Below are 54,942 nucleotides of genomic sequence, written 5' to 3'. Positions count from 1 at the left end.
TCACGCAATCGGCCGTGAGGTCGGCTTCCTGGCAAAGGGTACGCATGTCCAGTTGAACGATCAGGGTGCTGCTCATGATCACTTACTCCATTGAGTCCTCGGGTTGAACGCGGCTTTCTCGGAGAGCTGGGTCCACAATGCGCGCGCTGCGTCATCGGATTGGGCAGGCATCACTACCTTCAGCTGGGCGTACAGGTCGCCGCGCTCGCCCTGCTTGTTCAACAGGCCCATGCCCTTGACCCGCAGGCGCTGGCCGCTCTGGCTGTCGGGACGGATGGTCAGGTTGATCTTGCCGGTCAAAGTCGGCACGGCCACCTTGGCGCCGAGTGCCGCCTCCCACGGTGCCAGCGGCACGGTAATGATCAGGTCATGACCTTCGACATCGAACAACGGGTGCGGTGCCATGCGGATGGTCAGGAACAAATCGCCGTTGGCCCCGCCGCCCACGCCCGGCGCGCCCTGGCCCTTGAGGCGGATGCGCTCGCCGTCGGTCACCCCGGCGGGGATCTTCACGTTCAGGGTCTTGGTGGTGAACCCGGTGCGCTGGCCGGCAGCGTTGGTCTGCGGCACCTGGAAGCTGATCTGCTTGGATTCCTTGTTCAGGGTTTCCTCGAGGAACACCGCCAGTTCCAGTTCCACGTCCTGCCCTCGCCTGCCGGCACTGCGTTGTTGCCGGCCACCGCCGCCACCGAAGGGGTTGCCACCCCGGGCGCCGAAGATCGAGCTGAAGAAATCGGAAAAATCGCCACCTTCGAAACCACCGCCACCACCGCTGCGAGACTCCCAGCCAGGCGGCGCCTGGAACGGCCGGCCATGCTGGCCGCCGTATTTGCGGATCTCGTCGTACTCGGCGCGCTTGTCCTTGTCGCCAAGCACTTCGTAGGCCTCGTTGGCCTCCTTGAACTTGTCCTCGGCGTCACGCTCCTTGCTGACGTCGGGGTGATACTTGCGCGCGAGCTTGCGGTACGCGGCCTTGATCGCCTTGTCGTCCGCGCTCGCCTCGACGCCGAGTATCTTGTAATAGTCTTTGAAGTCCATCTATGGATCACCGATGTGAATGTACGTATTGCTACTGAAGATTGGGGTCAAGCATAGCCTTTCAAGGCTCATCCGGGGTTGCGCTATCGCAGACGACCGGTCTTGATTTAGCCGCAGAACGGCATAAACTGCGCGGCCGTTTTGCCTCCGGAAGCTTTCTCCATGTCTGACGTATCCCCGGCCCGTGCCCTCGGCATCGACTTCGGTACCTCCAACTCCACGGTCGGCTGGCACCGCCCTGGCGCCGAATCGCTGATCGCCCTGGAAGACGGCAAGATCACCCTGCCGTCGGTGGTCTTCTTCAATATCGAGGAACGTCGCCCGGTATATGGCCGCCTGGCCCTGCACGAGTACCTGGAAGGCTACGAAGGCCGCCTGATGCGCTCGCTCAAGAGCCTGCTGGGCTCCAAGCTGATCAAGCACGACACCAGCGTGCTGGGCAGCGCCCTGCCGTTCAAGGACCTGCTGGGCATGTTCATCGGCGAGCTGAAAAAGCGCGCCGAAGCCGATGCCGGCCGCGAATTCGACCAGGTGGTGCTCGGCCGCCCGGTATTTTTCGTCGACGAAGACCCGGCCGCCGACCAGGAGGCCGAGGATACCCTGGCGGAAGTTGCGCGCAAGATCGGCTTCAAGGACGTGTCGTTCCAGTACGAGCCGATCGCTGCGGCGTTCGACTACGAGTCGGGCATCAGCCGTGAAGAGCTGGTGCTGATTGTGGATATCGGCGGTGGTACCTCGGACTTTACCCTGATCCGCCTGTCGCCCGAGCGCCACCTGGTGGCCGAGCGCCAGGACGACATCCTCGCCACCGGCGGCGTGCACATCGGCGGTACCGACTTCGACAAGCAGCTGAGCCTGCAGGGTGTGATGCCGCTGTTCGGCTATGGCAGCCGGATGAAAAGCGGCGCGCTGATGCCCACCAGCTACCACCTCAACCTGGCCACCTGGCACACCATCAACGCCCTGTATGCGCAGAAGTCGCAGCTGGCCCTGGGCAGCATGCGCTACGACATCGAGGACACCCTGGGTATCGACCGCCTGTTCAAGCTGATCGAGCAGCGCGCCGGGCACTGGCTGGCGATGGAGGTGGAGGCCAGCAAGATCGAGCTGACCGAGCGCGACAGCCGGAGCATCGACTTTGGCCGGATCGAGCCGCAGCTGTCGGCCGAGCTGACCCGGGCACTGTTCGAAGATGCAATTGACGGTTTGCTCGAGCGCGTGCGCGGCAGCGTGAGTGAACTGCTGGCCAAGGCGGGCGTGAGCGAAAGCCAGGTGGACACGGTGTTCTTCACCGGGGGCTCCAGCGGCATTCCGGCGCTGCGCAACAGCGTGGCGGCGATGCTGCCCAATGCGCGGCATGTGGAAGGCAATATCTTCGGCAGCATCGGCAGCGGTCTGGCGATCGAGGCGCGCAAGCGCTACGGCGTGCTCTGATCGATTTGGGGCCGCTTTGCGGCCCCGGTGATCCTCAGACCAGCTCAGCCCGCTTCAACTCGCTCTTCAGGTAGGCGTAGTAGATCGGCCCCGCCACCACCCCCGGCAGGCCGAACGCCGCCTCGAACACCAGCATCGCCAGCAACAGCTCCCAGGCCTTGGCACTGATCTGGCCGCCGACGATCCGCGCGTTGAGGAAATACTCGACCTTGTGGATAACGATCAAGTACCCCAGCGCCGCCATCGCCACCCAGATCGACAGCGACAGGCCGACGATGGTGATCAGGGTGTTGGACATCAGGTTGCCGATCACCGGCAGCAGCCCTAGCAGGAAGGTCAGCACGATCAGGGTCTTCGTCAGCGGCAGGTGCACGCCGAACAGCGGCAGCACCACGGCAAGGAAGATGCCGGTGAAGAAGGTGTTGAGCAACGAGATCTTGATCTGCGCGAAGACGATGTTGCGAAACGCCTGCACCAGCAGGCTCAGGCGCTCGAACAAGGCCGCGGCCAGGGGCTTGCGCCGGGAAATGTCGGGGATGCGCTGCAGGGCGACGATGGCGCCGAGGATCATGCCGATCAACAGGGTCACGAACATGTGCGCCATGCCCTTGCCGACCAGCTGCAGGTCGCTCAGGTGGCTCTTGATCCACTCGCCGATGGCCACCTTGAACTCGGCGGCGCTGGCCGGCAGGTAGGCTTCGATGAACGGCGGCAACTGGCCACGGGCACGCTCGACCAGGCCCATGAACTTGTCCAGCGAGGCGCCGGGGTTCTCGGCCTCGTGCAGGAGGAAACTGAAGGCGCCGGCAATCAGCAGGGTGAGCGTGCTCACCACCAATGTGCCGAGCAGCGCCACCGCCAGCCAGCGCGCACGCTGCCCGGCGATCAGCGGCTGCAGCCTGGGGGTGAGCATGTTGACCAGCTCGAACACCAGCAGGCCGGCGAGCAGGCTCGGCAGCAGCTTCAGGGGCAGCGCCAGCAACAGGCCGGCCATGACGATGATCCAGCTGGCCAGGGTGACCTGGCGGGGGGTGAAGGTCATACAGCCTCGACGGCAGACAGCGGAAAGTCCCGCAGTCTGCCAGCCTTCACGGCAGAGGCATAGGCGCAGGTCATTTCTTCTTCAGGCAGTCGCTCATGAAGGTCTTGCGCTCGTCGCCCTTGAGCGCCTTGGTGGTGGCATCGGCGTTACAGGTCTTCATCTTCTCCTGCTGGGTGGCGGCAGGCTTGGCCTTGAGGCAAGTGCTCATGAACGCCTTGCGCTCGTCGCCCTTGAGCGCCTTGGCGGTCGCGTCGGCGTTGCAGGTCTTCATCTTTTCCTGTTGCGCGGTGGCGGCGAATCCTTGCCCCGCGATCAACATGCCCAACACCAGCAGGGGTACGTGCAGCAGCTTCATGGAGTGGTCTCCTTGCCTGCGCGCCGGATGCGCGCTCGTCGCAGCTGAGTGTAGACAAGAATTTTTACATCTCTGTCCGCGCCCGCCGTCGGTACTGTTCCGGCGTGCACTGGGCCTGGCGCTGGAACATGGCGATGAAGGCCGACGCGCTGCTGTAGCCGAGGTCGAAGGCGATGGCCTGGATCGCGGTGCCCGCCTCGAGCGCCTCGATGGCGCGCAGAAAGCGCAGGCGCAAACGCCATTCGCCGAAGCTCATCCCCAATTCACGCAGGAACTGCCGGGCCAGGGTGCGTTCGCTGACATGCACCTGCGCGGCCCAGTGGGCCAGCGGGCGGTTGTCGCCGGGCTCGCCATGCAATCCTTCAAGCACCTGGCGCAGGCTGTCGCTGCGGGCGAACGGCAGGTAGCAGGTCTGGGTCTGCGCCAGGTGCAACTGGTCCAGCAGCACCTGTGCCAGGCGCTGGTCACGCTCGTCCCGGGCGATGCGCAGGTCGCGGCGGGCGAAGTCGCCGAGGATCGCCTTGAGGATGTCGCTGATCACCAGGCTGCAGGGTTGTGCAGGCAGCCCGGCACACAAGCTGCGGTCAAGGTAGACCGAGCGGTAGACGATGGCCTGGGGGTTGTAGCAGCCATGCTCGGTATCCGGCGGCACCCACACGGCGTAGTGCGGCGGCGAGATGAAGCGCTGGCCTTCGACGTCCAGGTGCATCAGGCCATGGGACGCGTAGTTGAGCTGGCCCCAGGGGTGACGGTGCGGGGCGCTGTGGGTGTCGGCACCGAATTCGTCGTAGCGAAAGTACACCGGGGCCGGGAGCTGGTCGAAGCGCGGAATGTCGAGGTACTTGCGGGCCATGCTGTCTGCTTCGCGGGGTCGGTTGTCTGGATGGAAGTATAGGCATGCAAGCAGACAAGCGATAATACCCGCCGTCACACCCTCCCTGCACGACCAGGCAAGCCCGCTCCTGCAGGGGACACCCGTTACTTGAGAGTCCCAATGAACTACCTCTTCCCCCTCATCGCCATCCTCATCTGGGCCGGCAACACCGTTGTCACCAAGATGTCCGCAGGGGCCATCTTCCCGGCCGAGATCGGCTTCTACCGCTGGTTGCTGGCCGGCCTGTTGTTCACGCCGTTCCTGCTGCCCCAGGTCTGGCGAAACCGCGCGGCGATCCGCCCGCACCTGGGCAAGGTGTTCGTGCTGGGCGTGCTGGGCATGGCCATCTACCAGAGCCTGGCGTACTTCGCCGCCAGCATCACCAGCGCCACCAACATGGGCATCATCCTCTCGCTGATGCCGCTGATGTCACTGGCCCTGTCCATCGCCTGGCTGGGCCAGCGCCTGAGCTACGGCGCGCTGCTGGGCGCGATCGTGTCGTTCTTCGGCGTGCTTGAAGTCGTCTCGGCCGGGCAGCCCGGCACGCTGCTGCACCAGGGCCTGAACAGTGGCGACCTGATGATGCTGGTGGCCACCCTCGCCTATGCGCTGTACAGCTTCCTGCTGAAGAAATGGCAGCTGCGCCTGCCGCCGCTGCAATTGCTCTACCTGCAGGTGCTGGTGGCGATCCTGGTGCTGCTGCCGCTGTTCGTGCTGTCACCGAAGACCGGGCTGAACGGCCACAACCTCGGCCTGGTGCTGTATGCCGGCCTGCTGGCCTCGATGGTCGCGCCGCGAGTATGGATGCAGGCCGTGCATCGCCTGGGCCCGAGCCGCACCACGCTGTTCTTCAACCTGCTGCCGGTGGTCACGGCGGTGATCGCCGCCGTGGTGCTGGACGAGCAACTGGCCAGTTATCACCTGGTCGGCGGCTTGCTGACACTGGTCGGCGTGCTGCTGGCCGAGCGCTGGACAACGCCAGTACGGCGCACGGTCACACCCCCGCGGCCTTGAGCCGTGCGGCATGTTCGGTGAACAGCCGCACCGGTTCGGCGCCCTTGCCCACCGCGCCGAGGGACTGGTTGACGATGTCCAGGTGGTCGAGCGGATAGTCGTCGCCGATCACCTGGCCCAGGTGCGAGCTGAAGCGCCCGACCATGCCGTCGCAGTGGCCCTTCTCGCGCACGAAGCTGCGGGCAAACAAGCGGCAGAAGCGATTGCTGCCGTCGAAGCGGTTCAAGCCCTGGTCGGTGCGGCCCGGCTGCAAGGTGCCTGACCAGGAGTAGTAACGCACGCCGTTCACCTCGGCCGGCCCCTCGCCGCCCCAGACCTCGGGCAGCCCCTGTGGATAAGCCTGGTTGAACAGCGCCACCCCGGCGCTGGTCAGCGACTGGTGCGAGGCATGCACGTCGATCGGCAGCGGATCCCGGCGCCAGCCGGTCTCCAGCCAGCCCAGCAGCACGGCGAAACCATGCAGCACGGCCTTGAGGATGCGCCCCTTGGCAGAGTCGCCCGGCGCCGTGCGTTCAAGGTGGTCGGCCAGCTCCGAGCCATGGTTGGGGCCGGCCACCGAAGTCACCGAGGCCACCCGGTCTGGCCGCTTCGCCGCCGCATAGCGGGCACTGAGCGCGCCCTGGCTGTGGCCGATCAGGTTGACCTTCTCGACCCCCGTCCGCTGGCAGATATCCTCGATGATGATCAACAGCTGCTCGCCGCGCACCTCACTGGAATGCAGCGGCGATATCTGCACCGGATATACCTGCGCGCCGCCCCGGCGCAATGCCGGGACGATGCCGAACCAGTAGGGATACAGCAGTGCCCGCACGAAACCGAGCATGCCCGGCACCAGCACCAGTGGATAACGCGTGGCCAGTTCCTGACTCATCACCCTGCCCTTTTCCATGGACGACCGGCCCACACTACAGCGTGCCCTGCGTCATTCGCAATCGAACTCCCGGCGCGCTGCGCGGTTCCAAGCAGAACAGACCCTGAGCAAGGAGCGGGACCATGTACAAGCACACCCTGGCCATCCTTCTGGCAAGCGCGACCCTCGCCGCCTGCGGCAGCCGCCCGGAAAACCCGGTGGACTACGTCACCTACCGCGACGAGCCGCTGGTCAAGCAGGTGGAGCACGGCATGACCATGCAGAAGGTCATCGCCATCGGCGGCAGCCCGTCGAATGTCAGCGACCTGCCCCACGGCGGCACCTGCAACGACTACATCCTCAACCGCGATGGCCAGCAACAGCCCTATTACGTGCGCTTCGACGCCACCGGCCATGTCGACGCCAAGGGTTTCAAGACCTGCAAGCAACGCCAGGAAGACAGCGACGCCGTCCACGGCGCATGACACCCCATGACCACCCTGATCCTTTCGGAGATGAACATGAGCGTTGAACTGACCGATGTGAAAACCCTGCGCGAACGTGCCCGCCAGCATGTCGAGCAAGGCGCGGTGACCGAGGGTTACCACGCCGATCGCGAGAAGATCCTGCGCCTGCTCAACGAGTCGCTGGCCACCGAGCTGGTCTGCGTGCTGCGCTACAAGCGTCACTACTTCATGGCCAGCGGTATCAAGGCCAGCGTCGCCGCCGCCGAATTCCTCGAGCACGCCACCCAGGAAGCCGAGCATGCCGACAAGCTGGCCGAACGCATTGTACAGCTGGGCGGCGAGCCGGACTTCAACCCCGACAACCTGACCAAGAATTCCCATGCCCAGTACGTGGCGGGCAGTTCATTGAAGGAGATGGTGCTGGAGGATCTGGTGGCCGAACGGATCGCCATTGACAGCTACCGCGAGATCATCCAGTACATCGGCGATAAAGACCCGACCACGCGGCGCATCTTCGAAGACATCCTGGCCCAGGAAGAAGAGCACGCCGACGATATGTCGGATCTGTTGCAGGGCTTGTAGTGTTGGGGGCGCTGTGCGCCCCAATCGCCGGCAAGCCGGCTCCCACAGGCGATCGGTGATAACTGTGGGAGCGATCGGGCCGCAAAGCGGCCCTACTTCTTGGCCTTCACCGCCGCCGGCGCCTTGCCGGCGCGCATCTGCTGCAACAACGGCGTGCACTGGTTGGGCACATCGCCGCTGCTCGGCGCGATCAGCGCCAGCAATCCCGCCGCCGGCCCCGCCACCACACCCAAGGCCACCATCCCCGCACCGCGCAAAGCCAGCGGTACTGCCTGCACGCCGGCACTGGGCTTGGCAAACGGCCCGCGCACATACAACGGCGAGCGCAGCGAGAACAGCCGCAACCCTTTCGATTCCGGGGTGATCTTCAGATCCAGTTGCTCGCTGGCGAAATTGGCCGTGCCGTTAATGTAGATGATCGCGTTCTCGGTATCGAAAACGAACAGGCGGGTGGTCGCCAGGCCCTCCTTGATGCCGACATCGGCCGCGGCACAGTTGATCTTCACTTCCTCATCGCCAAACAGCTTGCCGATCACGTAGTTGCCCACGTTGAGCCCGGCGATCTCCATCAGACTGCGGCTGATGGCGCCATCGTTGATCAGCAGGCGCAGGTCGCCGTTGGAAGTGCCGAGTAGCGCCGCCACCGAGTTGCCCCGGCCACTGATATCGGCGTCGCCGTTGAGCTCGCCGAAGCTGGTCTGCATGGGCGCGAAGCTGGGGAACAACTGCTTGAGCTTGAAGCCCCGGGCGGTGAGCTGGGCGCGCCCCTGCATCGGCGTGCTGCGCCCGTCCAGGCGGATGTTGGAATCGAGGTTGCCCCCGGCCACGCCGAAGCGCAGCGGTTCCAGGCGCAGCAGGCCGTCCTCGAGAATCACGTGGGCAGACAGGTCATTGAACGGCAGTTTCTCGCTGTGCACGATGCGCTTGCCGGCGAAGGTCACGTCGGCATCCATCGTCCGCCAGCGCTCGGTGCGGAACTCCTCTACCGGCAACACCTTGTTGGCCGGCTGCTTGCTGGCGCCGCCGCGGGCCTTCTGCTCGGCGTTGGAGTCGGCGCCGATCAGCGGTGCCAGGTCCTTGAACAGCAGTTGATTGGAGACCAGGTTGCCGGACAGTTTTGGCCGGGGCTGGCTGGCGACGAAGGCCAGGTCGCCGTGGATATCACTGTCGCCGATCTTGCCGTTGAAGCCTTCATAGCGGAAATGCGCGCCCTCGGCGGCATGCAGGTTGGCGCTCAGGTGGCCGTCGGTGGCGTAGGGTGGCGTGTCGGGCAGGGTCACGCCGGTCAGCGGGTAGAGGTTGCCCAGGCTGCTGCCGGAGAGTTTCAGGCGCAGGTCGAGGGCACCCAGGCTGCGCGGATCGGTCAGGGTACCGGCAAGGACGACATGGGTATCGCCGATGCGCACGTCGGCCTGCAGCGGGAAGGGTTGGCTGGCATCCTGCAGCGCCAGCAGGCCGCCGATCTTGCCGGTGCCGGCCACTGCCTGGCCCTTGTAGCGCCCCTGGGCCTTGAAGCCGAAGGCATAGTCCTGGGCGTTGCCGGCCTTCTCGGCGCGGGCCTTGCCGACGATGTCGCTGAACGGAATCGGCTTGCCCAGCGGGTCGACCTGCACTTTCATGCTGGTTTTCAGGGTCTGGTCGTCGAAGCTGACATTGCCCTGGTCGAAGCCGATCGCGCCGATGTCCAGCACCCACTTCGACGGCTCCTCGTGCTCATCCTTGGGCCCGAAGTCGAATACCCAGTTGGCCCGGCCATCGGCCAGGCGGGTGAGGCTGGCACTGGGCTTGACCAGGTCGATACGCGGAATGCTGATGCGCTGGACGATCAGCGGCAACGGCGCCAGGCGAAAATCCACCCGCTCCAGGCCCACCATGCGCGGTTCCTTGAGCCATTCGGGGTTGCCCAGGGTGAGATTTTCGGCGGTGAAGTGCGGCCAGGGCACGAAGGCACGCCAGCCGCCCTCCTCGGGTTCGGTGCGCCAGTGCACCGCGAGGTTGCCGTTGATCGCGAAAGGCCGGTGCAGGGCTTCGGAGACTTTCTCGTTGAGCAGCGGCTTGACGCGGTTCCAGTCGAAGGTGGCGATCACCACCACCAGGATTGCCAACAGGGTGGCCAGGGTGGCGAAGGTCCAGACGATGATTCTGGCAGGGCGCGTCATTGCGTGATTCTCCTGACTGCATGGAAGGCGGCGCGACGATGGCACTCATTATGTCGGACTGATGAAAACCCGCCGGGTTTAATCCGCGCAGCATGATAACCAAGATTTTCCTGACGATTTTCTCAGCTTTTGGTCTACGGAGCGTGGCAGTGTTACCGGGGAATCGGCGTGCCTCAATACTCGGCGCATCGCCGAAAACATTGAGCCAGAGCGCTCCACGCACAGTATCAATGCCGTCGATTGTTACCATTATCCTGATGAACTTTTCTCTGGAGTTACCGGGCGTAGCATTGGCTCCGTACCCACTTTCCAGCCCCCCAGAGGAGCACCGAATCATGAAACGCCATCTGCTGCTGAGCCTGACCCTGTCCGTACTTGCTGCCAACGCCTTCGCCCTGCCAGCCGAAGACCAGCACCTGAGCGCCGAATCGCGCTCCAGCGCCATCACCGTCAGCCAACCACTGAACACCCTGGCAGAAGGTGGCGCCGAGCGCCTGCAGGAACGCGCAGGCCGCGTGGCCGAAGGCGGTGCCGAACGCCTGCTCGAACGTAACAACCGTGTTGCCGAAGGTGGCTCTGATCGCCTGATCGAACGCAATGACCGTGTCGCCGAGGGTGGTTCGGATCGCCTGATCGAACGCAATGACCGTGTCGCCGAAGGTGGTTCCGATCGCCTGATCGAACGCAACGACCGTGTCGCCGAAGGTGGTTCCGATCGCCTCAACGAACGCAACAACCGTGTAGCCGAGGGTGGCTCGGATCGCCTGGTCGAACTCAGCCGTGTGAGCTGATCGCCATGGCCGAAAACAACAACCCTCCGTACGGTAGCTGCTCCCCTCCAAGCCCGGTCCATTGACCGGGCTTCGTTTTTCTATCCAGAATGCCCAGCCGTACAGTCATAGAAGCCTGCCCCATGCTGCCGCGCGCCGAACAGAAGCTACAAACCCGCCAGGCCCTGCTGGATGCCGCCTGCCTGCTCATGGAGAGCGGCCGGGGTTTCGGCAGCATCAGCCTGCGCGAGGTGGCCAAGGCCGCCGGCATCGTGCCCACCGGTTTCTACCGCCACTTCCCCGACATGGACGCTCTGGGCCTGGCCCTGGTCGCCGAGGTGGATACCACCTTCCGCCAGACCATCCGCCTGGTGCGCCATAACGAATTCGAACTGGGTGGCATCACCGATGCCTCGGTGCGCATCTTCCTCGACGTGGTCGCCGCCCACCGCGCGCAATTCCTGTTCCTCGCCCGCGAGCAGTACGGCGGCTCGCAACCGGTGCGCCAGGCCATCGCCCGCCTGCGCCAGGACATCAGCAGCGACCTGGCCACCGACCTTGCGCGCATGCCGCGCTGGCGGCACCTGGACGGCGCCGCCCTGGCGGTGATGGCCGACCTGGTGGTCAAGACCGTGTTCGCCACCCTGCCCGAGCTGATCGACAGCCCCGAACCAGGCCATGCACAGGCGCTGACGGCACAGGAAAAGATCACTCAGCAGCTGCGCTTCATCTTCGTCGGTGCGCGGCACTGGCAGGGCCTGGGCAATCCCGGCTGAGATTTTCGCCCAGGCCGGATCGTGGCAGCGGCGGTGCCCCACGAACCCCTTGTCACTTCTGCTACCATGGCGCCCTGCCCGATCGTCCACGAGCGCCACCATGTCCGACCCCCGTCCCGCACTGACCCATTTCCAACAGCACTTCGCCGAGCGCATCGTGCCGCTGTGGCAAGGCCCGGGCTGGAACGCCGACATGGCCCTGCCGTACGAAGCCCTGGACACCCAGCACCGGCCACTGCCGGTGCAACGCTACCGGGCCATGGCCTGCGCCCGCCAGCTGTACCTGTTCAGCAGCCGCATCGAACAACCTGGCGCGGCCGAACGCGCCGCGGCATTGTTCCGTTCGTTGCAGAAGCACTTCCATGACGCCGAACATGGCGGCTGGTTCTACAGCATCGACGCCCAGGGCAAGCCGCTGGACCGGCGCAAGGACCTCTACACCCACGCTTTCATCGTCTTCGCCTGCGCCCATTACCTGGGCAAGGTCGGCGAAGGGCTGGTGGAAGCCACGCTCAATGGCGCCCTCGAGGTGATCCACGAGCAGTTCGCCCGCGACGATGGCCTGTACGAGGCCAGCCTGGGTGAGGACTGGTCAGACCTGGGCAGCGGCCCGCTGCAGAACCCGCAGATGCACCTGGCCGAGGCCTTCCTGCAGGTGCTGGCCGTACGTGAGGACGACGACGTTCGCGATTCGCTGCTGCAGCTGTGCGAAGCGCTGCAGGCGCAGTTCGTCGAACCGGCCCATGGCCTGATGCTGGAGAAGCCGCGCGGGGCTGTGGATAACTGGTTCGAGCCGGGCCACCAGTTCGAATGGTTCTACCTGCTCGACACTTCCGAGTTGCTGCGCGGTACTGCGCTGCATGCCTCCATCGAGCGGGCCTTCGACTTCGCCGAACAGTGCGGCGTGAAGGATGCTGCGGTACTGGCGATGCTGGATGTGGACGGCAAGGTGATCGACGCGACACAGCGTATCTGGGCCCAGGCGGAGTACCTGCGGGCACTGGCCCTGCGACCGGGAAGCGAGACGCGGCTGCTGGAGCAACTCACGGCGCTGGAGTCACGCTTCCTGCATGAAGGCGGCTGGCATGAGTGCCGCGATGGCGAGGGGGCAGTGAGCCGCCATGACATGCCATCAACCACGCCCTATCATTTGGCGACCTGCCTCGAAGGTCTGCAGCGCCTGATCTGACGCTATCGCGGGGCGGTGCGCCGATGCGACTTGCCCCGCGATCATCGGCGAATCAGCCTTTTGCCGACCGGTCGATCGAGAACCCTGCCCAGTCCTGGCTCACTGGCATCAGCTCAAGGCTGTTGATATTGATATGCGCCGGCTGGTTGAGGATCCAGAAGATGGTCTCGGCGATGTCCTGCGGCTGGATCGGCTCGGCGCCAGCGTAGGTGGCGTCGTACTTGGCCTGGTCGCCGCCGAAACGCACCAGCGAGAACTCGCTTTCGCACAGCCCCGGCTCGATGTTGCTGACCCGCACGCCAGTGCCGCGCAGGTCGCAGCGCAGGCTCAGCGAGAACTGGCCGACGAAGGCCTTGGTGCCGCCATACACATTCGCGCCCGGGTACGGGTAATTGCCTGCCACCGAACCGACATTGAGGATCGACGCGCCGCGCCCGTGGGCGATCAGGCGCGGCAACAGCAAGCGGGTGGTGTACATCAGGCCCTTGATGTTGGTGTCGACCATGGTTTCCCAGTCGTCCAGGCTGCAGTTCTGCGCCGCATCCACACCCAGTGCCAGGCCGGCATTGTTGACCAGGCCCTGGAGCTTGTCGAAGCTCGGCGGCAGGCTGGCGATGGCGGCCTCCATGGCCTGGCGATCACGGACATCGACCACCAGCCCATGCACCTCGGTCTTGGCCGAGAGTTCTTGGCACAGCGCATCCAGGCGCTCCTTGCGGCGACCGGTGAGCACCAGCTTCCAGCCAGCATCGGCGAAACGGCGGGCGGTGGCCTCACCGAAACCGGAAGTCGCGCCAGTGATGAATACGGTGGACGTCATGCTCTTCTCCTTGGGTGTGCTCGGCAGGCCTTGCAGCATGCCCGGCGCAAGCGTTGTCGACAACCGTTTCAGCCACTGGTCAAAAAACGTACAGACGCTGAAAAGCCCCGTGATTGCGGGCTTTCGTCAGGCTATGCGCATCTTATCCACAAGGCTTTCCCCACAGATTGGGGGCAACTTGTCGGTTCCAGGGAACCTTTGCTTGCTGTGGACATCTGCCCGTGATGGCGCAACGCTTTCAACCTGCCGTCTGCGGCGGTCTGTCCAAAGTTTTTTCACAGACTTATCCACAGAACTCAGATAGCTGTGGATGAACCGCGCAGCTGCTAAAAACCCTCAATAAATCATGCACAAGCAAGACCTGATCAAAAAACGAACAGTTCCTTGGAGGCTGCGGTACACAAGGGCTTGAGCAAGGTGCCACCATGTTTTCCACAGGCGGTTCCACATAATCCGTGGAAAGTTTTCCAGCTGTGGAAACAATAGCTTGCGTGGGGGTTATGGAGTGCTTCGAGAAAGATATGCGACAACTTGTCCACATCTCGACTGACTTGGGTTGGGGCTGCATGGCAGCCCCCTTCGCCGGCAAGCCGGCTCCCACTCCGGTTGCATGGCCCTCAAGCCAAGCACCACCCCTGTGGGAGCCGGCTTGCCGGCGAAAGGGCCGCGCTGCGGCCCCAGTGCTGGATCAGTGCCCGCCCAGGTAGGCGTTACGCACCTCCTCGTTGACCAACAGCTCCTGCCCCGTCCCGGTCATGCGAATCTGCCCGTTGACCATCACATAGGCCCTGTCGGACAGCTTCAATGCATGGTTGGCATTCTGCTCGACCAGGAAAATGGTCATCCCGGTCTGCGCCAGCTCGCGCAGGGTCGAGAAGATCTGCTTGACCACGATCGGCGCCAGCCCCAGCGACGGCTCATCGAGCAGCAAAAGCTTGGGCCGGCTCATCAGCGCCCGTGCAATCGCCAGCATCTGCTGCTCGCCCCCGGACATGGTCATGGCCCGCTGGTTGCGCCGTTCCTTGAGCCGCGGGAACAGTTCGTACATGCGCTGCATGTCCTGGTCTGCATGCTTGTCGCCGATCGGGATGGTGCCCATCATCAGGTTCTCCTCGACGCTCATGTCAGGGAACACCCGGCGCCCCTCCGGGGACTGGGCGATGCCATTGGACGCGATGTAGTGCGACGACTTGCGGGTGATGTCGGTGCCGCGATAGACGATCTGCCCGGATGCCGCGCGCGGCTGGCCGAAGATCGACATCAGCAGCGTGGACTTGCCCGCGCCGTTGGCGCCGATCAGGCTCACCGTCTCGCCTTCGTTGATGTGCATCGAGACCTTCTTCAGGGCCTGGATCGGCCCATAGAACACATCCAGGTCCTTCAGCTCGAGAATGGGCGCGCTCATGTCAGTTCCTCTTCGTCGGCACCCAGGTAGGCGGCAATCACCGTCGGGTTGTGGCGGATATCCTGCGGTGATCCCTCGGCGATCACGTTGCCGTGGTCGAGCACGACGATGTGGTCGGAGATGCTCATGACCATGCCCATGTCGTGCTCGATCAGCACCACGGTGATGTCATGCTCGTCGCGCAGCACGCGGATCATGCGGCTCAGCGCTTCGGTTTCCTGGGGGTTGAGGCCGGCAGCCGGTTCGTCCAGGCAGATGATCTTCGGCCGGGTGCACATGGCCCGGGCAATCTCCAGGCGGCGCTGCTGCCCGTAGGACAGCTCACCGGCCAGGCGGTTGGCGCAGTCCACCAGGTCGACCACCTCCAGCCAGTAGAACGCATGGTCGAGGGCATCGCTCTCGGCCTTGCGATAACCCGGGGTATTGAGCACCCCGGCCAGCAGGTTGCGGTTGACCCACATGTGCTGGGCCACCAGCAGGTTCTCCACCACCGACATTTCCTTGAACAGACGGATGTTCTGGAAAGTGCGCGCCAGCCCGGCGCGGTTGACCAGGTGGGTACCGCCGAACATCTTGTAGTACAGGCGGTTGGCGAAGCGTGCCGGCGAAACGAAGTCCGCCGCCCGGAAGCGCTCGCCGAGCAGCTGGATGACGTTGGTGTGGCTGCCGCGCACGTTCAGTTCGATCCGCCCGCCGGTGGCCTTGTAGAAGCCCGTGAGGCAGTTGAACACCGTGGTCTTGCCGGCGCCATTGGGGCCGATCAGGGCGAAGATCTGATTGCGTTTGACCTGCAGGCTGACATCGCTGAGCGCCTTGATCCCACCGAACTGCATCATCAGGTTGTCTACAGACAGAATGACTTCGTCGCTCATGGCGCCACTCCTTTACGCGGGACCACGCCGGTACGGCTGATGCGGATCAGCCCCCGCGGTCGCCAGATCATCATCAGCACCATCAGCACGCCGAACAGCAGCACCCGGTATTCGGAGAAGCTGCGCAGCAGCTCGGGCGCCACGGTCAGCACGAACGCCGCGATCACCACGCCCACGGTCGAGCCCATGCCGCCGAGCACGACGATGGCCAGGATCAGCGCGGACTCGAAGAAGGTGAACGACGATGGGTTGACGAAGCCCTGGTAGGTGGCAAAGAACACCCCGGCAAGGCCTGCGGTGGACGCGCCGAGGGTGAACGCGGAAAGCTTGACCAGTACGTGGTTCAGGCCCATCGAGCGGCAGGCGATCTCGTCCTCGCGCAAGGCTTCCCAGGCGCGGCCCACCGGCATGCGGGTCAGCCGGTGCTTGACGTAGAGCACCGCCAGCACCACCAGGAACAGCACCGCGTAGATGAACACGAACTTGAGGTTGGCGTTGTATTCGAAGCCGAAGAACTCGTGGATCGGCACCCCGCCATCCTTGGCCCGGCGGCCGAACTCCAGACCCAGGAAGGTCGGCGACGGCGCCGGCATGCCGTTGGGGCCGCCGGTGAACGACAGCCAGTTGTTCAACACCAGGCGGATGATCTCACCGAAGCCGAGGGTGACGATGGCCAGGTAGTCGCCATGCATGCGCAACACCGGGAAGCCGAGGATGCACCCCGCCAGCGCCGCGGCGATGGCCGCCAGTGGCAGCACGCTCCAGAAGCCCAGGCCCAGGTATTGATAGCCCAGCGCCAGGCCGTAGGCACCGATGGCGTAGAACGCCACATAGCCCAGATCAAGCAGGCCGGCCAGGCCGACCACGATGTTCAGGCCCAGCCCCAGCAACACATAGATCAGGCCGAGGATGACCACAGTCAGCAGGTACTTGTTGGCAAAGATCGGGAACACGATGGCGATAACGATCAGCGCCGGGATGATGTAGCGCAGGCGCGACTTGTAGTTCGGCGCCAGCACATGCACGCCCGAGCCGCCACTGTCGAAGCCCTGAAGCATGCGTTGGCCGGTCGGCGTCTGTAGGAACAGGCTGAGGATGAATCGCCCGACCATCACGCCGCCGACCAGCCAGGCTACGCGGGCGGGTTCGGCGTTGAACGTGTAGCCATCGAGCACCACGCCGACGACGGGGCCGAAGACGATAAGGGCCAGCAGGCCGGCGACGAGGGTCTCCAGCAGGCTGCGTTTAAGGTCGAAACCCTTGGTTTGCGAAGCAGGGGCAGTATTGGCAGCGGACATGTTCACACCTTAGCCACGAGCGGGCGACCCAGCAGGCCTTGGGGACGGAAGATGAGGATCATCACCAGCAGCGAGAAGCTGAACACGTCCTTGTAGTCGGAGTTGATCAGGCCGGAGAACAACGATTCGGAAATCCCCAGGATGATCCCGCCAAGCATGGCCCCCGGCAACGAGCCAATGCCGCCGAGCACCGCGGCGGTGAAGGCCTTGATACCGATGATGAAGCCGGCGTAGAAATCGAAGGTGCCGTAGTTCATGGTGATCAGCACGCCGGCCAGCGCGGCCATCACCGCACCGATGACGAACACGTAGGAGATTACCCGGTCGGTATTGATGCCCAGGATCGAGGCCATCTTGCGGTCTTGTTGCGTGGCCCGGCACATGCGCCCGAGCTTGGTGTACTTGATCACGTAGGTGAGCAGTGCCATGCCGACGAAGGCAGCCACCAGGATGAAGATCTTGGTGTAGGTCAGTTGCACGAAACCGGTGCCCACTTCGACACGCATGGCGCCTTCAAGCAGGGTCGGTACGCCTTGCTGGCGGGCACCCTGGCTGATCTGCGCGTAGTTCTGCAGGATCAGCGAAATGCCGATGGCGCTGATCAAGGGCGCGAGGCGAGTGGAGTTGCGCAGGGGTTTGTAGGCGATGCGTTCGATGGTGAAGCCGTAGACGCCGGTGACGACGATGGTGAACAACAGCGTGCCCAGCATCAGCAGCGGAAACGACTCGATACCGAAGTAGGCCAGCAATGCCAGGCTGATCGCCGCGAGGTACGCGGAGATCATGTACACCTCGCCGTGCGCGAAGTTGATCATGCCGATGATGCCATAGACCATTGTGTAGCCGATGGCGATCAGGCCATAGACCGACCCGAGGGTCAGGCCGTTGACCAGTTGCTGCAGGAAAATACCATCCATAACGCAATCTCACCTGATTGAGATTGCACGAGCGCCGACCACGCAGGGCCCGGATGCAGCGGCCCTCGCAGCGCAGAACTGTGCACATCTACTGACAAAGACAGGTACCGCGGGGCAACGGCCCGGGGCATCGCGCGCCCGGGCCGGATGCCATTGTTATTTTTGTTTTTCCAGCTGGTGGTACTTGCCGTTGGCATCCCACTGGTAGACCACGTAGTCGGAGACGGTCAGGTCGCCCTTGCTGTCCCACTTCTTCTCGCCCATGACGGTCTTGACCGGGTTGGCCTTGAGCCACTTGGCGGCGTCCTCGCCCTTGTTCGACTTGGCGCCGTTGAACGCGGCGGCCAGGGCCTGGACCGAGGCGTAGGCATACAGGGTGTAGCCTTCAGGCTCGGTGCCGTTCTTGCGGAACTCCTCGACCACCGCCTTGCTGTCGGGCAGCAGGCGCGGGTCGGCGCCGAAGGTCATGTACACGCCATTGGTGTACTGGGCGCCGCCGGCGGTGGCCACCAGTTCGTCGGTGACGATGCCGTCGTCGGACATGAATGCCACGTCCTTCAGGCCCTGCTCGCGCAGCTGGCGCACCAGAGGGCCTGCCTCCGGGTGCAGGCCGCCGAAGTAGACGACATCGGCACCTGCGGCGCGGATCTTGGTGACAACGGCGCTAAAGTCTTTCTCGCCGCGGGTCAGGCCCTCGTACAGCACCGGGGTGACGCCGCGCTTGATCAGCTGGGCCTTGGTGGCGTCGGCCAGACCCTGGCCATAGGTGTCCTTGTCGTGCAGCACCACCACCTTCTTGCCCTTGAGCACGTCGACAATGTAGTTGCCGGCGACGATGCCCTGCTGGTCGTCACGGCCGCACATGCGGAACATCGCGGACAGGCCGCGCTCGGTCACCTGCGGGTTGGTGGAGCCGGGAGTGATGGCGATCACGCCGGCCTCATCGTAAACCTCGGAAGCGGGGATGGTGTTGGAGGAGCAGAAGTGACCGACCACGCCCGCCACCTTGTCCTGGTCGACCAGGCGGTTGGCCACGGATACTGCCTGCTTCGGCTCGCAAGCGTCATCGCCCTTGACCAGCACGATCTTCTCGCCGTTGACGCCGCCGGCCTTGTTGATCACGTCGGCCGCGGCCTGCGCACCTTTCATGTACTGCTCGCCAAACGCTGCGTTGGCTCCGGTCATCGGGCCCGCGACGCCGATCTTGATGTCGGCCTGAACATACGAAGAAACACCCAGTGCGGTGGCTACAGCCAGTGCCAGGAAACCTTTCTTGTAAAACGTCTGCGACATGAGGTGGTGCTCCTAGAATATTTTTTTTGGTTGGCACTACAACTTCTCAGCCCTGTGCTCCGAGCAAGGGCCGTGCCAGTGGTTTTGTCTTCCGGGAAAACACACGACAAGGGGTGAACAGAGGCGACCGGCGGCCTTTTCTTTATTGAGCGTGCAACCGTCTGCCGCACGGCAAGTGGCACCCACACGCCTAGACAAGGAGCAACCATCGCCCGCCATCATTGCAACCCTCGCAAGTGTTAACGTGCAACCGCGCTGTAACAGCGGACGTCACCGAACTGCACACCACTGGTGCGCGACTGCTACAGGGAGCACTGTTTGAAGGCTAGCTGGCGCACGGTAAATTACCTGTCGCGGCCATGATCGCGGGCGATGCGGGAGCAGGCTTGCCCCGCGATGTGAGCACATGCAAAAGCAAAAGGCTGGCACAATAGCCGCCATTGCCCGCTTTGGAGCTTCCCCCTGATGAGCGAGAGCGCATTCGCCGAGCGCATCGTGCACAACCTGCTCGACACCGACTTCTACAAGCTCACAATGATGCAGGGCGTCCTGCACAACTACCCGGACGCCGATGTCGAATGGGAGTTTCGCTGCCGCAACGGCGAGGACCTGCGCCCCTACCTGGGCGAGATCCGCAACCAGCTCGAGCTGCTCAGCGAGCTGACCCTGGATGACGGCCAACTGGCCTTCCTCGAGCGCATCAGCTTCCTCAAGCCGGACTTCCTGCGCTTCCTGCGCCTGTTCCGCTTCAACCTGCGCTATGTGCGCATCGGCATCGAGAACGACCAACTGTTCCTGCGCCTGAAAGGCCCATGGCTGCATGTGATCCTGTTCGAAGTGCCGCTGCTGGCCATCATCAGCGAAGTGCGCAACCGCCACCTGCACCCGCGCATGCGCCTGGCCGAAGCCCGCGACCAGCTATATGGCAAGTTCGACTGGCTGCGCGCCCACGCCAGCGACGACGAACTGGCCGAACTGCAGGTGGCCGACTTTGGCACCCGCCGGCGCTTCTCCAGCCGCGTGCAGGAAGACGTGGTGCGGGTGCTGCGCGATGAGTTCCCGGGCCGCTTCGTCGGCACCAGCAACGTCGACCTGGCATGGAAGCTGGATATCAAGCCCCTGGGCACCATGGCCCACGAATGGATCATGGCCCACCAGCAGCTAGGCCCACGGCTGATCGACAGCCAGATCGCCGCTCTGGACTGCTGGGTGCGCGAGTACCGTGGGCTGCTCGGCATCGCCCTGACCGACTGCATCACCATGGATGCCTTCCTGAAGGATTTCGACCTGTACTTCGCCAAGCTGTTCGATGGCCTGCGCCACGATTCGGGCGATCCGGTGGCCTGGGCGGAAAAGGCCATCGCCCATTATCAGAAGCTCGGTATCGACCCGATGACCAAGACCCTGGTGTTCTCCGATGGCCTGAACCTGACCCGCTCGCTGGAAATCTTCCGTGCCTTGCGCGGGCGCATCAACGTCAGCTTTGGCATCGGTACCAACCTGACGTGCGACATCCCCGGCGTGGCACCGATGAACATCGTGCTTAAAATGACCGACTGCAACGGCTCGCCGGTGGCGAAGATCTCCGACGAAGCCGCCAAGACGCAGTGCCGTGACGAAAACTTCGTCGCTTACATGCGCCACGTATTCAAAGTCCCCAGCAAGGAGTAACCCATGCAAGCCGTTCAGCAAGAGATTGCCCGGGCGCTCAAGGTGCAGCCGCCATTCGCCGATGCTGCCGCCCTTGAGCAGGAAGTGGCCCGGCGCGTGGCGTTCATCAAGGACTGCCTGGCCAATGCCCGGCTCAAGACCCTGGTGCTGGGCATCAGTGGCGGTGTCGACTCGCTGACCGCCGCCCTGCTCGCGCAGCGCGCCATCAGCGAGCTGCGCGACGAAACCGGCGACAAGGCATATACCTTCATCGCCGTGCGCCTGCCGTACCACGTGCAGCACGACGAGCACGACGCCCAGGCCTGCCTGGAGGTGATCAAGGCCGACGAGGTGCACACCATCGACATCGCGCCAGCCGTAAAGGCCTTGGCGGCGGAGGTCGAGGAACTGGAAAACGGCTCGCCGACCCTGATCGACTTCGTCGTTGGCAACGTCAAGGCGCGCACGCGCATGGTCGCCCAATACACCGTCGCCGGTGCCCGTGCGGGCCTGGTGATCGGCACGGATCACGCGGCCGAAGCGGTGATGGGCTTCTTCACCAAGTTCGGTGACGGGGCCTGCGACCTGGCGCCGCTGAGCGGGCTGGTGAAAAACCAGGTGCGTTCCATTGCGCGCAGCTTTGGCGCGCCGGAATCGCTGGTGGAAAAAGTACCGACCGCGGACCTCGAAGACCTCGAACCGGGCAAGCCGGACGAAGCGTCCCACGGCGTGACCTACCAGCAGATCGACGCCTTCCTGCACGGTGAGCCGGTGAGCCAGGAGGCGTTCGACATCATCGTCGCCACCTACCGCAAGACCCAGCACAAGCGCGAGCTGCCGTTCGCCCCTTGATCCGGCTATGGAAACAACTGTGGGAGCGTGCCTGCCCTGCGATGACGTTGGTGGTTTCACCTTCGCCATCGCGGGGCAAGCCCGCTCCCACAAGGGTACTGCGTCAGGCGTCGCTTACTTGACGACGACCTTGCCCTTCATCATCGAGATGTGGCCAGGGAAGGTGCAGAAGAAGCTGTAGTCGCCACCGGCTTCCAGCTTGGAAGTATCGAGCTTGAAGGTGTCTTTTTCGCCGGCACCGATCATCTTGGTGTGGCCGATGATCGCGGCGTTGTCGGCCTTGATGTAATCCTTGTCCAGGCCTTGCGACATGCCTTCGGTGGCGATGGCCTGCATGTCGGCGGTCTTGCTGATGACCAGGTTGTGGCCCATGACGTTCTTCGGCAGGCTGCCACCGTGGGTCAGTTCGATCTCGACGGTCTTGCAGCTCTTGTCGACGGTGAATTCCTTGGTGTTGAACGACATCTGGTCGGTCGAGTCGACAGTCACCTTGCAGTCGGCGGCAAAGACGGAGGCGCTGGCGAGGGTCAGCAGGGATACCGCTACAGCTTTCGCAAACATCATGAATCTCCTTGGCAGGGTTTTATCAATTGCGAGACTGCCTGAAAACCGAACGCCCGTACCTGATATGGGTCAAGGGGTGTCAAGTCGCCAGCCAGTAGATTTGTTCAATGGATTGTATACAACCAATCAAAGTGCACATCATGCCCTCTTAATGGACGATGAGACAACCTCTCAATTAGGAGCAATGTCATGACATTGAGCAGCATGATGCGCAGCCTGCTGGCAGCCTACGCCTGTGGCGCGGCCGGTTCGGCGGTCTGCGAGTTCGCCCGCCCCGAATGATCCCCTTGGAACCGACAGGCATGCGCCTTACCCTGTGCGCGCATGTAAAGGGAGATAAGCAATGCCTGTACGTTCCGTTTGTGTCTTTTGTGGCGCCAGTATCGGTGCCAACCCTGCCTACCGTGAAGCCGCCGTCGCCCTCGGCCAGGCCATCGCCCGCCGTGGCCTGACGCTGGTGTACGGCGGCGGCGCGGTCGGCCTGATGGGCACCGTCGCCGATGCCGCCATGGCGGCGGGTGGCGAGGTTGTCGGCATCATTCCTGAAAGCCTGATGAACGCCGAAATCGGCCACAAGGGCCTGACCCGCCTGGAGGTGGTGGACGGCATGCATGCGCGCAAGGCGCGCATGGCCGAACTCAGCGACGCCTTCATCGCCCTGCCGGGTGGCCTGGGTACGCTGGAGGAGCTGTTCGAGGTGTGGACCTGGGGGCAACTAGGCTATCACGCCAAGCCGCTGGGGCTGCTGGATGTGAATGGGTTCTATGCGAAGCTCGGCGGGTTCCTCGACCATATTGTCGAGGAAGGCTTCGTGCGACCACAGCACCGGGCAATGCTGTTGCTCGGGGAGCGGCCGGATGAGTTGCTGGACGGGATGGACAGCTTCGTTGCACCCGTGGTGCCGAAGTGGGTCGGCCAATTGCCACTCGGATAAGTACCCAGGATGCTTCTCCTCCAGTGCGTTGATCTGCAATCATCCAGTTTATCAATCTGGAAAATCACACCATCGCTCCGGACAATGGACCATTTTGGTGATTAAATAGTGCATCTCCCACGCCGCGCCCTCAGGAGCTCAGCCGTTGTTGACGCTGGTAATTCCCGTCTACCGAAACGAAGATTCGATTCCTGACCTACTCCAAGCACTTCGTGAGCTGAATCGACAGCTTGATGGTGAGCTGGAAGTAGTTTTCGTCATCGATGGCAGCCCAGACTGTTGTTACCAAATTCTGCGCGACTGTTTGGCCACTGGGCCCCTGCGTTCGCAATTGGCGCTGCTGTCACGCAACTTCGGCTCGTTCATGGCGATTCGCATGGGTCTCCAGTTAGGCCAGGGTGATCGCTTCGCGGTAATGGCAGCAGACCTTCAGGAACCGCCACAACTGGTTCTGGAAATGAATAAGGTTCTACTTGAGCGCCCTGTGGATGTAGTCATCGGTGTACGCGAAAGCCGCGACGATCCCTGGCCCAGCCGGCTGGCCGCTAACGTTTTCTGGGGCCTTTACAGACGCTACGTGGTTCCTGAGATACCACCCGGCGGCGTAGACATCTTTGCTTGCAACAAGACGTTCCGCGACACCCTGTTGACTCTGGAAGAGCGCCACAGCTCGCTCGTTTCGCAAATTTTCTGGCTGGGCTATCGACGCCAGGTCGTATCCTATGTGCGGCGGCAGCGGCAACACGGCCGTTCGGCGTGGACGGTACGGAAAAAACTCAACTACCTCATGGACAGCGTGTTCTCGTTCACCGACCTGCCGATACGCTTGCTGGTCCGAATCGGTGGTGGGGGAGCGTCACTGGCAGCGCTATTCGCTGTATTCGTGCTCTTCGCCAGACTTCACGGCATGATCGAAGTCCCCGGCTATGCCATGACCATGCTGATGATCACCTTCCTCGGCTGCCTCAATCTCCTAGGATTGGGCATCGTTGGCTCCTACGCGTGGCGTGCTTACGAAAACTCCAAGAACAGGCCCCTTGCGATACCGATGCGTATCGAGCATTTCGGTCCCGACCACCAGTGAACGGCCCAACGAGCTGCTCTGCCCCTATAGGGAATGATCGGTAAATGCTCCGAGGTTTACTGAGGCATCCACTTCCACGCTTTCTTCTTTCCGGCGGGCTCAACACTGTTGCTACCTATGCGCTGTATCTGCTGCTATTGAGTATCTTGCCTTACCGACTCAGCTACTCAGTTGCATTCGTCACCGGTATTGTCGTTGCCTACGTACTGAATCGCACATTTGTCTTCCAAAGTCATCGCGGGATCAAGTCAGTTGCGTGGATGCCCATGCTGTATCTGCTCCAATACCTGATAGGCATGCTGGTCGTCTGGCTCTGGGTCGAACAGCTTGGCTGGCCTCAAGAGCCGGCACCGCTGGCAGCGATCCTCGTCACTGTTCCAATAAATTTCGTTCTCTCGAGTTTTGCATTCATGAAACGCATCGGCAAAGAATAAAAGTGATGGCTACCTGGTTCCGCGTCCTAAGATCCTGGCGGCATCGCTCTATGCCCAGCAGCCTCATGATCGGGCTACTCTATGCGCTGCTGTTGGCGGTGCTGTACAGCATCGTAGGCCACATTCCAGTCAATGAAGGGAGGGGCTGGGACGGTCAGGTTTATCTCCAGTACATAGAATTGCTGGGCCATGGCCAAGCCATCGTCGGCGATCCCTATCGCAGCATCCGGATGTCTGGCTTTCTACCGTTGATCGGCGCCTCCGCCCTCGGTGTGCCTGCCAATTCCTTGAGCACGGCTCAGGCCGTTCTGAACATCATCCTGATCTCAACTTCTGCCGGCATGCTCCACGACACCCTGAGACAACTAGGTGTCGCTCCACGGGCTGCACTTCTTTCGCTGGCTACTGGGTTGCTGGCGTGGCCACTGCTGATTATGCCGTTCTACTATCCGGTACTCAGCGACAATGTCGCACTGGTAGTCAGCTGTCTTTGCCTATGGTGCTGGACACGAGGCCTTCAGTTCCCACTCTATACGCTTCTGGCGTATTCAGTCTGGGTTTTGCCGGGCTTGTTCCTGATCCCACTGGCACTGGCCGCCATGCCCAGAAATTTCGATCACAGCAGCGCGACATCTTTTAGCCCGAGACTGACCTTGCTGCTCTTCGCGGTGAGCCTACCCTTCGTCTTATCGCTCGTCATCAGCCTTGCAGGGCAACTCAGTGACGATGAAGTTGCCAGCCACAGCGCACACCTAGGGGGCCAAACAGCGCTGATTTCCTTACGCACACTGTCTTTCATGGCTCTCGTGACCAGCATCACCGTCGTGGTATGGCTTGGCGCACGCAGCGTGGTCGACAGCAGTTTCTGGAAAAGCGTTAGACCAACCAGCGCACTGGTCGCTGCGCTGGTGCTGGCCGCAAGCGCAGTGGCAATGTATCTGCTGATCGATTGGACCAATGGGTTCCAAGGGCCGCCGCTCCTGCATTACATGTTTATGCAGAGCCTGGCGGCTCCCTTCAAACCATTAGTGGCGCACTTCCTCAGCTTCGGCCCCGTCATCATCATCGCGATGGCAGGATGCATCGCCTGGGGTCTCGGAAAGTACCGGTACTTGCCCAAAGCACTTCTGGCAAGCCTGGTGTGTTTCCTTCCCCTGATGTTGGTAGGCTCGGAAAGTCGTCAATGGGTCGGCGCCCTCCCTGTCGCCATCGTGGTAGCGGCGATAATGCCGCTGAGTCTCTTGCAACGCCTGTGCTGCCTGGCCTTTGCCCTTTTGCTTGCACTCCCTTCACTTTGGCTGACGCCTGCCCTGGGACGAGCACTGGGACAAGGCGCTAGCTTCCAGAGTAGTGACTGGCAGCTCTATTTCGGGCGCAATGGACCCTGGATGTCCATCGAAACATATGAACTTGGAGCCTTCATGCTCGCGGCCTTTTGCCTGACGCTGACTGCATGCTGGGCCCAGGCCCAGCGCCGCTCAAGAGTGCTCGAGGACAGCGAGCGAACCTGACTCAAAAAGTTCGCTACACCACTCGACACTTATATCCTTTCAGCGCGGAATCACCGGCTGGCGCGGCTTCTTGCCCTTGCCGCCACCACCCTTGGCCGCTTCCTTGCGCTCCTTGGCCGCCTGCTGGTTGCGGGCGAACGCCTCGGCCTTGGCTTTCTCGCGCTTGTCCCACGGCTTGCTGCCATCGCTGGCACGCGGCGGCAGGCCGGTGTGCTGGGTGAGGATCTTCTGGTCCTTGCCCACCTTGTGGCTGCCGGCCGGGGTCGAGTTCTTGCGCCGCGCGCTCTGGTAAGTGTCGGTCGCCGGCTGGTGCAGCGGGATCAGCTGGTGCTTGCCTGGCCCGATCAGGTCGGCGCGGCCCATCCGCTGCAGCGCCTCGCGCAGCATCGGCCAGCCCTTTGGATCGTGATAACGCAGGAACGCCTTGTGCAAGCGGCGCTGCTCCTCGCTCTTGACGATCTCCACCCCTTCGCTCTTGTAGGTGACCTTGCGCAGCGGGTTCTTGCCCGAATGGTACATGGCGGTGGCCGAAGCCATCGGCGACGGATAGAACGCCTGCACCTGGTCGGCGCGGAAGCCATTGCCCTTGAGCCACAGGGCCAGGTTCATCATGTCTTCGTCGGTGGTGCCTGGGTGGGCGGCGATGAAGTAAGGGATCAGGTACTGCTCCTTGCCCGCCTCTTTCGAGAACTTCTCGAACATGCGCTTGAAGCGGTCGTAGGTGCCGATGCCCGGCTTCATCATCTTGTCCAGCGGACCACGCTCGGTGTGCTCCGGGGCGATCTTCAGGTAACCGCCGACGTGGTGGGTGACCAGCTCGCGCACGTACTCCGGCGACTCGACCGCCAGGTCGTAGCGCAGGCCCGAGGCGATCAGGATCTTCTTGACCCCCGGCAGGGCACGAGCCTTGCGATACAGCTCGATCAGCGAGCTGTGGTCGGTGTTGAGGTTCTCGCAGATGCCCGGGAACACGCAAGAAGGCTTGCGGCAGTGCTTCTCGATGTCGTGGCTCTTGCAGGCGATGCGGTACATGTTGGCGGTCGGGCCGCCGAGGTCGGAGACCACGCCGGTGAAGCCCGGCACCTTGTCGCGCATCTCCTCGATCTCGTGCAGGATCGACTCGTGGGAGCGGTTCTGGATGATCCGGCCTTCGTGCTCGGTGATCGAGCAGAAGGTGCAGCCACCGAAGCAGCCACGCATGATGTTCACCGAGAAGCGGATCATCTCGTAGGCCGGGATGCGCTCCTTGCCATACGCCGGGTGCGGGATGCGCGCATAGGGCATGCCGAACACATAGTCCATCTCTTCGGTGGTCATGGGAATGGGTGGCGGGTTGAACCACACATCCACCTCGCCATGCTTCTGCACCAGGGCGCGGGCGTTGCCCGGGTTGGTCTCCAGGTGCAGCACGCGGTTGGCGTGGGCATAGAGCACCGGGTCGTTGCGCACCTTCTCGAACGACGGCAGGCGGATCACCGACTTCTCGCGGGTGACGCTCGGGCTGTCGAGGATCTGCACGACCTTGGCTTCGTTCGGGTCTTCCTGGTCGCCCTTGGCCTGCTCGATGGCACAGGCCTGGGTGTCCTGGGTGTTCACGTACGGGTTGATGATCTTGTCGACCCGACCCGGGCGGTCGATACGGGTGGAGTCGATCTCGAACCAGCCCTGCGGGGTGTCGCGACGAATGAACGCGGTGCCGCGCACATCGGTGATGTGCTCGATGCGTTCCCCCTGGGACAGGCGCTGGGCAACCTCGACGATCGCGCGTTCGGCGTTGCCGTACAGCAGGATGTCGGCACTGGCGTCGACCAGGATCGAGTGGCGGACCTTGTCCTGCCAGTAGTCGTAATGGGCGATGCGGCGCAGCGAGGCCTCGATGCCGCCGAGCACGATCGGCACGTGCTTGTAGGCTTCCTTGCAGCGCTGGCTGTACACCAGGCTGGCTCGGTCCGGACGCTTGCCGGCCAGGCCGCCGGGGGTATAGGCGTCGTCGGAACGGATCTTCTTGTCCGCGGTGTAGCGGTTGATCATCGAGTCCATGTTGCCCGCCGCGACCCCGAAGAACAGGTTCGGCTCGCCGAGCTTCATGAAGTCGTCCTTCGACTGCCAGTTCGGCTGGGCGATGATGCCCACCCGGAAGCCCTGGGCCTCGAGCAGGCGGCCGATGATGGCCATGCCGAACGATGCGTGGTCGACGTAGGCGTCACCGGTCACGATGATGATGTCGCAGGAATCCCAGCCGAGCTGATCCATCTCCTCCCTGCTCATCGGCAGGAACGGCGCTGGCCCGAAGCATTCGGCCCAGTACTTGGGATAGTCGTAGAGTGGTTTGGCTGCTTGCATGTCAGTGACCGGTTCTAATGTGCAGGAAAATCGCGGGCGCGGAATATAGCACAAATTTTGACCAAATCCGACGGTGGTGGTCGGATTCATCTGTAGCTTCCACTGGCCCTATCGCCGGCAAGCCGGCTCCCACAGGAGCGCTGCTGCCGGGGATAGGCTCGGTGATTACTCGTCGTCGTCGAAGTTGTACATGCCCGGTGCGAGGTTCTCGAAGCGGGTGTACTTGCCGATGAACGCCAGGCGAATGAAGCCGATGGGGCCGTTACGCTGCTTGCCGATGATGATCTCGGCCACGCCCTTGTGCTCGGTCTCGGGGTGATACACCTCGTCACGGTAGACGAACATGATCACGTCGGCGTCCTGCTCGATCGCACCCGATTCACGAAGGTCGGAGTTGACCGGGCGCTTGTTGGGGCGCTGCTCGAGGGAGCGGTTGAGCTGTGACAGGGCGATTACCGGGCAGTTGAATTCCTTGGCCAGCGCCTTGAGCGAGCGGGAGATCTCGGAAATCTCGTTGGTCCGGTTGTCACCTGCCGAACCCGGGATCTGCATCAGCTGCAGGTAGTCGACCATGATCATGGCGATCTCGCCGTGCTCGCGGGCCAGGCGGCGGGTGCGCGCACGCATTTCCGATGGGCTGATGCCGGCGGTATCGTCGATGAACAGCTTGCGGTCGTTCAGCAGGTTGACCGCCGAGGTCAGCCGCGGCCAGTCGTCGTCGTCCAGCTGACCGGAACGCACCTTGGTCTGGTCGATGCGCCCCAGGGACGACAGCATACGCATGATCAGCGATTCACCGGGCATCTCGAGGGAGAACACCAGCACCACCTTGTCGCTGCGCAACACGGCGTTTTCCACCAGGTTCATGGCGAAGGTGGTCTTGCCCATCGACGGACGGCCCGCGACGATGATCAGGTCGGCCGCCTGCAGGCCGCTGGTCTTCTCGTCGAGGTCGGTATAACCGGTGGAAACCCCGGTAATGTCGCTGTCGGAGTTGAACAGCGTATCGATACGGTCGATCGCCTTGGTCAACAGCTCGTTGACCCCCACCGGCCCACCGGTCTTCGGCCGCGCCTCGGCAATCTGGAAGATCTGCCGTTCAGCGTCATCGAGGATTTCTTCGGCGTTACGCCCCTGCGGGTTGAAGGCGTTGTCGGCGATATCGGTACTGATGCTGATCAGCTGTCGCAGCGTGGCCCGCTCGCGGATGATCGCGGCATAGGCCTTGATGTTGGCTACCGACGGGGTGTTCTTGGCCAGCTCGGCAAGGTAGGCCAGGCCGCCGACCTGGGTGGACACGCCTTCCTTGTCCAGTTGCTCGTGCAGGGTGACCACGTCGAACGGCTGGTTCGCATCCACCAACTTGTGGATGGCGCGGAAGATCAGGCGATGGTCATGCCGATAGAAATCGCCGTCCGACACCTGATCCAGCACCCGTTCCCAAGCGTTGTTGTCCAGCATCAGGCCACCGAGCACGGCCTGTTCGGCCTCGATGGAATGCGGCGGCACCTTCAGGGCAGCGGTTTGCAGGTCGAGTTGTTCGGGGGTGGTGATCTCGTTCATGGCCACGAAAGAATTCTGGAAGATGAAAAAGACAAAGGGCACGGCCTGCGCAAAACAGGACCGTGCCCGATGTTAACCGCCTGGCCCGCGAGGGACCAGCCGATTACGCAGCTTAGGCAGCTACGACGACCACACGTACGGTGGCTTCAACGTCGCTGTGCAGGTGCACGGCTACGTCGTATTCGCCAACCTGACGGATGGTGCCGTTCGGCAGACGAACTTCAGCCTTGGCCACTTCAACGCCGGAGGCGGTCAGGGCGTCAGCGATGTCGTGGGTGCCGATCGAACCGAACAGCTTGCCTTCGTCGCCAGCGGTGGCAGTGATGGTCACTTCCAGCTCGGCCAGTTGGGCAGCGCGGCTTTCAGCCGAAGCTTTTTTCTCTGCGGCGGCTTTTTCCAGCTCGGCGCGGCGTTCTTCGAACGCGGCCAGGTTGGCGGCGTTGGCAACGGTGGCCTTGCCGAATGGCAGCAGGAAGTTACGGCCGTAACCAGCCTTAACGTTTACTTTGTCGCCCAGGTTGCCCAGGTTGGCGACTTTTTCCAGCAGGATCAGTTCCATTTGGTAAAACCTCTTAACTTTTAACCTTCACCGTTCGCGGAGTCGTCACCCTGTGAAGGGGACTTGCGACCGCGAAAATCAATCAGGCTGTCGACAATGGCCAGAACCACGAGCAACGGATACATCAGCTGCATGAGCAGCGGCAACGTCACGTACATCCCCACCAGCCAGAAACCGGCCAGTCGCCCTTGTGCCACCAGCCCGTGAATCAGGGCGATGCCAGCGAGCAGCAGCACCAGGCTGGACGCACTGGCCAGGACGATGAACTGCGACCCGATGAACGGGCCCAACACCATCAATGACACCAGCACCAGCATGGGTACCAGCGGCAGCCTCAGTTCGCGAAACTCGCGCCCGAAACCACCGGGGTTGTACAACGCAGCCTGCCAATAGCGCGCCAGCATCAAGGCCAGCAGGCTGAACAGCTGCAGCATTACCGCACTGGAAGCGACCAGCAAAGGGCCGATCAGCTCACCAGGTAGTACTGGTTGGCCCTCGAACTGCGGCAGGGCTTTTTCAAGCGCCTTGGCCAGCACCTCGAAGGTTTCGCGCATCACCGCATCCAGGATCAGGCTGTACAGCAAGCCTAATGCGACACTGGACAGCAGTACCCGGGTCCAGGAATGCCCGGCGCGCAACGAGGCGGCCAGACCCAGCGTTCCCAAAAGCACCAGCAAGGTGCTCGGTTCGCCGAAGAACCCCATGATCAACGCTGGCAAAAGGCCCCAGGCGATGACCGATGAAGCGTCCTTGAACCCGCGCCGCAGGAGCACAAGGCTCCCGGCAGCGGCACTCAACCAGAACAGCAGCGGCAGTACCGCGCTGATGACCACCACGAGGGTGGCCTGCACACGACCGCGCATGATGAAACTTGCCAACGCTCGCATGCTTATCCCTTGCTACTTAGTCGACGACCCGGTCTCAGCGGCCGTGGCTGTCGGTGTAGGGCAGCAGGGCCAGGAAGCGGGCGCGCTTGATAGCGGTGGCCAGCTGACGCTGATAACGAGCTTTGGTACCGGTGATGCGGCTTGGAACGATCTTGCCGGTTTCGGATACGTAAGCTTTCAGGGTGTTGAGATCTTTGAAGTCGATCTCTTTCACGTCTTCAGCAGTGAAGCGGCAGAATTTACGACGACGGAAGAAACGTGCCATGTAATAGGCTCCTCAAAAGGTCCGTGGATTACTCGTCAGCGTTATCGCTGTTGTCGCTGTCATTGCTGTCGTCGCCTTCGGCGCCATCAGCATGCTCAGGACGTTCACGACGCTCACGGCGCTCGCTGCGGTTCTCTTCTGCCTTGAGCATCTCGGACGGGCCGGTGACGGCTTCGTCGCGACGGATGACCAGGTTACGGATCACGGCATCGTTGTAGCGGAAGTTGTCTTCCAGCTCGGCCAGGGCCTTGCCGGAGCACTCAACGTTCAGCATCACGTAGTGAGCCTTGTGAACATTGTTGATTGCGTAGGCCAGTTGACGACGGCCCCAGTCTTCCAGGCGGTGGATCTTGCCACCATCTTCTTCGATCAGCTTGGTGTAACGCTCAACCATGCCGCCGACTTGCTCGCTCTGGTCCGGGTGAACCAGGAAGATGATTTCGTAATGACGCATGAATGCTCCTTACGGGTTAGTAGTCTGCCAGCAACCTGGTCAGACAAGGAGTGAATGACACTGTATGTCTTGCCCTAGAGAGAAGGCACATGCGCGCCTGCCAGCTCGGCAAGGGGCGCAATTGTAGAGAAGCCGGGAAGGACAAGCAAGGAGGTTGGCGAATATTTGAACAGCCGGAAACATATTCGCCAGGTCGGGTGATTCTTGCGGGAACGGGGCTCGTGGGAGCGGCGATGCGGCGACCCGCCCCGCGATGGTGGTGGGTTTGCCATCGCATCGCGGGGCAAGCCCGCTCCCACGACCCCGCCCCACGAGCAATGAATCAGCGCTTGACCTGACGCTGCCTCACGGCCTCGAACAGGCACACCCCGGTGGCCACCGAAACGTTCAGGCTGCTGACGCTGCCGCCCATCGGCAACTTCACCAGGAAATCACAGTGTTCACGGGTCAGGCGGCGCATGCCCTTGCCTTCGGCCCCCATGATCATCACCAGCGGACCGGTCAGGTCCTGCTGGTAGATTTCCTGCTCGGCCTCGCCAGCGGTACCGACCACCCACAGTCCGCGCTGCTGGAGTTTCTCCAGGGTACGCGCCAGGTTGGTCACGGCCACCAGCGGCATCACCTCGGCGGCGCCGCAGGCCACCTTGCGCACCACGCCGGTCAGGGTCGCGGACTTGTCCTTGGGGATCACCACGGCGGTCGCCCCGGCCGCATCGGCGGTGCGCAGACAGGCGCCGAGGTTGTGCGGATCGGTAACGCCATCAAGCACCAGGATCAGTGGCGGCGTCTCGGTGCGCTCGAGCAGCTCGTCGAGCATCGCCTCGCCCCATACCTGGCTCGGGCTCACGTCGGCGACCACCCCCTGGTGCACACCTTCGACCCAGGCGTCGAGCTCACGGCGCTCGGCCTGGCCGACCTGGACGCGGTTCTGCGCAGCCAGCTCCAGCAGGGCCTGGATGCGTGGCTCACTGCGCCCTTCGGACAGCCAGATCTGCTTTACCCGCTTGGGGTGGTGTTGCAGCAGCGCCTGCACGGCATGCACGCCGTAGATCTTTTCCAGCTGACTCATGACTTGTTCTTGCCCTTGCGTGGCGCGCCGGACTTGGGCGGCCCCTTGCGATGCTTGGTCGGCTTGCCGGACGACTTGCCACCTTTTTCCGACTTGCCGCCGGCATGGCCGCTGGCACGCGCCTCGCCCATCAGCGCCTTCTTCATTTCACGGCTCTTGCGCACCTCGGCATTGCGCTGCACGGCGTCTTTCGGGAAGTACGCCTCGGAGGCCTCGCTCTTGCGACTGCGCGGCTTGGGCGAAATCTTCGCTTCGGCGGCAGGCGCCTGCTCGGCCACCGGCTGCGCGGCAGCGCGTGGCTTGCGGCCAACCGGTGCGGTGACGGTCTTCTCCGACATTTCGAAGTCGATCTTGCGCTGCTCGAGGTCGACACGCATGACCTTCACCTCGACCGTGTCGCCCAGGCGGAAGCTGCGGCCGCTGCGCTCACCGGACAGGCGGTGATGCACCGGATCGAAGTGGTAGTAGTCACCCGGCAAGGCGCTGACATGCACCAGGCCTTCGACATAGATGTCGGTCAGCTCGATGAACAGGCCAAAGCCGGTCACCGCAGTGATCACACCTGGGAAGGTCTCGCCGACGCGATCACGCATGTACTCGCACTTGAGCCAGTTGACCACGTCGCGGGTAGCCTCGTCGGCGCGGCGCTCGGTCATCGAGCACTGCTCGCCCATCTGCTCGAGGCTGTTCTCGTCGTACGGGTAGATGCGCGCCTTGGGAATGCTCATGGCACCGGCACGCTTGACATGCGGGGTGTCGACCTTGGAGCGGATCACGCTGCGGATGGCGCGGTGCACCAGCAGGTCCGGGTAACGACGGATCGGCGAGGTGAAGTGGGTGTAGGCCTCGTAGTTCAGGCCGAAGTGGCCGTTGTTCTCGACGCTGTACACCGCCTGGCTCAGCGAGCGCAGCATGACGGTCTGGATCAGGTGGAAGTCCGGGCGCCCGGCGATGCTCGCCAGCAGCGCCTGGTAGTCCTTCGGCGAAGGGTCCTTGCCCTTGTGCAGGCTCAGGCCCAGCTCACCGAGGAATGCGCGCAACTTCTCCAGGCGCTCGGGCGGCGGGCCGTCGTGCACGCGGTACAGCGCAGGCACATTGTGCTTCTGCAGAAACTCGGCCGTCGCGACGTTGGCCGCCAGCATGCACTCTTCGATCAGCTTGTGGGCGTCGTTGCGCACGGTCGGACGAATTTCGTCGATCTTGCGGTCATCGCCAAAGATGATCCGGGTTTCCTGGGTCTCGAAGTCGATCGCGCCGCGGGTGTGACGGGCCGCCAGCAGCACCTTGTACAGGGCGTACAGGCTCTTCAGGTCCGGCAGCACCGCGCTGTACTCCTCGCGCAGGGCCTTGCCTTCGCGGGTGCGGGAATGCTCGAGCATGCTGCTGACCTTGTTGTAGGTCAGGCGCGCATGGGAGTGGATCACACCCTCGTAGAACTGGTAGTCGACCATCTGGCCGGCCTTGTTGATGGTCATCTCGCAGACCATGGCCAGGCGATCGACGTGCGGGTTCAGCGAGCACAGGCCGTTGGACAGCTCTTCGGGCAGCATCGGCACGACGCGCTCGGGGAAGTACACCGAGTTACCCCGTTGCTGCGCTTCGGTATCCAGGGGCGAACCCAGGCGCACGTAGCTGGAAACGTCAGCGATCGCCACGTACAGGCGCCAGCCGCCGGAGAACATGCGCAGCTTGCCCAGCGGCTCGCAATACACCGCATCGTCGAAGTCGCGGGCGTCTTCGCCGTCGATGGTGACGAAAGGCAGATGGCGCAGGTCGATGCGCTTCTCTTTATCTTTCTCCTCGACTTCGGAGCGGAACTTGCGCGCTTCCTTGATCACCTCCTGCGGCCAGACATGCGGGATGTCATAGCTGCGCAGGGCGATGTCGATCTCCATGCCCGGCGCCATGTAGTTGCCGATCACCTCGACCACATCACCCTGCGGCTGGAAGCGCGGGGTTGGCCAGTGGGTGATCTTGATCGACACGAACTGGCCGATCTTGGCGCCGCCGTTGCGCCCGGCGGTGACCAGCACTTCCTGCTGGATCTTCGGGTTGTCGGGGGTCACATAGCCGATGCCGCCCTCTTCGAAGTAACGGCCGACCACGCTTTCGTGGGCGCGGGAGATGACTTCCACCAGCACACCTTCGCGGCGGCCACGGCGGTCCACGCCGGAAACACGGGCCAGGCCGCGGTCGCCGTCGAACACCAGGCGCATCTGCGACGGGCTGAGGAACAGGTCTTCGCTGCCATCGTCGGGAATCAGGAAGCCGAAACCGTCGCGGTGGCCGGACACGCGGCCACAGATAAGGTCAAGCTTGTCCACCGGGGCATAGGTGCCGCGCCGGGTATAGATAAGCTGACCGTCGCGCTCCATGGCACGCAGGCGGCGGCGCAGGGCTTCGATCTGGTCTTCTTCGTAAAGACCGAACTCTTCGGCCAGCTGTTCGCGGGCAGCCGGCTCGCCACGGTCGGCGAGGCGCTGCAGGATCAGCTCACGGCTGGGGATAGGGTTGTCGTATTTTTCCGCTTCGCGAGCGGCCTCGGGATCGAGGGATTGCCAATCGGCCATCAGAAGGGGTTCACCTTGGGGTATATAGATATGAATTCTGGCATAGGCGTATTGAAACCGGAAATGTCAGCCTTGGACAGCCCCGGCGTGGTATCCGCCGAACGGAAATAGGCGCGTGGAATCAACGGGTTGAATTTTTTGAATTTTTTTTCGATCAGGGGCTTTACAGCCATCAGGAGCGTCCGTATAGTGCGCACCACAACGACGGACAACCCCGAAGTTGTAGTAGAGATGAACGACGCTGTAAAGCATCTTTTAATCTCGAATGTGTGCCCAGGTGGCGGAATTGGTAGACGCGCTGGTTTCAGGTATCAGTGACTTAACGGTCGTGGAAGTTCGAGTCTTCTCCTGGGCACCATACAAAAACCCACTAGCTTGCTAGTGGGTTTTTTCTTGCCTGCGATTTCATGTCGCCGGGCAGCCCCCCTCCTTCGTCTACCCATGAATTTCCCGTCATGCGCCCATTTGAGAAACAATTTCGTTTACCATTGTTTCCAAATATGTAGCCGTAAGCGAGGAAGCACCCGCATGACGATCCGCCCGCAACCGCTGATGCGCACCCTGGCCGCCGCAGTCCTGAGCCTGGTGATCGGCGCTCCGGCCGCCCTGGCAAACGAACCAGTCACGTTGACAATGTACAACGGCCAGCACAAGGAAATCGGTGAAGCCATCGCCAAGGCCTACGAGGCCAAGACCGGCATCCATATCAATATCCGCAAGGGCAGCAGCAACCAGCTGGCCAGCCAGATCATCGAGGAAGGCGAACGCTCGCCGGCCGACATCATCTATACCGAAGAGTCGCCACCGCTGAACAACCTGGGCGAACTGGGCCTGCTGGCGAAGATCGACGACGCCACCCTGAACATGCTGCCCAAGGAGTACGTGGGCGCCAACGGCACCTGGATGGGCGTCACCGCGCGCACCCGCGTGGTGGTCTACAACCCGAAGAAGATCGATGAGAAGGAACTGCCGACCACGGTGATGGACTTCGCCGGCCCCGAATGGGACGGCCGTGTCGGCTACGTGCCCACCAGCGGCGCCTTCCAGGAACAGGCGGTGGCCATCCTCAAGATGCACGGACGCGAAGCCACCGAAGAATGGCTGACCGGCCTGAAAGCCTTCGGCAAGACCTATACCAACAACATGGTCGCACTGAAGGCCGTGGAAAAAGGCGAAGTCGCCGCGGTACTGGTGAACAACTACTACTGGTACGCCCTGGAGCGCGAGCGCGGCAAGCTCGATTCCAAGCTGTACTACCTGGCCGACGGCGACGCGGGCAACCTGGTGACCATCTCCGGTGCCGCCGCGGTCAAGGCCAGCAAGCACCCGAAAGAAGCACAGGCCCTGCTCAACTGGATGGCCAGCGAAGAAGGCCAGCGCGTGATCACCCAGACCACCGCCGAATACCCGCTGCATAAAGGCATGGTTTCCGACCGTGGCCTGAAGCCGTTCGATGAGCTGCGCCCGCCGAAGATCTCGCCGGCCGACCTTGGCAATGCCGAGGAAGCCATCGAACTGGAACGTGAGGTTGGCCTGCTCTGATGACTGCCGCCCTGCCCTCACCCGCCTTGGCGCGCTTCGTCCCCAAGCGCAAGCGCCCGTCCATCTGGGTGGTGCTGCCCGTGCTGTTCCTGGTGGCCATGAGCCTGCTGCCATTGCTGTACGTCGGGCTCAAGGCCTGGGATGCCGGCTGGCATGAAGCCCTGCGCCTGCTATGGCGTCCGTTCGTGTGGGGCTTGCTGCGCAACACCCTGCTGCTGATGGTCGGCGTCACCGCGCTGTGCCTGGTGGTGGGCGTGGCCCTGGCCTGGCTGCTGGAGCGCAGCGACCTGCCGGGCCGACGCCTGTGGGGCGTGGTGCTGTGCCTGCCGTTCGCCGTGCCATCGTTCGTCAGCAGCTTCACCTGGGTGTCGCTGAGCTCGGACTTCGAAGGACTGGGCGGGGCGATCCTGGTGATGGCGCTGTCGAAGTACCCACTGGTGTTCCTGCCGGTGGCCGCCACCCTGCGCAACCTGGATACCGCGCTGGAGGAGTCGGCGCGCACTCTGGGCTGCAGCCGCTGGGGCGTGTTCCGCAAAATCACCCTGCCGTTGCTGTGGCCGTCGATGCTCGGCGGCGGGCTGCTGATTGCCCTGCACATGCTGGTGGAGTTCGGCGCCCTGTCGATCCTTGGCCTGCAGACCTTCACCACAGCGATCTACCAGCAGTTCGAGCTGGAGTTCAGCAACGCCAACGCGGCGATGCTCTCAGCGGTGCTGCTGGTGCTGTGCCTGGCAATGCTATGGCTGGAACTGCGGGTACGCGGCAAGGCGCGCCATGTGCGCATTGGCCAGGGCGTGGCGCGCCGCGCTCAACCCTTGCGGCTGCGCGGCTGGATGCCTCTGAGCCAGCTGTTCTGCCTGGCACTGGCGGTGCTGGGCAGCGGCATTCCGCTAGCCATGCTCGGCTACTGGCTGAGCGTGGGCTCATCGGCGGCCTTCCCGGTCGCGGCCATCGGCAAGGCCCTGGGCACCTCGCTGTCGGTGTCATTGGGTGGCGCCGGCTTCTGCGTGCTGCTGGCCCTGCCAATCAGCTTTCTGGTGGTGCGCTACAAGGGGCGCCTGGCGATCTGGGCCGAGCGGTTGCCGTACCTGCTGCACGCCCTGCCCGGGCTGGTGATCGCGCTGACCCTGGTGTTCTTTGCCCTGCACTATGTTCCGGCGCTGTACCAGACCACGGCGCTGCTGATCCTGGCCTATGCCTTGCTGTTCCTGCCGCTGGCACAGTCGCCGGTGCGCACCGCACTGAACAAGGCCTCGCCAACCCTGGAAGAGGCGGCACGCACCTTGGGTGCCAGCAGCTTCGCGGCCTTCTGCCGGGTTACCTTGCCGATCATCTTCCCGGCAATGGCAGCGGCTTTCGCCCTTGTGTTCCTGGATGCGATGAAGGAATTGACCGCCACCCTGCTGCTCAGCCCGACCGGTATGACCACATTGGCCACCGAGGTGTGGGCGCATACCGCCAACGTCGAGTTTGCGGCGGCGGCGCCTTATGCGGCGTTGCTGATCGTGGTGTCGGGATTGCCGGTGTATCTGCTGACTACCAGGATGTACCTGAACAAGGCGTGACAGCCTCCCCTTGGGGGCGCGTTGCGCCCCTTTTGCCGCGGTTCGTCGCCACGACAAGCCGACTCCCACCCCTACCGCGTCGCTCTCAAGCCCGCACTGTAATTGTGGGAGCCGGCTTGCCGGCGATGAAGCCCCCACCTTTCCTCAGGCCCTGAACTGCCCCAGGCTGGCCCGCAACTGCGCCGCCAGGTCATCCAGTACCTTGCTGCTGGCGGTGGTCTGCATCACCACCTCGGCCGAACGCTCGGCCTGGGCATGGATGGTTTCGACTCGCCCACGCACGGCCTGCGCGCCGCTGGCCTGCTGCTCGGCCGCTCGCGTGGCCAGGCCGATCGCCGCATGCACCTGCTCGACCGCAGTCTGCACCGATTGCTGGCGCCGCTCATTGTCACGCAACACCAGCAAGCCTTCACTGGCCTGGCGCCCGGCCTGGCTTATGGTCGCCACCGCCTCCTTGGCGCCTTGCTGCAGCGCAGCGATATGCGACTGGATATCCCCGGTCGAGCTCTGCGTCTTGCTCGCCAAGGCACGCACCTCATCGGCCACCACGGCGAAACCGCGCCCGGTCTCTCCGGCCCGCGCAGCTTCGATAGCAGCGTTAAGCGCCAACAGGTTGGTCTGCTCGGCAATGCCATGGATCACCGTCAGCACCACCTCGATCTGCTCGCTCTGCTTGGCCAGCCGCTCGATCACCTGGGAGCCGGTCTGCACTTCGCCGGCCAGGTTCTCGATCAACCTCGCCAATTGCGTCGAGGCACGGCTGTTCTCGTCGGTCGCCTGGCGAATATCCACCACCTGCTGCAATGCCGCCTGCATGGCATGGCTCTCGGCCTGGGCCTCGTCAGCCATGCTCGACAGGTCGCGCAGGCTGGCAGCCACTTCGTCGCGCTGCAACGCGGCGGCGGCATCGGCCCCGGCGTTGCGCTGGGCCATGCTGTCGATCTCCACGCCGGTACGCTGCGCCACTTCGCCAGCCTCGCGGACGATCGGCTGCAGCTTGTCGACGAAGCGGTTGACCGCCGAGGCCATGTCGCCGATCTCGTCACGGCTGTCGAGCTTGACGCGCTTGGTCAGGTCGCCTTCGCCGGCGGCCAGGTCGTTCAACGCGGCGATCAGCAGGCCGAGCTTGCTCAGGACACGGCGCCCGAGCACCACCGCCACCACCACCAGCACACCCAGACCGACCAGCACCAGACCCAGGCCGATGCGCCAGCGCAGCTCGGCGGCGGCATCACGCACGGTCTGCGCGGTATTGGCCTGCATGGCCGTGGCGCTGTGCTGGGCTGTCTCCAGGCGCGCACGCAAGGCCTTGCCACTGTCGGCGGCGGCGGCCACCAGGCTGTCCCCGACCAGTTGCTCGCCACTGGCGATCAAGGCCGCGAAGCGCTGATCCAGGGCCTTGAGCTCCTGGTCGATGCCCGCGGTGGACACGCCCATCAGCACCTTGCCGATCTCTGCGCCATTGGGGTTGATCGACGCTTCTACGAAGTACACCGACGGATCCTTGCGCGCGGCATCCAGCACCTTGTCCAGCGCCCGTTCACCCTGGCCCTTTTCCATCAATGCCTGGTTGATCGGGTTCTGCCGGTTGAGGTAGCGAGTCAGGTGCTGGCCCTGGGCATCATCGTAGATCACGAACAGCACATTGGGATTGCGCTGAGCACGGCGAGCGAAGTCCGAGAGCATCGGCACGTCGTTGTCCCAGATCGCCCGGGGCGCGACCGAGGCCAACAGATCGGCCATTTCATGAGCCGAGTCCCTGAGATTTTCCTCCAGCGTTGCGCGCAGCTGCTGCTGCTCATCCTGCAGGCGGCTGGAGAGGCCCGCACTCAAACGCTGACGCGTACTGACGGAAAGGCTGTCGAGCCCAGCCCGGACATCCTCCCCGGCCTGCTCCAGTTCGGCAGCCAGTTTCTGGCTGTCATTGCCCAGGCGCGCCCCCAAATCGGCCTCCAGGGCGGTTACCGTGCTCCGCGTCAGTGCAACGGCAACCAGTACCTGCACCAGAAGAGCGATACCAAGCGCAACAAACACAGGCCGCAAGAGGCGACTTCGTAACAGTGAAAGGATGGCAGACACGTTGTAACCCTCGTGTTTCTGGCGCCATTACTTTGATGGCATCTACAGAAACTTCTTACAGCAAGGGTTGTGCCTGAGACAGCAGGTATAAATGCCAAAGGTATGAGGTAATTATCCATGGCAGCGAAATTGCCCACGCCGATGCCATGCGCGGGGCAAGTCCGCCGCTACTTCGTACCCCATATGAAAACGCCGCGCCTCCTTGCGGGGGCGCGGCGTTCAGTCAGCTAGCGAGTAGCTGATCAGGCGAACGGATGACGCAGCACGATGGTTTCGTTGCGGTCCGGGCCAGTCGAGATGATATCGATCGGCGCGCCGACCAGTTCCTCGATGCGCTTGATGTAGTTGCGCGCGGCCTGCGGCAGCTCTTCCAGGGTTTTAACGCCCAGGGTCGACTCGCTCCAGCCTGGCATCTCTTCGTACACCGGCTCCAGGCCGATGTAGCTGTCGGCATCGGAAGGCGCGTCGATGACGGCACCGTTCTCGTTCTTGTAGCCAACGCAGATGTTGATGGTTTCCAGGCCGTCCAGCACATCCAGCTTGGTCAGGCAGATGCCCGAGATGCTGTTGACGTCGATGGCGCGACGCAGGATCACGGCATCGAACCAGCCGCAACGACGGGCACGGCCGGTGGTGGAGCCGAACTCGTGGCCACGCTTGGCCAGAGTGGCGCCGGTCTCGTCGAACAGCTCGGTCGGGAACGGACCGGAACCGACGCGGGTGGTGTAGGCCTTGGTGATGCCCAGGATGTAGTCCAGGTACATCGGGCCAACGCCGGAACCGGTGGAGATGCCGCCGGCGGTGGTGTTGGAGCTGGTGACGTACGGGTAGGTACCGTGGTCGATGTCCAGCAGCGAGCCCTGGGCGCCTTCGAACATGATGTCCTTGCCGGCGCGGCGCAGGTTATGCAGTTCGGCGGTGACGTCGAGCATCATCGGCTTGAGCTGCTCGGCATAGGCCATGCACTCGTCCAGTGTCTGCTGGAAGTCGATGGCCGGCTCTTTGTAGTAGTTCACCAGCTGGAAGTTGTGGTAGTCCAGCAGCTCACCGAGCTTGGCGGCGAAGCGCTCGCGGTGGAACAGGTCGCCGACGCGCAGCCCGCGACGGGCCACCTTGTCTTCGTAGGCCGGGCCGATACCACGACCGGTGGTGCCGATCTTGGCTTCGCCGCGGGCTTTTTCACGGGCCTGGTCGAGGGCCACGTGGTACGACAGGATCAGGGGAGCCGCCGGGGAAATGCGCAGGCGCTCGCGCACCGGTACGCCCTTCTCTTCCAGCTTGGTGATTTCACGCATCAGGGCATCCGGGGCAACGACCACGCCGTTGCCGATCAGGCATTGCACGCCTTCACGCAGGATGCCGGACGGAATCAGGTGCAGAACAGTCTTCTCACCGTTGATCACCAGGGTGTGGCCCGCGTTGTGGCCACCTTGGTAGCGCACGACGGCGGCAGCATGTTCGGTCAGCAGATCGACGATCTTGCCTTTGCCCTCATCACCCCACTGGGTGCCCAGGACGACGACATTCTTACCCATTACATTTGTCCTCATTCACGCAAACTTGGTGCCGGCCCATTGCCGGCGAAGAATCTCAATGGGTCAGCGGCAGAACCTGCCAGCGCCCGTCTTGCTGAATCAATTGCCGATCACAATCCGCCTCGAGGGCAGCACTCAGCGGCTGGCCAGGCAAAGCCTGGACCACTCGCTGGCCCTCGTTGCGCAACTGGCAGACCATCTGCCAGAGGGCCGCATCGCTGCTGTCGGGCATCCAGATGCCGCCAACAGGCAATACGACCTCCGCTCGCCCCAGTGTGACCAGGGTCTTCAAATCCGTGGAGAATCCGGTGGCCGGGCGTGCCCGGCCAAAATCGGCGCCGATGTCGTCATAGCGGCCGCCCTGGGCGATCGATTGACCTTCGCCAGGCACGAACACGGCGAACACCACGCCAGTGTGATAGTGGTAGCCGCGCAGTTCGCCGAGGTCGAAGTACAGCGGCAGGTCCGGGTAGCGCGAAGCCAGGCGGTCGGCGATCGCCAACAGGTCGTCCAGCGCCGCCAGCACGCTGGCCGGGGCACGGCCCAGGCGTACACGGGCCTCGGCCAGCACTTCACGGCCACCGCACAGTTCGCACAGGGCGCGCAGCATGTTGCCCAGGTCCTTCGGCAGGTCTGCGGTCAGCGCCTGCACTTCATCGACGGCCTTGCGCTGCAGGGCATCGAACAGTTGCTGCTCGACCGCGCCGGACAGGTTGGCGGCACGGGCCAGGCCGCGATAGATACCGACATGGCCAAGGTCCATGTGCACATCGGCGACATCGGTCAGCTGCAGTGTGGCGAGCATCAGGCTGATGACTTCGACATCGCTGGTAGGGCTGGCGTCGCCGTACAGCTCGGCGCCCAGCTGGATTGGGCTACGCGAGGTCGACAAGGCACGCGGCTGCGCATGCAGCACGCTGCCGGCATAGCACAGGCGGCTCGGGCCTTCACGGCGCAGGGTGTGGGCGTCGATGCGCGCCACCTGTGGCGTGAAGTCGGCACGGAAACCCATCAGGCGGCCGGACTGCGGGTCGACGACCTTGAAGGTACGCTGGTCCAGGTCCTGGCCGGCGCCGGTGAGCAGCGACTCCAGGTACTCGATATGCGGGGTGACGACCAGTTCGTAACCCCAACTCTGGAACAGGTCCAACACCTGACGACGCGCGATCTCGATGCGCGCCGCCTCAGGTGGCAGTACTTCCTCGATGCCATCTGGCAGTAGCCAGCGGTCTACCGTTGCCATTACGCCATTTCCCCTCTGGTCCGGGCGGCCTGCCAGCTGGCGAGCCGTGAGTAAAGCAGGCATTGACGCACAACAGCGGGCAGCACCGATCCCAGCGCAACCACCGTAGCCAATACCCTCTAATTGCCTTGCGACCTGACCAAACCGTCAACTGGCCGTTTGCCAATCAACCTTGCAGACGCAAAAAAGCCGGGAATTTCCCGGCTGACTCATCATACACCCCTTTTCATTCAGGATGCACCCCGCCAGGCATTTTAGCTGCCCGGCGGGGCGAATCCCTCATGAGAGCACGATCAGGGCTTGCTCTTGTCCAGGAACCTGAAGAACTCGTTCTTCGAATCCAGGACCAGTACATCGCTCTTGCTGGAGAAGCTTTCGCGGTAGGCCTTGAGGCTACGGTAGAACGCGTAGAAATCGGCGTCCTGCGTGTAGGCCTTGGCATAGATGGCAGCCGCCTGGGCATCGCCATCACCACGGGTCTCTTCCGCTTCGCGGTACGCTTCGGCCAGCAGCACTCGGCGCTGACGATCGGCGTCGGCACGAATACCTTCGGCCAGCTCGTTACCCTTGGCGCGGTGCTCGCGGGCTTCACGCTCGCGCTCGGTGCTCATGCGGTCGAACACGCTGCGGTTGACTTCCTTGGGCAGGTCGATGGCCTTGACGCGAACGTCGACCACTTCGATACCCAGCTCCTTGCTGGCCATGCGGTTCAGCGACGCGGTGATGTCTGCCATCAGCGCATCACGTTCACCGGAAACCACTTCGTGCAGGGTGCGCTTACCAAACTGGTCACGCAGGCCGCTCTCCAGACGACGCGACAGGCGCTCGTCGGCGATCTGCTTCATACCCGAGGTTGCGGTATAGAAGCGCTCGGCGTCCTTGACTCGCCATTTGGCGTAGGCATCGACCATCACCGCTTTCTTCTCCAGCGTCAGGAAACGCTGGGTCGGTGCGTCGAGGGTCATCAGGCGGGCGTCGAACTTGCGCACCTGGTTCACGTACGGCACCTTCACGTGCAGGCCAGGCTGGACATCGGCCTTGACCACGCGGCCGAACTGCAGCAATACCGCGCGTTCAGTCTGCGAAACGATGTAGAAGCAGTTCCAGGCGGCGATCGCCAGCACCACGGCGCCGATCAGGGCGAACAGTGACTTATTGCTCATCAGCGGCTCTCCCTGGAACGCAGCGGCGGTTGTGGTTGCAGGTCCTGCGCGGCACGCGCGGCGGCGTCATTGACCGACGGCGATACGCTGCTGGCCGGCGCTGCACTGTTGCCACGGCTGCCTTCGACCATCTTGTCCAACGGCAGGTAGAGCAGGTTGTTCTGCCCGTCCTTGGCCGTGACCAGAACCTTGCTGGAGTTGCTGTAGACCTCCTGCATGGTATCCAGGTACAGACGCTGGCGCGTGACCTCCGGTGCCTTGCGGTACTCGGCGACCAACTTGGTGAAGCGATCGGCCTCACCCTTGGCGCGGGCAATGACTTCATCACGGTAGCCGTTGGCGTCCTCGATGATGCGCTGCGCCTGGCCACGGGCCTCCGGTACCACACCATTGGCGTAGGACTCGGCCTGGTTGCGCGCACGCTGCTCGTCCTCACGGGCACGGATCACGTCGTCGAAGGCTTCCTGCACTTCACGCGGGGCTGCCGCGCTCTGTACGTTGACCTGGGTGACAGTGATACCGGTGCGGTAGGTGTCGAGGAAACGCTGCAGGCGCTCGCGGATATCCACCGCCATCTGCTCGCGGCCTTCGGTCAGCACCTGGTCCATCGAGGTGGAACCCACCACGTGGCGCAGGGCGCTTTCGGTCGCATGCTGCAGGCTGACTTCCGGCTGGTCGACGTTGAGCACGAAGTCCTGCAGGTTGCTGATGCGGTACTGCACGGTCAGTGGCACTTCGACGATGTTTTCGTCTTCGGTGAGCATCTGCCCCTGCTTGGTGTACGCCCGCTCGCGGGTCACGTTTTCCATGTACTTGCGGTCGATCGGCGGGAAATAGATATTCAGGCCGGGACCAACGGTCTCGTAGTACTTGCCGAAGCGCAGCACCACGGCCTGCTCCTGCTCGTCCACGACATAGACGGCGTTATACAGCCAGATTGCCGCCAGAGCCGCCAGGCCGATGCCCAGCAGGCCATAGCCGCCACCCTTGCCGATATTGCGGTCACCGCCGCCGCCACGTTTCTTGCCACTGCCGAACATGCCGTTCAGGCTGTCCTGCAGCTTGCGGAAGGCCTCGTCCAGATCCGGTGGACCTTTCTTGTCGCCACCACCGCCGCCACCATTACGGCGGCCGCCCCAGGGATCCTGATTGTTCGAGTTGCCACCCGGCTCGTTCCAAGCCATAGCGCTCTCCATCTGATAAAGCAAAGACGCGCCCACGGCGCGCCGTCCAATGCTACAGAATGCCTGTCACGGCTGCCCGGCGACCTCGACGGGCATTTATTGCAAAGTGTGTTGCTCGACAAACACTTGCGGCTCCATGCCTTCGCGGCTGACCAGGCGATTCAACTCGACCCTGGGCAGTCGCACGCTCAGCAGGCTGCGCCCTTCTTCATCATGCTCTTCACTCTGCACGGCACCCAGGGCAAAGAATTGCGCGCGCAGGCGGGCAAACCGTTGCTCCAGGCACAGGGTCCCGACATACAGGTCGTCCCCCAGCAACTCGGCAATCGCCTGGCCAACCAGCTCCAGGCCTCGTCCATCACGTGCCGATACCCAGACTCGCTGCGGCTTGCCATCGGCATCGCGCTGGATCTGCGGCTCGACATCTTCGAGCAGGTCGAGTTTGTTATAGACCTCGAGGATCGGCAAGCTCTCGGCACCGATCTCGCCCAGCACCGCCAGTACCTGTTCAATCTGCTCCATGCGCTCGGGCTCATGGGCATCGATCACGTGCAGCAGCAGGTCAGAGTTGCTCGACTCTTCGAGCGTAGCCCGAAATGCCTCGACCAGCTTGTGCGGCAGGTGGCGGATGAAACCTACGGTGTCGGCCAGCACGATCGGCCCCAGGTCGGCCAGCTCGAGCCGGCGCAAGGTCGGGTCGAGGGTGGCGAACAACTGGTCCGCGGCATACACATCGGATTCGGTCAGCGCATTGAAGAGGGTCGACTTGCCGGCGTTGGTATAGCCCACCAGCGACACCGACGGGATGTCCGCGCGCTTGCGCCCACGGCGGGCCTGTTCGCGCTGGCTGCGCACCTTCTCCAGGCGTGCCTTGATCTGGCGCAGGCGCACCCGCAGCAGGCGGCGGTCGGTTTCGAGCTGGGTTTCACCCGGACCACGCAGGCCGATACCGCCCTTCTGCCGCTCAAGGTGGGTCCAACCGCGTACCAGCCGCGTGCTCATGTGCTCGAGCTGGGCCAGTTCGACCTGCAGCTTGCCTTCGTGAGTACGCGCCCGCTGGGCGAAAATGTCGAGAATCAGCCCGGTACGGTCCAGCACGCGACACTCGAAGACGCGCTCGAGGTTACGTTCCTGGCTGGGCGTGAGGGTGTGATTGAAAATCACAAGGTCGGCTTCGGCCGAATGGACCAGGTCGCGCAACTCCTCGACCTTGCCGCTGCCGATCAGAAACTTGGCGGTGGGCTGATGCCGCGCCACTGTTACCAGCGAAACGATATCGGCTCCGGCCGACAGCGCCAGCTCCTGAAACTCCTGCGGGTCTTCGCGCGCCTCAGGGTTCTGACCTTCCAAGTGAACGAGCAGCGCTCGCTCACCACCACCGTGGCGCTCAAAGAACAATGCAGGCTCCTACTTTTTTCAAGCGTTGCCTGGCTCGCTGTCGCCGTGCTCACCATCGGTCGGGCTTGGCAGACGAACCGGGCGTGCGGGGACGACGGTCGAAATGGCGTGCTTGTAGACCATCTGGCTGACGGTGTTTTTCAGCAGCACGACGAACTGGTCGAAGGATTCGATCTGGCCCTGCAGCTTGATCCCGTTGACCAGATAGATCGAAACCGGGACTTTTTCTTTTCTCAAGGTGTTCAAGTAAGGGTCTTGTAGCGAATGCCCTTTTGACATATGCCGCACTCCTGTAAGGATCAATAATAGAAAATCAAGAAAATCGATAAATTATGCCGCCCCTTCGCAAGAATAGACGGCAACTGGCAGGGACTCAGCTCAATATGGAGACGGTCCCCAGGTATTTCAAGGTGCGGGACAGATTGTCGCAGGCCAGGCTATCCAGCCAGTGGACGTCGGACCAGCCGCGCAACCAGGTGAATTGCCGCTTGGCCAGCTGACGCGTGGCAATGATACCGCGTTCACGCATCTCATTCTCAGTCAGCTTGCCGTCGAGGTAGTCCCAGACCTGCCGATATCCCACTGCCCTTATAGACGGCAGCTCCGCATGCAAGTCACTTCTGGCCCGCAGCGTTCGGACCTCGTCGACAAAGCCCTGTTCCAGCATCTGTGAAAATCGTAACGCAATTCGCTGATGCAAAATGTGACGATCTGTAGGCGCTATCGCCAGGCTGGCGACAGTATAGGGCAAATGCTCGCCCGCGCCTGCGTCTGCGCCGCTACTTTCCGCGTATTGACGCTGACGGTGGGCGGTCATGCTCTCGCCACTCACTTTGTACACTTCAAGCGCACGGATCAGCCGCTGCGGGTCATTCGGATGAATGCGCGCCGCCGACTCCGGATCGACTTCGGCCAGTTGGCGGTGCAATTCGGCCAAACCGAGCGCCTGCGCCTGTGCCTCCAGCTCGGCACGCACCATGGCATCGGCTGGCGGCATGTCCGCCAGGCCATCGACCAGTGCCTTGTAATAGAGCATGGTGCCGCCAACCAGCAGTGGGATCTTGCCGCGCGCGGTGATCTCGGCCATGGCTTGGAGAGCATCGGTGCAGAAACGCTTGGCCGAGTAGCTTTCGGCGGGGTCAAGAATGTCGATCAGGCGGTGCGGATGCGCGGCCAGCACTTCCTTGGAGGGCTTGGCGGTACCGATGTCCATGCCGCGATAGACCAGCGCCGAGTCGACACTGATCAGCTCGCAGGGCAGCTTGCTGGTCAGTTCGATCGCCAGGTCGGTCTTGCCGGCCGCGGTCGGGCCCATGAGGAAAATCGCCGGAGGTCTGGCACTCATTTCATCGGCCCCGCAGGAACAGCTTGTCCAGATCGTCCAGGCCCATCTGAGTCCAGGTCGGTCGGCCGTGGTTGCACTGGCCGCTGCGCTCGGTGTTCTCCATGTCGCGCAGCAAGGCGTTCATCTCGGGGATGGCCAGGCGCCGGTTGGCCCGCACCGCGCCATGGCAAGCCATGGTCCCCAGCAGTTCGTTGAGGTGCGCCTGGATACGATCACTGGTGCCGTACTCCATGAGGTCGGCCAGCACATCCTGCACCAGGCGATTGGCCTCGGCCTGCTTGAGCAGGGCCGGGATCTGGCGGATCGCCAGGGTTTCCGGGCCCAGGCGCTGCAGCTCGAAGCCCAGGCGCTGGAACCATTGGGCATGTTCCTCGGCGCAGTCGGCTTCGCGCTGGCTCAACGCCAGCGACTCGGGCACCAGCAACGGCTGGCCGCTCAAGCCTTCACTGGCCATCGCCACCTTCAGCCGCTCGTACATGATCCGCTCATGGGCGGCGTGCATATCCACCAGCACCAGGCCGACGGCGTTCTCGGCGAGGATATAGATCCCCTTGAGCTGCGCCAGGGCGTAGCCCAACGGTGGGATATCGCCTTGGCTTTCCGGCAACGCGCTCGGGGCTGCGGCATTGTCCAGTGGCGCGTAGAACTCACGATAGACCGCCTGCGCCTCGCCGGTACTCACCGGCTGCGCAGGGCGAGGCGAGTATTGGTATTGATAACCTGCCCCAGCGCCGCCCGTGAACGAAGGGCGCTGTTCGCCCTGAGGCTGCTCGAGCACAGGCGAGGCCAGGCGCATCTCGCCCTGAGGGCCAAACTCGCCAGCCTGCAAGCCGCTGGGACGGACCAGCTCGTCGGTGGCAGCCGGTGCGGCGAGCTGGTCTTCCGGGCGTACATCAGCCAAGGCGCGGTGCAAGGTGCCATAGAGGAAGTCATGAACCATGCGCCCTTCGCGGAAGCGCACCTCGTGCTTGGTCGGGTGGACGTTGACATCAACGCCGGTCGGGTCGCACTCGAGAAACAGCACGAAGGTCGGGTGCCGGCCATTGAACAGTACGTCGCGATAGGCCTGGCGCACCGCATGGGCTACCAGCTTGTCGCGCACGGCCCGGCCATTGACGAAGAAATACTGCAGATCGGCCTGGCTGCGCGAGAAGGTCGGCAGACCGACCCAGCCCCACAGTCGCAGGCCGTTGCGCTCGACATCAATGGGCAGCGCCTGCTCGAGAAAGCCCGGGCCGCAGATGGTGCCGACCCGCCGCGCCCGGGCCGTTTCGTCGGCGGCCTCGTGCAGGCTGAAGATGGTCTTGCCGTTGTGCCGCAGGTGAAAACCGACGTCGAAACGCGCCAGCGCCAGGCGCCGGATCACTTCCTGCAGATGATCGAATTCGGTCTTTTCGGCCTTGAGAAACTTGCGTCGCGCCGGGGTATTGAAGAACAGGTCACGCACTTCGACGGAGGTGCCGACCGGATGCGCGGCAGGCTGCACCCGCGGGGTCATGTCGCGCCCCTCGGTTTCCACTTGCCAGGCTTCGCTGGCATCGGCGGTACGCGATGTAAGGGTCAGGCGCGCCACCGAGCTGATCGATGCCAGGGCCTCGCCGCGAAAGCCCAGGCTGAGCACGCCTTCAAGGTCTTCCAGTTCGCGGATCTTGCTGGTGGCGTGGCGGGCCAGCGCCAGCGGCAGGTCATCGGGGGCAATGCCACCGCCGTTGTCGCGCACCCGCAGCAACTTCACGCCGCCCTGTTCGACCTCGACCTCGATGCGCCGAGCACCGGAGTCGAGGCTGTTCTCCAGCAATTCCTTGGCCACCGAGGCGGGGCGTTCGACTACCTCGCCGGCGGCGATCTGGTTCGCCAGCCGCGGGCTGAGCAGCTGGATACGCGAGCCGCCACTCATTGCTGGGACGCCAGGGCGGTGGTGGGGATGTCAAGGTGCTGGCCAACCTTGAGCTCGTCGGTCTTCAGGTTGTTGCTACTGCGCAGGCCAGCCACGCTGACCTGGTAACGCACCGCAATCATCGCCAGCGTCTCGCCGGGGCGCACGGTGTGTTCACGCGGGCCCTGGACGATCTTGCCACTGTCGCGCAGCCAGGCGATGTAAGTGCCAGGCGGCGGGTTCTGCTGGAAGAATTGACGCACACCGGTATGAATCGAACGTGCCAAGGCCTGCTGATGGCTACGGGTAGCCAGCTTGGCCGCCTCGTTGGCGTTGGAGATGAACCCGGTTTCAACAAGGATCGACGGGATATCCGGCGACTTCAGCACCATGAACCCAGCCTGTTCCACCCGTTGCTTGTGCAGCGGCGTGACCCGGCCCATGTTGCCCAGCACCTTCTGCCCGACATTGAGGCTGGAACTGAGGGTGGCGGTCATCGACAGGTCGAGCAGCACCCCGGCCAGCATGCGGTCCTTGTCGTCGAGGCTGACGTTGCCGGCGCCGCCGATCAGGTCGGAGCGGTTTTCCGTGTCGGCCAGCCAGCGGGCGGTCTCGGAGGTTGCGCCACGGTCGGACAGGGCGAACACCGAAGCGCCAAAGGCAGCCTTCGACGGCGCGGCGTCGGCGTGAATCGAGACAAACAGATCGGCGCCCTTCTTGCGGGCGATCTCGGTGCGCTTGCGCAGCGGGATGAAGTAGTCACCGGTGCGGGTCAGCTCGGCGCGGTAACCCTTCTCGGAGTTGATCTGGCGCTGCAGTTCCTTGGCGATATCCAGCACGATATCTTTCTCGTGCTGGCCACGCGAGCCGGACGCGCCCGGGTCTTCGCCGCCGTGACCGGCGTCGATGGCGACCACGATGTCACGCTTGCCACTCGGCGCCGGTGGCAACTTGATCGCCGGCTGCGCCGGGGTGACGGGCACCGCCGGCGTGGTGGCCGGTGGCTGCGGCGTCGGCGGCGGTGTCGGGTTGCTGGCGGCGATGGCGTCGGCTTCCTGGTCATACAGGTCGACCACCAGGCGGTTGCCGTACTGGGCGTTCGGGGCCAGGGTGAAGCTCTTTGGCGACACGGCTTTCTTCAGGTCGACCACCACGCGCAGGTCGGTGGGCGTGCGCTGAGCTGAACGCACGCTGGTGATCGGCGTGTTCGAGGTGGAGACGTTCAGCGGCGCCCCCAGGGTGGCACCGTTGATGTCGATCACCAGGCGATCAGGAGCGGTGAGGGTGAAGACGCTGTGCTGCACAGGCCCGGACAGGTCGAAGACCAGCCGCGTATTGTCCGGAGCGCGCCACAGGCGCATGCTCTTGACTTGAGTGACGGCCAGAGCGTCAACGGTCACCGCGGTCAGCAGCAGCCCAACAACAGCGACCAGTGCGCGTATGCGCATACCTTTCCCCACTTACTGTATGAATTCTTTGGCCAGAACGGCACACCAGGACTCGCCGCGTGCCCCCTGCGGCGACAGGTTCAGCGAACGTCCGCCCGCTTGCGGGCTTATGGTAATGGTCAGGTCGGGCTTTGGCAAAACGCCCGCACCTTTATCGGGCCACTCGAACAGGCACAATGCATCGCCCTCGAAATAATCGCGAATGCCCATGAATTCAAGCTCTTCCGGGTCGACCAGGCGATAGAGGTCGAAATGGAAGGCGCGAACCTCACCAATCTCGTAGGGTTCAACCACGGTAAATGTCGGACTTTTTACCGGGCCGGTATGACCCAGGCCACGAATCAGCCCGCGGGACAGGGTGGTTTTGCCTGCCCCCAGGTCGCCCTCGAGAAAAATCACACCATGACCTTTGGTCACTTCGGCCAGTTTCGCGCCGAAAGCGACGGTGGCGTCCTCGTCGCCCAGAAACAGGGTTATGCCTGACACGCTGAATGCTCCTCCAATAACGCTCTAATGACCGGCACCAGATCACTGGCCGCCAGCCCTCTACCTTTGACACCCAGCCGCTCGCCGGCGCAGGCATGCAGCCACACCCCCAGGCACGCGGCCTGCCAGGCGTCCAGCCCCTGGGCCAGCAAGGCTGCGAGCACGCCTGTCAACACATCGCCCAATCCGGCACCGGCCATGGCCGGATGCCCACGGCCGCAATACGCCAGTTGCCCGCCAGGGTCGGCCACCAGCGTGCCGGCGCCCTTGAGCACGCAGACACTGGCGTAGCGACGCGCCAGCTTGCGCGCCGCCCCCGGCCGGTCGGCCTGCACCGCCTCGGTGGAAATCCCCAGCAGGCGCGCGGCCTCGCCGGGGTGCGGGGTGAGAATGCTGCCGCTGGGCAGTGCCAGTGGCGTGCGTGCCAGCAAGTTGAGCGCATCGGCGTCCCACACCTGTGGCCGGTGGGCATTGGCCACCGCCGACAACACGCTGCGCCCCCACCCGGCCTGGCCGAGGCCAGGGCCGACCACCAGCACCGTGGCACGCTCGAGCAACGCCATCAGTTGGTTGGCCGAGCTCACGCCCATCCACATGGTCTCGGGCAGGCGCGTCAGCCCCGCAGCTACGTGTTCGGGGCGGGTGGCTACGCTGACCAGGCCGGCGCCACAACGCAACGCCGCCTCGCCACTGAGCATCACCGCGCCGCCTGTGCCCAGGTCGCCGCCGACCACCAGCACATGGCCGAAATCGCCCTTGTGGGCATCAGCGGCACGTGGCGGCAGCCTGGCCAAGGTCAGGCTGCTGAGCGGTAATGGGGGGTGTTTGGTCTGAGGCATGGGGTCAAAGGCTCCGATGTCTGGCAGAATTATACGCACCTCCGCTTGTAATGCTTGTTCATCCATGTCCGCCGACCTTCCAGACATCGCCACATTGGCCCAATCGATCAAGGATTGGGGCCGCGAACTCGGTTTTGCCCATGTCGGCATCGCCGGTGTCGACCTTGGCGAGCACGAACAGCATCTGCAGCGCTGGCTGGCGGCAGGCTACAACGGCGAAATGGAGTACATGGGCGAGCATGGCAACAAGCGCTCGCGTCCGGCCGAGCTGATCCCCGGCACGTTGCGGGTGATCTCGCTGCGCATGGACTACTTGCCCGGCGACACGCAGATGGCCAAGCGCCTGGCGGACCCTGAAAAGGCCTATATCTCGCGTTACGCCCTGGGCCGCGACTACCACAAGCTGGTGCGCAAGCGCGTGCAGCACTTCGCCGACCGCATCCAGGAAGCCATCGGCCCGTTCGGCTACCGCGCCTTCGTCGACAGTGCCCCGGTGCTGGAGAAAGCCCTGGCCCAGGAGGCCGGCCTTGGCTGGATCGGCAAGAACACCCTGCTGCTCAACCGCAAGGCGGGCAGCTATTTCTTCCTCGCCGAGCTGTTCGTCGACTTGCCGCTGCCGATCGACGGCGTGCAGGGCAGCGATCATTGCGGGCGTTGCCAGGCCTGCCTGGACATCTGCCCGACCCAGGCGTTCGTCGGGCCCTATCAGCTCGATGCCCGGCGCTGCATCTCGTATCTGACCATCGAGTTGCGCGGGGCCATTCCACTGGAACTGCGCCCACTGATCGGCAATCGGGTGTTTGGTTGCGACGATTGCCAGATCGTCTGCCCGTGGAACCGTTTCGCCAAGACCACGACCGAAGACGACTTCATGCCCCGTCGGGGGCTGGACAATATCGAGTTGGCCGAATTGTTCCTGTGGGATGAAAAGCGTTTTCTCGGCTGCACCGAAGGCTCGCCACTGCGCCGGGCGGGGTATGAACGGTTCCTGCGCAACCTCGCGGTGGGGCTTGGCAACGCGCCGTCGACCATCCCCGTGCTGGAGGCGCTCAATGCCCGGCGGGATGATCCTTCGGATCTGGTACGCGAACATGTGGAGTGGGCCCTGGCTCGCCACAACGCCCTTTGACGCTCGCTGCTGCGACTTTGCCTTTGCCTTTGCCTTTGCCTTTGGCGATCAAAAGGTTAACCCCATAGCCTGCAAGCGACAGCTACGCCAGTCCAGGCGCCGCCCGTAACTTCGCGACTTCAGGAGGCCGAACGCAGGCCTTGCGGAGGGAGGTGACGGGCATGGATGCCCGTCAAGCGCTGCGCCCCAGGATGGGGCGTTCAGCGCGGTCCTCCC

Annotated in this window: 52 protein-coding genes, 1 tRNA gene and 1 pseudogene (1 of these 54 only partly in view); 18 read left to right on the top strand and 36 right to left on the bottom strand. The window is 63.3% G+C overall.

All coding sequences use genetic code 11. The features are described 5' to 3' along the window. Positions 1–76 carry the 5' portion of a chaperone modulator CbpM gene (locus AC3WL2_RS20445; RefSeq protein WP_023630087.1) on the bottom strand. 230 nt of this gene lie to the left of the window's left edge, so 76 of the gene's 306 nt are visible here — the first part of the coding sequence; the start codon lies at positions 74–76; its stop codon lies off the left edge, out of view. A 2-nt stretch (positions 77–78) separates the two neighbouring features. Further along, positions 79–1,038: a curved DNA-binding protein gene (cbpA, locus tag AC3WL2_RS20440; RefSeq protein WP_102683965.1), complete on the bottom strand. Its 960-nt coding sequence runs from the start codon at positions 1,036–1,038 to the stop codon at positions 79–81. A 162-nt stretch (positions 1,039–1,200) separates the two neighbouring features. Between cbpA and AC3WL2_RS20435 the strand changes: the two genes are divergently transcribed. Then, complete coding sequence (locus AC3WL2_RS20435; protein ID WP_046854026.1) at positions 1,201–2,472, top strand: Hsp70 family protein; 1,272 nt, start codon at positions 1,201–1,203, stop codon at positions 2,470–2,472. 34 nt (positions 2,473–2,506) lie between these two features. Here AC3WL2_RS20435 and AC3WL2_RS20430 read toward each other — a convergent pair whose 3' ends face one another. From AC3WL2_RS20430 to AC3WL2_RS20420, 3 genes are all read right to left on the bottom strand, one after another. Then, entirely contained in the window at positions 2,507–3,514 is a 1,008-nt protein-coding gene (locus AC3WL2_RS20430; RefSeq protein ID WP_046854025.1) for an AI-2E family transporter, read from the bottom strand. Positions 3,515–3,584: 70 nt separating this feature from the next. Beyond that, entirely contained in the window at positions 3,585–3,869 is a 285-nt protein-coding gene (locus AC3WL2_RS20425) for a PsiF family protein (RefSeq protein ID WP_046854024.1), read from the bottom strand. A 64-nt stretch (positions 3,870–3,933) separates the two neighbouring features. After that, complete coding sequence (locus AC3WL2_RS20420) at positions 3,934–4,722, bottom strand: AraC family transcriptional regulator (protein ID WP_102683964.1); 789 nt, start codon at positions 4,720–4,722, stop codon at positions 3,934–3,936. A gap of 141 nt (positions 4,723–4,863) precedes the next feature. On the opposite strand from AC3WL2_RS20420, the gene AC3WL2_RS20415 reads away from it, so the two are divergent. After that, positions 4,864–5,757 (top strand): DMT family transporter, encoded by an 894-nt coding sequence (locus AC3WL2_RS20415; protein ID WP_102683963.1) that lies wholly within the window; start codon positions 4,864–4,866, stop codon positions 5,755–5,757. Here the strand turns inward: AC3WL2_RS20415 and AC3WL2_RS20410 are convergent. After that, the gene (locus AC3WL2_RS20410) at positions 5,738–6,628 is read right to left on the bottom strand and encodes a lipase family alpha/beta hydrolase (RefSeq protein ID WP_102683962.1); all 891 of its coding nucleotides are present in this window, start codon (positions 6,626–6,628) and stop codon (positions 5,738–5,740) included. The genes AC3WL2_RS20415 and AC3WL2_RS20410 overlap by 20 nt on opposite strands. Before the next feature lie 122 nt (positions 6,629–6,750). Here AC3WL2_RS20410 and osmE point away from each other — a divergent pair, with 122 nt between their 5' ends. After that, entirely contained in the window at positions 6,751–7,092 is a 342-nt protein-coding gene (osmE, locus tag AC3WL2_RS20405; protein WP_102683961.1) for an osmotically-inducible lipoprotein OsmE, read from the top strand. A gap of 6 nt (positions 7,093–7,098) precedes the next feature. Next, positions 7,099–7,656 carry a ferritin-like domain-containing protein gene (locus tag AC3WL2_RS20400; protein ID WP_023631202.1) on the top strand — a complete coding sequence of 186 codons (558 nt, stop codon included), beginning with the start codon at positions 7,099–7,101 and terminating at the stop codon, positions 7,654–7,656. Between the two features lie 92 nt (positions 7,657–7,748). On the opposite strand, the gene AC3WL2_RS20395 is transcribed toward AC3WL2_RS20400, so the two are convergent. Further along, positions 7,749–9,815 (bottom strand): AsmA family protein, encoded by a 2,067-nt coding sequence (locus AC3WL2_RS20395; protein WP_102683960.1) that lies wholly within the window; start codon positions 9,813–9,815, stop codon positions 7,749–7,751. 335 nt (positions 9,816–10,150) lie between these two features. Between AC3WL2_RS20395 and AC3WL2_RS20390 the strand changes: the two genes are divergently transcribed. The 3 genes from AC3WL2_RS20390 (at position 10,151) to AC3WL2_RS20380 (ending at position 12,550) form a co-directional block, all read left to right on the top strand. Continuing rightward, entirely contained in the window at positions 10,151–10,606 is a 456-nt protein-coding gene (locus tag AC3WL2_RS20390; protein WP_102683959.1) for a phage infection protein, read from the top strand. Between the two features lie 122 nt (positions 10,607–10,728). Next, positions 10,729–11,361, top strand: coding sequence for a TetR family transcriptional regulator (locus AC3WL2_RS20385; protein ID WP_102683958.1), 633 nt, complete (start codon positions 10,729–10,731; stop codon positions 11,359–11,361). 100 nt (positions 11,362–11,461) lie between these two features. Continuing rightward, complete coding sequence (locus AC3WL2_RS20380) at positions 11,462–12,550, top strand: AGE family epimerase/isomerase (protein ID WP_102683957.1); 1,089 nt, start codon at positions 11,462–11,464, stop codon at positions 12,548–12,550. 52 nt (positions 12,551–12,602) lie between these two features. Here AC3WL2_RS20380 and AC3WL2_RS20375 read toward each other — a convergent pair whose 3' ends face one another. The 6 genes from AC3WL2_RS20375 to AC3WL2_RS20350 form a co-directional block, all read right to left on the bottom strand. Continuing rightward, on the bottom strand, positions 12,603–13,370 hold the full coding sequence (locus AC3WL2_RS20375) for an SDR family oxidoreductase (protein ID WP_023629361.1): 768 nt from the start codon (positions 13,368–13,370) through the stop codon (positions 12,603–12,605). Between the two features lie 688 nt (positions 13,371–14,058). Continuing rightward, positions 14,059–14,775: an ABC transporter ATP-binding protein gene (locus tag AC3WL2_RS20370; RefSeq protein ID WP_102683956.1), complete on the bottom strand. Its 717-nt coding sequence runs from the start codon at positions 14,773–14,775 to the stop codon at positions 14,059–14,061. Continuing rightward, positions 14,772–15,647: an ABC transporter ATP-binding protein gene (locus tag AC3WL2_RS20365; RefSeq protein WP_031314650.1), complete on the bottom strand. Its 876-nt coding sequence runs from the start codon at positions 15,645–15,647 to the stop codon at positions 14,772–14,774. The genes AC3WL2_RS20370 and AC3WL2_RS20365 overlap by 4 nt, the downstream gene beginning before the upstream one ends. Further along, positions 15,644–16,945 (bottom strand): high-affinity branched-chain amino acid ABC transporter permease LivM, encoded by a 1,302-nt coding sequence (livM, locus tag AC3WL2_RS20360; protein ID WP_102683955.1) that lies wholly within the window; start codon positions 16,943–16,945, stop codon positions 15,644–15,646. Before livM ends, AC3WL2_RS20365 begins: the two co-directional genes overlap by 4 nt. Positions 16,946–16,947: 2 nt before the next feature. Next, positions 16,948–17,862: an ABC transporter permease subunit gene (locus AC3WL2_RS20355; RefSeq protein WP_102683954.1), complete on the bottom strand. Its 915-nt coding sequence runs from the start codon at positions 17,860–17,862 to the stop codon at positions 16,948–16,950. Positions 17,863–18,018: 156 nt separating this feature from the next. Next, positions 18,019–19,155, bottom strand: coding sequence for a branched-chain amino acid ABC transporter substrate-binding protein (locus AC3WL2_RS20350; protein WP_102683953.1), 1,137 nt, complete (start codon positions 19,153–19,155; stop codon positions 18,019–18,021). A 465-nt stretch (positions 19,156–19,620) separates the two neighbouring features. On the opposite strand from AC3WL2_RS20350, the gene pncB reads away from it, so the two are divergent. After that, complete coding sequence (gene pncB, locus AC3WL2_RS20345; protein ID WP_102683952.1) at positions 19,621–20,826, top strand: nicotinate phosphoribosyltransferase; 1,206 nt, start codon at positions 19,621–19,623, stop codon at positions 20,824–20,826. 3 nt (positions 20,827–20,829) lie between these two features. Then, positions 20,830–21,657 carry an NAD(+) synthase gene (gene nadE / locus AC3WL2_RS20340; protein ID WP_102683951.1) on the top strand — a complete coding sequence of 276 codons (828 nt, stop codon included), beginning with the start codon at positions 20,830–20,832 and terminating at the stop codon, positions 21,655–21,657. Positions 21,658–21,771: 114 nt separating this feature from the next. Here nadE and azu read toward each other — a convergent pair whose 3' ends face one another. Beyond that, positions 21,772–22,218 (bottom strand): azurin, encoded by a 447-nt coding sequence (gene azu / locus AC3WL2_RS20335; protein ID WP_102683950.1) that lies wholly within the window; start codon positions 22,216–22,218, stop codon positions 21,772–21,774. Positions 22,219–22,564: 346 nt separating this feature from the next. Here azu and AC3WL2_RS20330 point away from each other — a divergent pair, with 346 nt between their 5' ends. The 4 genes from AC3WL2_RS20330 to AC3WL2_RS20315 all read left to right on the top strand — a co-directional run bounded on the left by AC3WL2_RS20330 (position 22,565) and on the right by AC3WL2_RS20315 (position 26,184). Continuing rightward, a complete protein-coding gene (locus AC3WL2_RS20330) occupies positions 22,565–23,155 on the top strand; it encodes a cytokinin riboside 5'-monophosphate phosphoribohydrolase (RefSeq protein WP_102683949.1) in 591 nt (196 codons plus the stop codon). 145 nt (positions 23,156–23,300) lie between these two features. After that, complete coding sequence (locus AC3WL2_RS20325; RefSeq protein WP_102683948.1) at positions 23,301–24,239, top strand: glycosyltransferase family 2 protein; 939 nt, start codon at positions 23,301–23,303, stop codon at positions 24,237–24,239. A gap of 44 nt (positions 24,240–24,283) precedes the next feature. Continuing rightward, on the top strand, positions 24,284–24,673 hold the full coding sequence (locus tag AC3WL2_RS20320; RefSeq protein WP_102683947.1) for a GtrA family protein: 390 nt from the start codon (positions 24,284–24,286) through the stop codon (positions 24,671–24,673). 5 nt (positions 24,674–24,678) lie between these two features. Next, complete coding sequence (locus AC3WL2_RS20315) at positions 24,679–26,184, top strand: hypothetical protein (RefSeq protein ID WP_102683946.1); 1,506 nt, start codon at positions 24,679–24,681, stop codon at positions 26,182–26,184. Positions 26,185–26,223: 39 nt separating this feature from the next. On the opposite strand, the gene AC3WL2_RS20310 is transcribed toward AC3WL2_RS20315, so the two are convergent. The 9 genes from AC3WL2_RS20310 to AC3WL2_RS20270 form a co-directional block, all read right to left on the bottom strand. Then, positions 26,224–28,527, bottom strand: a complete 2,304-nt coding sequence (locus AC3WL2_RS20310; RefSeq protein WP_102683945.1) for a YgiQ family radical SAM protein — start codon at positions 28,525–28,527, stop codon at positions 26,224–26,226. A gap of 165 nt (positions 28,528–28,692) precedes the next feature. Next, positions 28,693–30,090 carry a replicative DNA helicase gene (gene dnaB / locus AC3WL2_RS20305; RefSeq protein ID WP_102683944.1) on the bottom strand — a complete coding sequence of 466 codons (1,398 nt, stop codon included), beginning with the start codon at positions 30,088–30,090 and terminating at the stop codon, positions 28,693–28,695. Positions 30,091–30,202: 112 nt separating this feature from the next. Beyond that, positions 30,203–30,649 (bottom strand): 50S ribosomal protein L9, encoded by a 447-nt coding sequence (gene rplI, locus AC3WL2_RS20300; protein WP_046854006.1) that lies wholly within the window; start codon positions 30,647–30,649, stop codon positions 30,203–30,205. A 20-nt stretch (positions 30,650–30,669) separates the two neighbouring features. Next, a complete protein-coding gene (locus AC3WL2_RS20295; RefSeq protein WP_046854005.1) occupies positions 30,670–31,536 on the bottom strand; it encodes a hypothetical protein in 867 nt (288 codons plus the stop codon). A gap of 34 nt (positions 31,537–31,570) precedes the next feature. Continuing rightward, positions 31,571–31,801: a 30S ribosomal protein S18 gene (rpsR, locus tag AC3WL2_RS20290; protein ID WP_003249563.1), complete on the bottom strand. Its 231-nt coding sequence runs from the start codon at positions 31,799–31,801 to the stop codon at positions 31,571–31,573. A 28-nt stretch (positions 31,802–31,829) separates the two neighbouring features. Next, positions 31,830–32,255, bottom strand: a complete 426-nt coding sequence (rpsF, locus tag AC3WL2_RS20285; protein WP_023629370.1) for a 30S ribosomal protein S6 — start codon at positions 32,253–32,255, stop codon at positions 31,830–31,832. Positions 32,256–32,577: 322 nt separating this feature from the next. Further along, positions 32,578–33,324, bottom strand: a complete 747-nt coding sequence (rlmB, locus tag AC3WL2_RS20280; protein WP_102683943.1) for a 23S rRNA (guanosine(2251)-2'-O)-methyltransferase RlmB — start codon at positions 33,322–33,324, stop codon at positions 32,578–32,580. Further along, entirely contained in the window at positions 33,321–35,894 is a 2,574-nt protein-coding gene (gene rnr / locus AC3WL2_RS20275; RefSeq protein WP_102683942.1) for a ribonuclease R, read from the bottom strand. Before rnr ends, rlmB begins: the two co-directional genes overlap by 4 nt. Beyond that, a complete protein-coding gene (locus AC3WL2_RS20270) occupies positions 35,894–36,067 on the bottom strand; it encodes a hypothetical protein (RefSeq protein WP_158247513.1) in 174 nt (57 codons plus the stop codon). Before AC3WL2_RS20270 ends, rnr begins: the two co-directional genes overlap by 1 nt. 98 nt (positions 36,068–36,165) lie before the next feature. On the opposite strand from AC3WL2_RS20270, the gene AC3WL2_RS20265 reads away from it, so the two are divergent. The 3 genes from AC3WL2_RS20265 to AC3WL2_RS20255 all read left to right on the top strand — a co-directional run bounded on the left by AC3WL2_RS20265 (position 36,166) and on the right by AC3WL2_RS20255 (position 39,001). Further along, positions 36,166–36,252: transfer RNA gene (locus AC3WL2_RS20265), tRNA-Leu, on the top strand. A gap of 170 nt (positions 36,253–36,422) precedes the next feature. Further along, entirely contained in the window at positions 36,423–37,436 is a 1,014-nt protein-coding gene (locus AC3WL2_RS20260) for an extracellular solute-binding protein (RefSeq protein ID WP_102683941.1), read from the top strand. Next, positions 37,436–39,001, top strand: a complete 1,566-nt coding sequence (locus AC3WL2_RS20255) for an ABC transporter permease (protein ID WP_102683940.1) — start codon at positions 37,436–37,438, stop codon at positions 38,999–39,001. The genes AC3WL2_RS20260 and AC3WL2_RS20255 overlap by 1 nt, the downstream gene beginning before the upstream one ends. Positions 39,002–39,145: 144 nt before the next feature. On the opposite strand, the gene AC3WL2_RS20250 is transcribed toward AC3WL2_RS20255, so the two are convergent. Together AC3WL2_RS20250 and AC3WL2_RS20245 are read right to left on the bottom strand one after the other, a co-directional pair. Continuing rightward, positions 39,146–39,850 (bottom strand): methyl-accepting chemotaxis protein, encoded by a 705-nt coding sequence (locus tag AC3WL2_RS20250; protein WP_371918106.1) that lies wholly within the window; start codon positions 39,848–39,850, stop codon positions 39,146–39,148. Positions 39,851–40,051: 201 nt separating this feature from the next. Then, a pseudogene (locus tag AC3WL2_RS20245) lies at positions 40,052–40,264 on the bottom strand (methyl-accepting chemotaxis protein); the annotation flags it as partial. Between the two features lie 483 nt (positions 40,265–40,747). Between AC3WL2_RS20245 and AC3WL2_RS20240 the strand changes: the two are divergent. Further along, entirely contained in the window at positions 40,748–41,059 is a 312-nt protein-coding gene (locus tag AC3WL2_RS20240; RefSeq protein ID WP_371918103.1) for a hypothetical protein, read from the top strand. 263 nt (positions 41,060–41,322) lie between these two features. Here AC3WL2_RS20240 and AC3WL2_RS20235 read toward each other — a convergent pair whose 3' ends face one another. The 11 genes from AC3WL2_RS20235 to AC3WL2_RS20185 all read right to left on the bottom strand — a co-directional run bounded on the left by AC3WL2_RS20235 (position 41,323) and on the right by AC3WL2_RS20185 (position 53,597). Then, complete coding sequence (locus AC3WL2_RS20235; protein WP_028688256.1) at positions 41,323–42,615, bottom strand: adenylosuccinate synthase; 1,293 nt, start codon at positions 42,613–42,615, stop codon at positions 41,323–41,325. Between the two features lie 55 nt (positions 42,616–42,670). Beyond that, positions 42,671–43,858: an ATP phosphoribosyltransferase regulatory subunit gene (locus AC3WL2_RS20230; RefSeq protein WP_102683938.1), complete on the bottom strand. Its 1,188-nt coding sequence runs from the start codon at positions 43,856–43,858 to the stop codon at positions 42,671–42,673. Between the two features lie 293 nt (positions 43,859–44,151). Further along, a complete protein-coding gene (hflC, locus tag AC3WL2_RS20225; RefSeq protein WP_023629896.1) occupies positions 44,152–45,021 on the bottom strand; it encodes a protease modulator HflC in 870 nt (289 codons plus the stop codon). Next, the gene (hflK, locus tag AC3WL2_RS20220; RefSeq protein ID WP_102683937.1) at positions 45,021–46,205 is read right to left on the bottom strand and encodes an FtsH protease activity modulator HflK; all 1,185 of its coding nucleotides are present in this window, start codon (positions 46,203–46,205) and stop codon (positions 45,021–45,023) included. Before hflK ends, hflC begins: the two co-directional genes overlap by 1 nt. 96 nt (positions 46,206–46,301) lie before the next feature. Beyond that, positions 46,302–47,603, bottom strand: coding sequence for a ribosome rescue GTPase HflX (gene hflX / locus AC3WL2_RS20215; RefSeq protein WP_102683936.1), 1,302 nt, complete (start codon positions 47,601–47,603; stop codon positions 46,302–46,304). A gap of 18 nt (positions 47,604–47,621) precedes the next feature. Then, the gene (hfq, locus tag AC3WL2_RS20210; RefSeq protein WP_023629894.1) at positions 47,622–47,882 is read right to left on the bottom strand and encodes an RNA chaperone Hfq; all 261 of its coding nucleotides are present in this window, start codon (positions 47,880–47,882) and stop codon (positions 47,622–47,624) included. A gap of 94 nt (positions 47,883–47,976) precedes the next feature. Next, positions 47,977–48,948 (bottom strand): tRNA (adenosine(37)-N6)-dimethylallyltransferase MiaA, encoded by a 972-nt coding sequence (gene miaA, locus AC3WL2_RS20205; RefSeq protein WP_102683935.1) that lies wholly within the window; start codon positions 48,946–48,948, stop codon positions 47,977–47,979. A gap of 1 nt (position 48,949) precedes the next feature. Beyond that, positions 48,950–50,845, bottom strand: coding sequence for a DNA mismatch repair endonuclease MutL (mutL, locus tag AC3WL2_RS20200; protein ID WP_102683934.1), 1,896 nt, complete (start codon positions 50,843–50,845; stop codon positions 48,950–48,952). After that, complete coding sequence (locus AC3WL2_RS20195) at positions 50,842–52,272, bottom strand: N-acetylmuramoyl-L-alanine amidase (RefSeq protein ID WP_102683933.1); 1,431 nt, start codon at positions 52,270–52,272, stop codon at positions 50,842–50,844. The genes mutL and AC3WL2_RS20195 overlap by 4 nt, the downstream gene beginning before the upstream one ends. Positions 52,273–52,284: 12 nt before the next feature. Continuing rightward, entirely contained in the window at positions 52,285–52,758 is a 474-nt protein-coding gene (gene tsaE, locus AC3WL2_RS20190) for a tRNA (adenosine(37)-N6)-threonylcarbamoyltransferase complex ATPase subunit type 1 TsaE (protein WP_102683932.1), read from the bottom strand. After that, positions 52,746–53,597, bottom strand: coding sequence for an NAD(P)H-hydrate dehydratase (locus tag AC3WL2_RS20185; protein ID WP_102683931.1), 852 nt, complete (start codon positions 53,595–53,597; stop codon positions 52,746–52,748). The genes tsaE and AC3WL2_RS20185 overlap by 13 nt, the downstream gene beginning before the upstream one ends. A 64-nt stretch (positions 53,598–53,661) precedes the next feature. On the opposite strand from AC3WL2_RS20185, the gene queG reads away from it, so the two are divergent. After that, a complete protein-coding gene (gene queG / locus AC3WL2_RS20180) occupies positions 53,662–54,726 on the top strand; it encodes a tRNA epoxyqueuosine(34) reductase QueG (RefSeq protein ID WP_102683930.1) in 1,065 nt (354 codons plus the stop codon). The last annotated feature ends 216 nt before the right edge of the window (positions 54,727–54,942 follow it).

The organism is Pseudomonas sp. FW305-96 (genome assembly GCF_058783825.1).
This window is presented reverse-complemented; position numbering and strand designations above follow the sequence as displayed.

What these genes read in the sequence shown, in the direction of transcription:
- cbpA (WP_102683965.1), bottom strand. Translation starts at nt 1,038, where the DNA reads ATGGACTTCAAAGACTATTACAAGATACTCGGCGTCGAGGCGAGCGCG.
- AC3WL2_RS20435 (WP_046854026.1), top strand. Translation starts at nt 1,201, where the DNA reads ATGTCTGACGTATCCCCGGCCCGTGCCCTCGGCATCGACTTCGGTACC.
- AC3WL2_RS20430 (WP_046854025.1), bottom strand. Translation starts at nt 3,514, where the DNA reads ATGACCTTCACCCCCCGCCAGGTCACCCTGGCCAGCTGGATCATCGTC.
- AC3WL2_RS20425 (WP_046854024.1), bottom strand. Translation starts at nt 3,869, where the DNA reads ATGAAGCTGCTGCACGTACCCCTGCTGGTGTTGGGCATGTTGATCGCG.
- AC3WL2_RS20420 (WP_102683964.1), bottom strand. Translation starts at nt 4,722, where the DNA reads ATGGCCCGCAAGTACCTCGACATTCCGCGCTTCGACCAGCTCCCGGCC.
- AC3WL2_RS20415 (WP_102683963.1), top strand. Translation starts at nt 4,864, where the DNA reads ATGAACTACCTCTTCCCCCTCATCGCCATCCTCATCTGGGCCGGCAAC.
- AC3WL2_RS20410 (WP_102683962.1), bottom strand. Translation starts at nt 6,628, where the DNA reads ATGAGTCAGGAACTGGCCACGCGTTATCCACTGGTGCTGGTGCCGGGC.
- osmE (WP_102683961.1), top strand. Translation starts at nt 6,751, where the DNA reads ATGTACAAGCACACCCTGGCCATCCTTCTGGCAAGCGCGACCCTCGCC.
- AC3WL2_RS20400 (WP_023631202.1), top strand. Translation starts at nt 7,099, where the DNA reads ATGACCACCCTGATCCTTTCGGAGATGAACATGAGCGTTGAACTGACC.
- AC3WL2_RS20395 (WP_102683960.1), bottom strand. Translation starts at nt 9,815, where the DNA reads ATGACGCGCCCTGCCAGAATCATCGTCTGGACCTTCGCCACCCTGGCC.
- AC3WL2_RS20390 (WP_102683959.1), top strand. Translation starts at nt 10,151, where the DNA reads ATGAAACGCCATCTGCTGCTGAGCCTGACCCTGTCCGTACTTGCTGCC.
- AC3WL2_RS20385 (WP_102683958.1), top strand. Translation starts at nt 10,729, where the DNA reads ATGCTGCCGCGCGCCGAACAGAAGCTACAAACCCGCCAGGCCCTGCTG.
- AC3WL2_RS20380 (WP_102683957.1), top strand. Translation starts at nt 11,462, where the DNA reads ATGTCCGACCCCCGTCCCGCACTGACCCATTTCCAACAGCACTTCGCC.
- AC3WL2_RS20375 (WP_023629361.1), bottom strand. Translation starts at nt 13,370, where the DNA reads ATGACGTCCACCGTATTCATCACTGGCGCGACTTCCGGTTTCGGTGAG.
- AC3WL2_RS20370 (WP_102683956.1), bottom strand. Translation starts at nt 14,775, where the DNA reads ATGAGCGCGCCCATTCTCGAGCTGAAGGACCTGGATGTGTTCTATGGG.
- AC3WL2_RS20365 (WP_031314650.1), bottom strand. Translation starts at nt 15,647, where the DNA reads ATGAGCGACGAAGTCATTCTGTCTGTAGACAACCTGATGATGCAGTTC.
- livM (WP_102683955.1), bottom strand. Translation starts at nt 16,945, where the DNA reads ATGTCCGCTGCCAATACTGCCCCTGCTTCGCAAACCAAGGGTTTCGAC.
- AC3WL2_RS20355 (WP_102683954.1), bottom strand. Translation starts at nt 17,862, where the DNA reads ATGGATGGTATTTTCCTGCAGCAACTGGTCAACGGCCTGACCCTCGGG.
- AC3WL2_RS20350 (WP_102683953.1), bottom strand. Translation starts at nt 19,155, where the DNA reads ATGTCGCAGACGTTTTACAAGAAAGGTTTCCTGGCACTGGCTGTAGCC.
- pncB (WP_102683952.1), top strand. Translation starts at nt 19,621, where the DNA reads ATGAGCGAGAGCGCATTCGCCGAGCGCATCGTGCACAACCTGCTCGAC.
- nadE (WP_102683951.1), top strand. Translation starts at nt 20,830, where the DNA reads ATGCAAGCCGTTCAGCAAGAGATTGCCCGGGCGCTCAAGGTGCAGCCG.
- azu (WP_102683950.1), bottom strand. Translation starts at nt 22,218, where the DNA reads ATGTTTGCGAAAGCTGTAGCGGTATCCCTGCTGACCCTCGCCAGCGCC.
- AC3WL2_RS20330 (WP_102683949.1), top strand. Translation starts at nt 22,565, where the DNA reads ATGCCTGTACGTTCCGTTTGTGTCTTTTGTGGCGCCAGTATCGGTGCC.
- AC3WL2_RS20320 (WP_102683947.1), top strand. Translation starts at nt 24,284, where the DNA reads ATGCTCCGAGGTTTACTGAGGCATCCACTTCCACGCTTTCTTCTTTCC.
- AC3WL2_RS20315 (WP_102683946.1), top strand. Translation starts at nt 24,679, where the DNA reads ATGGCTACCTGGTTCCGCGTCCTAAGATCCTGGCGGCATCGCTCTATG.
- AC3WL2_RS20310 (WP_102683945.1), bottom strand. Translation starts at nt 28,527, where the DNA reads ATGCAAGCAGCCAAACCACTCTACGACTATCCCAAGTACTGGGCCGAA.
- dnaB (WP_102683944.1), bottom strand. Translation starts at nt 30,090, where the DNA reads ATGAACGAGATCACCACCCCCGAACAACTCGACCTGCAAACCGCTGCC.
- rplI (WP_046854006.1), bottom strand. Translation starts at nt 30,649, where the DNA reads ATGGAACTGATCCTGCTGGAAAAAGTCGCCAACCTGGGCAACCTGGGC.
- AC3WL2_RS20295 (WP_046854005.1), bottom strand. Translation starts at nt 31,536, where the DNA reads ATGCGAGCGTTGGCAAGTTTCATCATGCGCGGTCGTGTGCAGGCCACC.
- rpsR (WP_003249563.1), bottom strand. Translation starts at nt 31,801, where the DNA reads ATGGCACGTTTCTTCCGTCGTCGTAAATTCTGCCGCTTCACTGCTGAA.
- rpsF (WP_023629370.1), bottom strand. Translation starts at nt 32,255, where the DNA reads ATGCGTCATTACGAAATCATCTTCCTGGTTCACCCGGACCAGAGCGAG.
- rlmB (WP_102683943.1), bottom strand. Translation starts at nt 33,324, where the DNA reads ATGAGTCAGCTGGAAAAGATCTACGGCGTGCATGCCGTGCAGGCGCTG.
- rnr (WP_102683942.1), bottom strand. Translation starts at nt 35,894, where the DNA reads ATGGCCGATTGGCAATCCCTCGATCCCGAGGCCGCTCGCGAAGCGGAA.
- AC3WL2_RS20270 (WP_158247513.1), bottom strand. Translation starts at nt 36,067, where the DNA reads ATGGCTGTAAAGCCCCTGATCGAAAAAAAATTCAAAAAATTCAACCCG.
- AC3WL2_RS20260 (WP_102683941.1), top strand. Translation starts at nt 36,423, where the DNA reads ATGACGATCCGCCCGCAACCGCTGATGCGCACCCTGGCCGCCGCAGTC.
- AC3WL2_RS20255 (WP_102683940.1), top strand. Translation starts at nt 37,436, where the DNA reads ATGACTGCCGCCCTGCCCTCACCCGCCTTGGCGCGCTTCGTCCCCAAG.
- AC3WL2_RS20250 (WP_371918106.1), bottom strand. Translation starts at nt 39,850, where the DNA reads ATGGCTGACGAGGCCCAGGCCGAGAGCCATGCCATGCAGGCGGCATTG.
- AC3WL2_RS20240 (WP_371918103.1), top strand. Translation starts at nt 40,748, where the DNA reads ATGAGCCGAGTCCCTGAGATTTTCCTCCAGCGTTGCGCGCAGCTGCTG.
- AC3WL2_RS20235 (WP_028688256.1), bottom strand. Translation starts at nt 42,615, where the DNA reads ATGGGTAAGAATGTCGTCGTCCTGGGCACCCAGTGGGGTGATGAGGGC.
- AC3WL2_RS20230 (WP_102683938.1), bottom strand. Translation starts at nt 43,858, where the DNA reads ATGGCAACGGTAGACCGCTGGCTACTGCCAGATGGCATCGAGGAAGTA.
- hflC (WP_023629896.1), bottom strand. Translation starts at nt 45,021, where the DNA reads ATGAGCAATAAGTCACTGTTCGCCCTGATCGGCGCCGTGGTGCTGGCG.
- hflK (WP_102683937.1), bottom strand. Translation starts at nt 46,205, where the DNA reads ATGGCTTGGAACGAGCCGGGTGGCAACTCGAACAATCAGGATCCCTGG.
- hfq (WP_023629894.1), bottom strand. Translation starts at nt 47,882, where the DNA reads ATGTCAAAAGGGCATTCGCTACAAGACCCTTACTTGAACACCTTGAGA.
- miaA (WP_102683935.1), bottom strand. Translation starts at nt 48,948, where the DNA reads ATGAGTGCCAGACCTCCGGCGATTTTCCTCATGGGCCCGACCGCGGCC.
- mutL (WP_102683934.1), bottom strand. Translation starts at nt 50,845, where the DNA reads ATGAGTGGCGGCTCGCGTATCCAGCTGCTCAGCCCGCGGCTGGCGAAC.
- AC3WL2_RS20195 (WP_102683933.1), bottom strand. Translation starts at nt 52,272, where the DNA reads ATGCGCATACGCGCACTGGTCGCTGTTGTTGGGCTGCTGCTGACCGCG.
- AC3WL2_RS20185 (WP_102683931.1), bottom strand. Translation starts at nt 53,597, where the DNA reads ATGCCTCAGACCAAACACCCCCCATTACCGCTCAGCAGCCTGACCTTG.
- queG (WP_102683930.1), top strand. Translation starts at nt 53,662, where the DNA reads ATGTCCGCCGACCTTCCAGACATCGCCACATTGGCCCAATCGATCAAG.